Raw genomic sequence first — 57671 nt, forward strand, 5'->3', positions numbered from 1 at the left:
AAACATATTCCCTTTTTCATGCACTTTCCTCCAAAATATTATTTATTTAATATATTTATATTTAATTCCTTTTATATATATGAAATAACTTTTAAATTTAATATAAGTATTATTTATCAGAATATAATTTAATGTTTTCTCATAGTAATTATTATTACATGTATTTTTTATTTATTTTGCATGTAAAACATAATTTAATAATTTTTAGGGGGATACACATGAGTAGAGATAACTTTTATAAAAATACTATTATCTTAACTACTTCTAATTTAGTTACTGGTATTTTAAGATTTGTATTTTCCATGTTGTTATCAAGAAAACTCGGTTCCGAGGGACTTGGACTTTATGGACTTATCATGCCTGTTTATGATATCTTTTGCTGTATTACATCGGGAGGTATAATGACCGCTCTTTCTAAAGAAGCAGCAGGTTATTTAAGCGCTAAGGATTTTAAGAACTTAAATAAATCAGTACATATAACTATTATTTTTGAATTTATATGGTCTGCATTTTTTGCTTTACTATTAGTTTTCGTTTCTCCATTAATAAGTAATTATGTTGTAAAGGATTCTAGAACCCTATATTCATTGTGGGTTATAGCTCCTGCAATATTATTTATTAGCTTTGCAGCAGTATACAAAGGATATTTTTTCGGTATTTCATCCGTTAAAATACCAGCTTTTATTGATATTTTTGAAAAAACCATAAGAATGTTGTCAATATCAGCCTTAATTTTAGCAATTAATAATACCAACATAACTGCTACAGTAACTATTAGTTATCTAGCTTTAACTATAGGTGAATTTATAAGCTTCATATTACTATTTATTTACTATAGGGCTAATAAGAAAAAGTTAAAATCCACTGGTCATCATAGAACAGAAAATAGTGCTCAGTTATTATTTAATATCTTGGCTATAGCTGCACCCTTGTGTTTAAATGCTTTTTTAACAACAACTTTATCCGGTTTTTCAACTTTGCTTATACCTAGAAGATTACTTTATGCCGGAATATCTTATGCTGATGCGTTGAGCATGATTGGAAAGTTCTCTGGAATGGCACTTACCATAGTCTTTTTCCCTATGGTTATAATAAGTTCTATTTCTACTTTACTTACTCCTGATATCTCAAAAAGCAATGCCTTAGGGCATTATCGTTCCATGGAGAAAAGGACAAAGGATGTAATTAAAATTTCTTTATTAATAGGAATTTCAAATTTAATTATTTGCATTTGTATACCTGACGCCTTAGGGCAAATGTTTTTTAAAGTTAATGATATAGGGCCATATATTAGTTTAGCTGCTTTATCTGCTCCTTTTATATATATTTTCGGGTCTACTACCGGCATATTAAATGGTTTAGGAAAACAAAAAATAGTTTTAATAAACTCATTAATAAGTGCTGTATTAGAAATTATATTATTTTACTTTTTAATGGGTATACCTTCAATTAACATTAAGGGTTACGGAATTACAATGTTAATAACTTCAGTGATAAGTTGCCTATTAAATTTATATGCAATATGCAAAGAGCTTTACTTGCCTATTGGTTTAGGAGAAATAATAATAGATATTTGTTTAACTATATTAACATTCTACTTTATAAAGATTCTTAATATTGTTATACCAAACTCCTTATTTTACTTTAAAAACATTGCAATAATTTGTGTAGGATTCACCTTACTTTTTACTTCTTTAATTTTGAATCGTTTTTCCCAAAGCACTAAAAGATTAAGCATTAAAAGAAATTAACTTTAATAATAAAACCCCAAGTTATAATTAACTTGGGGTTTTCAAACTGTAAGTCATTTTCATACCACAGCCTATTTACTCTTAACTTAAGGTTTCATAATTTTCTTCATAAAATTCGGCATAGTTCTTACAACTATTGATGGGAAAGATGATAAATCTGATTTAGTAAACCCTCCAATTAGTATTAAAGTATATATATAACTAAATCCACCAATACTAATAGCAACTAAAGTAGAAATAGCATTCATAATATATCCTGTAGAAATCATTCCAAGAATAAAATTAACTATATAAAAACTCATATATGTAACTATTCCCATTAGCAAAGAAGCTATTAATGGTTTCTTTAGTAATTTAAAATATCTCACTTTACCTTTCAAATATCCATTTATTGAAATACTACTTAATATTACTGGCACTAAAACTCCTGCTGCAATACCTGCAACTGCACCTAAAATATTAACACTAGGCATTGCTACTAGCACATAACTTACAACTAGTCGCGTAACAATTCCTACAATAGCAAATCCAGTAGCTAAGTATAGTTTATCTATTCCCTGTAATATAGCTGTTTGTAATTGCATAATACACATAAGCACCAATATAACTGAACCATATAAAAGTAACTTACTTGCTCCTTGGCTATATCCTAAAAATCTACATATTGGGGAACTTAAAACCATTAACCCAACAACCGATGGAATTGCAACTAAAAAACATATTCTAAAACTATAATTAATTTTTTCTTTTAATTTCTTTTTATCTTCTAAAGCTACCAAACCAGATATAACTGGTAAAATAGCTATAGCTAAAGACATTATTATAGTTATAGGTATATTAATTAAAGTATTAAATTGATATAAAATACCCCAGTATACCTCTACATCACCAATAGCATAATTAAGAGCTAACTGTGATTTTATAACCTTTGGATCTAGTAATAACCCTAAGTTTTGTAGACAAACACAAATGGTTATTGGTAAAGTATATGCAAGTATCTTTTTTAATAAAGCTTTATTACTACTAGATCTTATATTAGCTTTAGATCCTCTTGATATTCTTATGGTCTTTTGTTTGCTATAAGTTCTCATCATAATTAAAGTAGCGCATAAAGCTCCTAAGGTAGTACCTATGGTTCCACCTGCTACACCCCATCTAAGGCCATATTTTGACAAGACAATAGCTGGAATTAAACTTAAAGGTATATTAACCACTTGCTCCACAACCTGTGATATTGCAGAAGGTGTCATATTATTTCTACCTTGGAAATATCCTCTATATGTACTTAATATAGCTGTTATAAATATGGTTGGTGATAAAGCCTTTACAGCAATTACAGCATCCGGACTTTCTATAAACATACATAGTTCTTCCGCAAAAATCCACATTAATATAGATAATATTAAGCCTATAACAAACAATAAGCTTCGTGCTATCTTAAAAGACTTTATAGCATCCTTAGGATTTCCAACTGCTAAGGACTGTGAAACACATTTGGCAATAGCAGTAGGTATTCCAGCCGTTGCTATCATATATATAAATACATATATTTGATAACTAGAGGAATATATGCCTATACCCTCTTCTCCCAGTATTCTAAGTAGCATAGGTGTATACACTACAGATAGTACTTTAGCTACTAATACAGATATAGATAGAATAGCAAAGCCCTTAGTGGTATTACTATTCTCTAAATTTATTTCTTCATTCATAAATTACACCTTTCCCTATACAAATAATAATCCTACTAACTTTCAAAATTAGTAGTTAGTCAATTATACTATTATATGAAAAATAACTACTATAATTAACTAACTTATAATTTAAATTATTATTTTATGTATCTTTAAAATTTATCAAAGATATCTTTTTTTATTTTTTTAAATATAGGTGGTAAGCTCTCAGTTATAGTTTTATTTTCTAAGTAACTTAACTCATCAGGACAATCTTTGAAATTTAGTTTATATGCATATAAAAACTGATATGACAATCCATATTTATTCTCAAAGAAACTATTTATTTTACTTTCACCGTATTTAGGATCTCCTAAAATAGGATTACCTAAGAAACTTAAATGAGCTCTTAACTGATGACTTCTACCTGTTAATAAGTCTATTTCTATAAAAGAATATGATCCAACACTTTGAATTGTCTTAACTTCCATAGCAATTTTCTTTGTGTTTTCTCTTTCTTCTAAGTAAACCTTAGAAATATTATTATCTTCATTTTTACTTATATAAGCTTCATGTATTCCATCCTTCACTCTTCCCTTTACCACAGCAACATAATATTTCTTTATTCTTCTTTCTCTTATCATTTCATTAATTGCCTTAGTTGAAGTAAAGTTCTTACCGAATATAACCATACCAGATGTATTTCTATCTAATCTATTACATGGTGACGGAGTGAATACTACCTCTGTTTCTGGAGTAAAATCACCCTTTTCATTTAAATAAGATAATATATGGTCCGTCATAGTTGGCTCCCCATTTTTCTTATCTGAATGAACTAAAACTCCAGGCCATTTTTCTACTACTAATATATTTTTATCTTCATAAGATATTTTTAAAGAGTTTTTATCTATTTTTATAAACTCAACTTTCTTTCTTTCTGACTTAATATCTCTTGTTTCAAATATATCTCCATCTTGAAGCATATACTTTTCTTTGCTTTTTCTACCATTAATCTTAACATCACCTTTTCTAATAGCTTTGTATATAGCACTTAATGGTACATCCTTCATTAATTTTCTACAAAACTTATCAAGTCTTTGACCCGATTCATTAGTTCCTATTTCAATTCTCATTTTTGGTCCTCCAAATCATATTTCCAGTGGAATTTAGACAATACTCCTTATTATACACTATTTTTCGTCATTTAAAAAGTGCCAAACTGCATTACAATGTATAGCAGTTCCTAAAATTAAACATTCTTCATCTATATCAAATAAATTACTATGGGCAGCCTTAGTAATTCCTTTGCCTTCATTTCCACATCCCAATTTATAAAATACTGAAGGTTTTTCCATTGCAAAGTATGCAAAGCTTTCTACTCCCATACTTGGATTGTCTAGATTTACAATATTGTCCTTTCCTATAATCTCCTCTGCAGAGCTTTCTAAAAGATTTAACATTGTATCATCATTATATAAGCAAGGATAACTTTCTTCTATTAAGATTTCACATTTCCCTCTCATAGAAGTAACTATTCCCTCAGTAACTTCAACTAATCTTTTTTTCACATATTCTCTGTGCTCAGTTCTAACAGTTCTTATTATACCTTGTAATTCTACTTCACCTGGTATAATATTTTGTGCTGTTCCTCCATGAATAGAACCTACTGTTATAACTCCAGCATCTGTAGGTGGTAATTCTCTGCTTACAATAGACTGAAGTCCACATATTACATTAGCAGCTATAACTACTGGGTCTATAGTGCTATGTGGTGCTGCTCCATGCCCTCCACTTCCTATGATTTTTATTTTAAAAGGATTTGATGCAGCGTTTACAACACCTCTTTTTAAACCTATTTTACCACAAGGTAACCATTCTTCAACATGAAGTCCAACTATAGCATCTACCCTTGGATTCTCCATGACACCTTCTTCTATCATAACTTGAGCTCCACCTGTTGTTTCCTCTGCTGGCTCAAAAAAGAATTTTACATTTCCTTTTAACTTGTCTTTTATAGAATTTAAAACTTTTATAGTTCCTATTACCATAGCTGTATGTGCATCATGACCACAAGCATGCATCTTACCTTCTATCTTAGATTTATAAGAGCAAGAGCCTTTTTCCATTATAGGAAGAGCATCCATATCTCCTCTCACAGCTATTGTTTTTTCTCCATTTCCTCTTATTATTGCACAAATTCCCGTTTTAGCAGTTTCCTTATATTCTATACCCTCTTCATCTAAAAACTTTTTTATTTGTTCTTGAGTTCTATATAATTCAAAACCTAGTTCAGGATTCTCATGTAAATCTCTTCTAAAATCCACTATTAGGTCTTCAACTTCCTTTGCCATTTTTAAAAATTCCATAAATACTTCCCCCTTAAACTAATTTTTGCACCTTATAGATCAATTGTTAATTCCACTGGACAATGATCTGAACCTAAAACATCACAATGTATTTCTGCACTTAAAAGTTTATCTTTTAATACTTGTGATACACAAAAATAATCTATTCTCCACCCTGCATTATTTTTTCTTGCATTGAATCTATAAGACCACCATGAATATACTCCCTCTTTATCTGGGTTGAAGTATCTATAGGTATCAATAAAACCAGAGTCCATTAACTTAGTAAACTTTTCTCTTTCCTCATCTGTAAATCCAGCATTTTTTCTATTACTTTTAGGATTCTTAAGATCTATCTCTTTATGTGCAACATTTAAATCACCACACACTATTACTGGTTTATTCTTTTCTAAAGCCTTAAGATATGATTGAAAATCATCTTCCCACTTCATTCTATATTCTAATCTTGCTAATGCTTGTTGCGAGTTAGGAGTATAAACAGTAATCATATAAAATTTTTCGAACTCTAAAGTAATAACCCTTCCTTCTTTATCATGTTCTTCAATATTAATTCCGTAACTTACTGATAAAGGCTTTTCTTTAGTAAAAATTGCTGTACCTGAATATCCCTTTTTCTCTGCATAATTCCAATATTGATTATATCCCTCTAATTGAAGATCAATTTGTCCTTGTTGCAACTTACTTTCTTGTATACAAAATATATCAGCATCTATTTCTTTAAAAAACTCTAAGAACCCCTTTTGAACACATGCTCTTAGACCATTTACATTCCATGATATTAATTTCATTTTATTCCTCCTGTGCTATGTAAAAGCTCATCTTTTTAGCTTGCCCTCTAATACATTATAAAATTCTTCTTATTTTATAACATAATAAATCATATTACAATAATAAGTATTAAAAGAATAATATACAAGGTTTTTTTATATAATAGTCCAATTTTATTATATATTTAATAATTTCTTAATCACTATTACATATAAAATATAATAGTGATTAAGAAATTGTATTGTCATCTTGCCTTAACTGTGCTTATTAATATCACTATACACCTTGTCTTTAGAATTATTTTCATCAAGATTCTTATTCAGTGAATTACTATCCTTAACTGCCTTCTCTTCTGTCTTATTTTCTAAGATTTTAACAGTAGTATCAATATTATTTCCAAGAGATTTATCATTATTTATAGTATTAATCAAATCATGAACAAAATTTGCACCTCTTGATATTACTATACCCGTTAACACTATTCCAATTATGCTAGTAGTCTGTGTTAAGCCTACTAAAGAGAACATATCTACTTTAACCACAAGGGCAACTACAACTCCACATATAAGAGCTCCCAATCTATCAATGCTAAATTTGCCATTTTGCCAAATCATTTTTAATGTTTCCCAAATGGCTTCACACAATAATGCCATAATGACCAATGCAAAAAGTTCCATTGTTCATTCCTCCTTACATTATTGACATATTAATAAATTTAATTATCAATAATACCAAAAATTTTAAATTTCTAATATTATTATATGAACCTTATATTAAGTCGTGATATTTTAAAAACACTTATAAATTTTAATGGGAATAGATTATATAATCTATTCCCATTAAAATCATTAGCTTTATTTATTTAAAAGTATTTCCATTTCTTTTTCAATAGGTTGTATCATAGAATAATCCAATTTTTTATCATGCCATATTTCTTGAGCTTTAACAGCTTGAGCAACCAACATATATAATCCATTCATAGATTTTAATCCTTCTTCTTTAGCATACTTTAAAAATAAAGTTTCAGTTGGATTGTAAATTATATCTACTGCTACCTTAAACCTCTTCATTTCTTCTCTAGATATAACACATTGATTTACATTGGGAGACATACCAACAGGTGTGCAGTTAATTACAATTGAATATCCCTCTAAATACTTAATTTCATTATATCTTATAACTTTACATCTTTCCTTTAAAATATCTTTATCATCCTCTTCTATAGAAGCAAAACTTATTTCCTTAATACCATTATCTAATAAATACTGTGAAACAGCTCTAGATGCTCCTCCTGTACCTAAAATAAGTGCCTTTTCATCTTTTATATTTACCTCATTATGAACTAAAGTCATACCAAATCCATAATAATCAGCATTATATCCACTAGTCTTACCATCCTTAATGTCTATAACACTAATAGCACCTATCTTTTTCGCCTCCTCTGATATATAGTCTAATTGTTCCATTAAGTCAACCTTATAAGGAATTGTTACGCTTAACCCCTTAAACCCTAAAGTTTTTAAACTTGGTACAGCATTAGATAAATCTTCCTTCTTAATCTCTAATACTACAAAATCACCTTCCTCACCTATTATATCAAAGATTCTTTCATTGATTTGTGGTGAATAAGTATGCGGTAATTTTTCTCCTATAACTCCATATAATTTTTTCATAATAAAATCCCCCATACACCATATATTTGGATAATACTCATATCGCAATATATGGATATGATATCATAATTATCCATATATTTAATATAGCATAAGTTGGAAAAGTTTTTAAGGTTTAATTTCAAATAACTTATATTAAACTACTTAAATAGCCTTCAATAAGTTTCTTTAAATCTTTATATTTTTCTGGTAAATCTTCCTTAGTACCTATCATTTGAACTAAAGTTGCTAAATCTCTAAGCTTTCCAAGGTTATACCACTCTTTCTCAAGTTGTATATTAGCATATTTATTGTACTCTCTTTCGAATTCCCTTAACAATTTCTCATTAAAATACTCTTCATATCTAAAAAATTGAGCTATATCCGCAACTCTATGACCTGCCATAGAAAATTCCCAATCCAGTACACATATTAGCCTATGATCTTTTATTAATATATTAGCCCCTTGAAAGTCTCCATGTACAAGACATGATGATGTATCTAACTCTTTCAAAATGTCTTTTTTATCCTCTACCAATTTTATAATTTTTTTTGAAATATCTTCACCCAATCTTTTTCTAGCTCTTTCTCCTAAAAACATTTCATACCAAGACTCTAAAGGTGGTAACTTTTCATGCACCTTCAAGTTATCATCTAAAAAACCTATGGACTCATAGGAATTATTGTGTAAGACTGCTAATACTCTAGCAATATCACAAATAAATTCCTTTGAAATTTCATTTTCTTTTAACACATACTCCCTAAGAGAGCACCCCTCAATAAACTTATATATACCGAAAGTCCTATTTTCTATAAGCTCATGTTTACCTATATAATAAACTTCTTGAACAGGTATAATATCTTCTATTTTCTGCAATAAATTTCTCTCTCTCTTATAGCTCTCATCATCTTCATTAAATATCCTAAGTAGTAATTTATGATTAAGCCCTTCTACCTCTAATGCATAATTTGTATTTCTACACCCTTCCTTCATTCTAGTTATACTTTTTACCTTCAAATCTTTTCTATAACTTTTCAAAAGCAAATCCGCAACTTCTTTATTAATACTGAAAAAAGGTATACATCTTTCCCAATCTTTTTCCATATATGTCCTCCTTGGTTATACTATTGCACTATATTATATACAAACCAAATTACGTCCACTATTTTTAGCTTCATACATTTTTTCATCTACCTTAACTAAGGCACTTTCAATGGAATCATCTGATTTCAACTCATATACCCCTGCACTTATAGTAACATTTAAAAGAACATCCCCATATTTAAATACTGTAGATTCTATAGATTGTCTAATTCTTTCTGCATTCTTTAAGGCCTCATTTCTATAAATACCCTCTGAAATAATAATGAATTCCTCTCCGCCTAAGCGAGTTACCCATTCTTTCTCTGGTTTTACATTTGCTCTTAAAACTTCAGAAATATCACGTAATAACTTATCCCCTATTATGTGCCCATAAGTATCATTAATATTCTTAAAAAAATCTATATCAATTAAAGTCATGCTTACCTTTAAATATTCATCTTTAATAAAATTAATATCTTGCTGTAATCTTGAATTAAAGTATTCTCTATTATATAAACCTGTTAAGGTATCTTTAAACAATTTATTATTTATATTATTTATATCTATTCTTGTAGAGAAATTTCCAAAATCATTTACAGCCACAACTCCCATATATTGAGAAATATCCTTTAACATTTCAATAATATATGTTTCTCCATTATATACAATTGGACTTGCTGTTATTAAATATATTTTTTCCTTTTTCTTTTCTAACTTAAAGAAAGTATTATTTTCTAAGTAAGCCCTTTTTGTTATACAGTTTTCACATACCTCATTTCTTTCCCAAAATCCATAACATAAATTATTGGTTTCAATAACTTTATTATCCTTATCTATTAGTACTTTATTGGATATTGGATTAACTATTCTAATTATATCATACAACCCATTAAATATAGATAGTCGTTCCTTTACACTTTCCATTAACCCCACTTATTCTTAGCCTCCAGCATTTACTTTTTGACTTTCGCTTCATAGCATCTTTTGACACTATATACTATATAATAGTAACTTTTTTCTTAATTAAAGTAAAGATATCATTATTTTTTAAATATTGCTAAAAGGTTTCTCCTAAGTAATATAAAAGTAACATCCTCTGTAACTTTTAGTCTATATTCATATTAATAGCAATACTTAAATATATATTATAAACATATTTTTTTACATCTTTAACTACTACTAAAAATAAAGTCTATTTTACTATTGAATTATGGAATCATTGTAAAAGATATGATATATTATAAAGTATACAAAATGCAAGAAAAGGAATGATAATATGGCTGATAATAATACAGGATCTAATTTTATTAGAAATATAATATTAGATGATTTAAATTCTAAGAAACATGAAAAAATAATAACTCGTTTTCCACCAGAGCCAAATGGTTATTTACATATAGGTCATGCTAAATCTATAGTATTAAACTTTGGCCTTGGCGACGAGTTTGAGGGTAGAACTAATTTAAGATTTGATGACACTAATCCATCAAAGGAAGAAGTTGAATATGTAGAATCTATTAAAAATGATGTTCAGTGGCTAGGTTATAAATGGGATGAGTTACATTTTGCTTCTAACTACTTTGATGAGATGTATGAAAGAGCTCAGCTTCTAATTAAAAAGGGATTAGCTTATGTTTGTGATCTTACACCCGAAGAAATAAGAGAATTTAGAGGTACTTTAACAGAGCCTGGTAAAGAAAGTCCTTATAGAAATAGATCTGTAGAGGAAAACTTAGAGATATTCGATAAAATGAGATTAGGAGAGTTTGAGGATGGAAGCAAGGTTTTAAGAGCTAAAATAGATATGTCATCTCCTAATATAAATATGAGAGATCCTATTCTTTATAGAATATCTCATGCACAACATCACAATACAGGAGATAAGTGGTGTATATATCCAATGTATGATTTTGCACATCCTTTAGAGGATGCTATAGAGGGTATAACACATTCTATTTGTACTTTAGAATTTGAAGATCATAGACCTTTATACGATTGGGTAGTTAAAGAGTGTGAAATGACTTCAACTCCTAGACAAATTGAATTTGCTAGACTTAATATAACAAATACAGTAATGAGTAAAAGAAAGCTCAAAATGCTAGTTGATGAAGGTGTTGTTGATTCTTGGGATGATCCTAGAATGCCTACTATAGCTGGATTAAGAAGAAGAGGATATACTCCTGAATCTATTCGTAACTTCTGTAAAGAAATTGGAGTTGCTAAGTCTAATTCAACTGTAGATGCTCAAATGTTAGAATACTTTGTACGTGAAGATTTAAATAGTAAAGCTCCTAGAGCTATGGCTGTAATAAATCCCTTAAAACTTGTTATAACTAATTACCCTGAAGATACAAGCGAAATGCTTTACATAGAAAACAATCCTGATAATGAAGAATGTGGGAAAAGAGAAGTTCCATTTTCAAGAGAGCTTTACATTGAAAGAGAAGATTTCATGGAGAATCCTCCAAAGAAATACTTTAGACTTTTCCCTGGTAACGAAGTAAGATTAAAAGGTGCTTACTTTGTTAAGTGTAATGAGGTTATAAAGGATGAAAATGGAGAAGTTATCGAAATTCATTGTACTTATGATGTTGAAACAAAAAGCGGAACTGGCTTTACAGGACGTAAAGTAAAAGGAACAATCCATTGGGTTGATGCTAAAACAGCTATTCCTGCAGAGTTTAGATTATATGAACCTTTAATTTTAGATAATGAAACTGAAGAAGATAAACACTTCTTAGAACAAATTAATCCTAACTCTTTAAGTATAATGAATGGGTATATAGAACCAAGTGCTTCTACTGCTGTAACCAATGATAAATATCAATTATTTAGACACGGTTATTTTAATGTAGACCCTAAATATACTACTGAAGATAAGTTAGTTTTTAATAGAATTGTTTCTTTAAAAAGTTCATTCAAATTTTAAAAAATATTTATAAAGTAAAATTTATTTATAAATTCAGGAGCTACTTAATTAAATTTAATTAAGTAGCTCCTTTTATACTTTTATTTTGCTAATTTAAACTCAATAGTTTTGCCTTCGCTACCAGCATTTTTACTCATTACTACAGAATCAGAAATAGTTACATCTTTAGGCACTTCGAATACAACAAAGGTATTTTTAGTTGTTTCTCCATCAATTTTTTCTCCTGCAGTTATATAATTCATATCTTTATTTGTATTTTTCTCTCTATCATTTGCAATATCAGCAGCTTCACTATTTTTATATTCCTTTTGATCCTTCATGTATTTTAGCATAAAATCTGAAGTTTCATAAGCTACAGCTTCTTTAGAGTTGTTTTTCATTTCTAATTTCACAATAATGAATTTATTTTCTGTTGTTTTATCATTGCTTCCATCACCAGATTTAATTACATCAGCTTCAGTAGCTTCAATAACTTTTATATCAAAATGTCCTGATTTTTTCATATCTCCAAAGGTAACAGCTTTTATTTCATCTCCAACCTTTTCTGCTCCATCTTTTACTTTTTCTGCAGTATCTTTTACTCCTTCTTTTGTTTTTTCTGCTCCTTCTTCAACTTTTGTTTTTCCCTCTTCTACAGCCTTTTCTCCACATCCAACTACACCCAAAGTCATTAAAGTAGCTATAACGAGTGCTAAAGTTTTTTTCATAATTCTCTTCCTCCTTAGTTAAATTAATTATACTGTTTATTATCTCACCATAAATTTTCTATATACATTATTTAATATTTGTAGCCTTATGTTCAGCTTATTTTATATAAAAATAAAAGAGAGCTATTATAAAAATTATATTGTAAACACACTATATATATATAGTTTATGTCTACACTATAAAATTTATTGCTCTCTTAAATTTACTTATTAAATATTTCTGAAATAGCTATAATATTTCCTGTTAAAGCATTATTAAGCTCATCATTGTTCTCCATAAGCCATTTATCATCTTTTTTACTTAACTCTATGTCAATAGTTCTTGTAACCTTTTCTATATCTGTAGATAGTAAAGATAACAATTTATCACTTAATTCTTTATTCATTTCATCATCACTTTTATTTTCCATACCTAATTGTATAGCATAAGTCATGTATTCTGGCATTATTTTTAATAATTTACTTCCTACATCATTAAATTCTATTTCTATCTTTACAGTAGCCTTGTTTTTATCTTCTTTCGATATCTTTTCTTCTTTTATTGTGTAGGATATATCCTTAATTATATCCTGCATTTTTTTTACATACTCTTCTTCCTCATCTTCAGTCATTTCGTCAATACCTTCTTGACCATTTACTAAATAAGTAGCAGCTTTATCTAATTCACCTTTTTTATATGCATCTAAGAACCCTTTTACACTTTCTTGTGGTTTAACTGTTGAACAAGCTGTTAAAGAAATCATTAAAAATATACTTAAAAATAAACTAATAATTTTTTTAAAATTTTTCATTTTCTTCCCCTTTATTTTCACTTTGAAAATTATTTTTTGTAAAATTTTGAGTTAAAAATTAATTTTATGTTAATTTTCCATCCTTATGTAGTATACATAACTTTATAGTAAATTGCAATTAAAAAGGACCCATAAAATTCTATTTATTTTATGAATCCTCTTTTAAATTTGATTTATATACATAAATCATGAAATTTTATACATTAGTAACTTTTCTAAAGTAAATTAAATCTTTTAAGTGTTTCTTTCACATTATTTGAAGTCATAATTTCTGACATAATAGCTATACCATCCGCTCCACCTTGTAAAACTTCTTTATAATTATTGCTTTTTATTCCCCCTAAAGCTATAACAGGAATAGAAACCTTTTCACATATTTCTTCAATAAAACCAATACCCTTTGGCTTTAATCCTTCCTTGCACTTAGTTTCAAAAATATGTGATGCAATTATATAATCAGCCTTAAGTCTACTACATTCTAAAGCCTCTTCTACACTATGAATCGATACCCCAACTTCTCCATAATAATGTCTATTCTTCTCAATTCCCTTTTTTCCACCATACTCTATAAAAGTTTTGTAAGGTAGCTGAATACCAAAGGCATTATACTTTATAGCTAAGTCCATATTGGAGTTTATTATAACTGAAGATTCTTTATTTATAACTTCTATCAACTTATTATACAAAGTCTCTAGCTTAAAGAAACTTAAATCTTTTTCTCTTAATATTATCTTACTTACTCCATTAAAAGAAGCTTCTTTGATAACTTCTATAAATTTTTCATCATTACATAACTTTCTATTAGTAATTAAATAAATCTCTTTATTCATTAGCCCTTACCCAATCTTTAAATACAGGTTGGTATCCCTTTGAAATAAGCATTTCTTTTATTTCCTCAACACTTCTATCATCACTTATATCAAACTGGGCATCACCGGCATTATTACTGCTGTGTCCCCCTACCTCTGTTGACACTCCTGCACTTATCTTAGTTACTCCTAAAGGTAATAAGTTTTCTCTAAATTCTGCACGTTCTCTTGTAGAAACATTTATTCCTATATTTTTTTGGAAGATTCTGAAGGCAAGTAATACTTGAACTATATTCTTATCAGTTACTTCCACAATATCATTAAATTCTCCACCAAAAGGTCTTATTCTTGGAAGAGAATATGATAATTCTACAAAGGGATACTTGTCCCTTAAATATTTACCATGCATAGCAGTCATAAAAGCTTCTCTTCTAAATTCATTAAGACCTAATAAAGCTCCTATGCTTATTATTCTCATTCCTCCTTGAAGTCCTCTTTCCGGTGCATCTAATCTAAACTTAAAGTTTTTCTTAGGACCACTTATGTGTACCTTATCATAAATTTTCTCATCATAGACCTCTTGATAAACTGTTAAGCTATCAGCACCAGCCTTTACTACCTTTTCATAGTCCTCTACATTCATCGGGTAAATTTCAATTCCTATAGAAGGGAACTTATCACTTAGAGTTTTAATAGAGTCAACAACATATTCAGTTGGGGTATGATATTCACTTTCTCCTGTTAAGACAAGTAAATTCTTAAAGCCCATTTTAGATATTGCTTCAGCTTCTTTTAAAATTTCCTCCTTAGTAAGCTGCTTTCTATGAATTTTATTTTTAACCCCATATCCGCAATAAGCACAGTTATTAACGCAATAGTTTGCTATATACATCGGTGTATATAGTCCTATAGATTTACCAAAGTGCTGTAAAGTTAATTCATGAGCTCTTTGTGCCATTTCCTCTAAAACTTCCTCTGCTTTAGGTGAAAGTAAATTTAATAAATCCTCATAGGTTGGATTTTCTTCATATATGCTTTTTTTAATTTGATTTAAGGTTACACCATTAAAATATTCATCATAATTGAATTCTCTAAACTTCTCCACTACACTGTAAAAACTCACATCAATTCCCCTTTATTATTAATATTCTTATTTCTATAAGTAAGTTTGCAATAGTATCTATATTATTTCAAAAAACCTGTTAAAGGAGATGATGCCTTTGCCATATTAGAAACTGAGCCTAACTTAGATAAGTAAGCAAGTCGTCCACCTTCCACTGCTAATTTAAATGCTTTAGCCATATTAACTGGATCCTCTGATGTAGCTATTGCTGTATTAACTAAAACTGCCGCTGCTCCCATTTCCATTGCTTCCATAGCCTCTGAAGGTCTTCCTATACCTGCATCCACTATTATAGGTGCGTCTATTTCTTCTATCATTATACGAATTAATTCTTTTGTCTGAAGACCTCTATTACTGCCAATTGGAGCTCCTAAAGGCATTACTGCAACAGCACCTGCTTCTACTAATCTTTTTCCTGCATATAAATCTGGAGTCATATATGGTAAAACCTTAAATCCTTCTTTAGCTAATATTTCAGTTGCCTTTATTGTTTCTTCATTGTCTGGTAATAAGTACTTAGCATCTGAAATAACCTCTATTTTCACCCAATCACCACAACCCATGGCTCTTCCAAGTCTCGCAATTCTTACTGCTTCTTCTGCTGTTTTAGCACCTGAAGTATTAGGAAGTAATATTGTATTTTTAGGAACATGTTCTAAAATATTTTCCTCCTTATTATCAAAATCAACTCTTCTAACAGCAACTGTTATTACTTGAGATTGTGATTCCTTTAATATATTAGGAATTAGCTTATTTGAGCTATATTTACCTGATCCTACAAACAATCTTGATTCTAATTCAACACCAGCAATTTTAAATTTATCCATTTCTATTACCCCTTTTTATTTATATTTTAAATACTATATTCTTCACATAAAATTCTAAGAGCCATATTAGCCATATGATTAGCAGCTATGCACACTCTAGGTGCCATTAATCCACTGCCAACCTTGGCTTCATTCTCTTCATCCCCACAAAGATAGAATTTGTTTGTGACCTTTCTTGTTTTAATTGTATTAGAAGAAAAATATCCTGCCATACCTGAAGAACCTATGAAAAACTTTTCTCTGCATTTAGTAAGAACTATATTAGCAATCATTGCTTTACATTCAGCTTTATCAAAGGCTTCTATTACTATGTCAGCACCTGAGATTAAATCCTCAATATTCTCTTCCTTTAAGTATTGATTATGACATTCTACTTCAATAAAAGGATTAACCTTTTCAATTATTTCTTTAGTTGCATCTACCTTATGCATGCCTAAATGTTCTAAATAATAATTTTGTCTATTTAAGTTGGAAGGTTCTACAACATCAAAATCTATAATAATTAATTTTCCTACTCCAATTCTTGCTAAGGATATAGCTATATTAGAACCAAGTCCTCCAAGCCCAGCTACAGCTACAGTGGATTTTTCTAATTTTTCATAAACAAAAGGAGTATGTCTTGCCATCATAACAGCTTTAAGTTCTTCTTTACTTAACTTTTCTCCTCTTTTTATTACACTAACTACATCGCCTTCACTTAATACACAGTCCTCACTAATTGGAAATCCATTTAAGATTATTATATCTCCATAATTTTTCAACCTATCTTTAATCCCAAAGACAGTTTCCTTGTTTGATACCTCTACTTCTCTTTCATTGAATTTAATTTTCACTTTAACCGCCTCCAATAAAACTTACGATTTCAACAGAAGCTGATTTATCTAATATAAATTCCTCATATTGATCCTTAGAAACTATTTCAAAATTAACTTCCACAACAACCTTATCCTTATTTAATTTAAGTTCATTTAACATATGATTTATTGTTATATTCTGAAAACCATATTCTTTACCGTTTATAATCATTTTGTCACCCCCTAGAAATAAAAATGCAAATAAAAAGAGCTTACGTAAAGTAAGCTCCATATATTAATAATCTTTTATGTATACTAATTAGATATATTAAGTGCTTCCCTACGTTGGTATTAACCAAATCAGGTTCATAGGGTTAGATAATTTATCCTCTCAACCTCTTATTTAAGGTACCCCTAGCATTTATTGAGTTATACTTAAATTATACAACTTTTTTCAGATAATTCAACCATAACAATTTAAATCATTAAAGTATTATTACATATTTTTAATTTTCCTATTAAAACTTTAGTTAATTTAAAGATATTTCTCTAGCTCATTATCAAATTCTCTTACTAAAGGCCAATGATGATAATTTAAGTTCTCCTTAGAATGATTCATTTTAAATTCTTCAAAAGATACCTCATAGTTTACATCTTCATCTATTTCTATTACAACTTGATCTTTCATCACAGAAATATCAGTTATTTCACCAAAATCTATATTAAAATCATTGTAAAAAAACTCTACTCCTTCCTCTTTTAATAAATTATATACTTCAAGCAATTTATTCATATATTTCTCCATTCTTATTTAAATCTTATAGCAAGTTACTAGTAATAGCTTTTTTATAATTATATCATGAACTATATTAAAACAAAGGATCTTAATCAACTACAAATTCCTTTGCTTATTTTATAAGTACAAATAGATTACTTAATAAAATATATTGCTTAAAGCTTATAAATTATTAAAGGTCTTAAGAAACTATTCTCAAGACCTTTAAACTTTAAATTCCCATTAACCCACCATTTAAAACATATACATTTTCAAATCCATTTTCCATTAGTATTTCTGCACCCTTAAAAGACCTAATTCCACTAGTACAAACTACTACAATATCATATTGTAAAAACCTTTTTAGTTCATTTAATCTGTCTTTCAATTCATTTAAGGGAATATTTATAGATCCTTCCATTGGTGCATACTCTCCGTATAATTCATATCTTTCTCTTACATCTACTAAAACTATATTTTGATTTTTACTCAACCTATTTTTCAAATCATCCATATTTATTAATTTTTTCTCATTTCTAAATATAGAACACTGCTTAATTCCTTTTTTTTTACTATGAAATACATAGCTTTCTTCAAGTCCTAAATTTCCTTTATGAAACTTTCTAGACTTGAATAACATATTATCTATGGATGTAAAATCCAAATCTTTCTCATAATCTTCATTAGTAGACCTATTATCATAGTAAATATCTTTTTCTAATTTCTTAACTGATTCCTTTGATGGATAAACAACTTCGAAGCTTAAACACTTTTCTATTGCTTTTAAGGCATATTCCTTATTTTTAGTCTTATTTAAAGAATCTGCTAAGTAATACCAATGTGCTGGATTATCAGGTTCTCTTTCTATTAGGTTCATATAATATTTCACTACTTTTTTGTAGTATTCAATTTCTAATTCTTCACTTTCTATTAAACTGTCCCCGTTTTGTTTTAATATCTTAACTTTATAATTTTTATCTTTATCTAAGGTCCAAAGAGCAAGTTCATATAAGCCATCCTTTGGCTTAATATCTTCTATATCAATTAAGTTGAAGTTTATCCTTTTATGAGAAAGCTTTTGTAGTTTCTTCCCCTTATATTTATAAACCTCTAATTCATATTCTTTTGCATGGATTTTCCATCCAATTATTAACTCATTATAATAAGGTTTGTATAAACTCGCAAAATTAATATATGGTGATCCTGTGCCCTTACCTTTTAAAGTATCTATTACTTTAAAAGCTCCATTTACTTTTTCTAAAATTGCTATATACATAGTACCATTGAAAATATATGCTACTATATATTTACTTAAAAGATCTAATCCAAGTTTTGATTTCTTAGTTTTTACAATATGAATTTCTTCATTAATTACAGATTTATATATTTTTTGAATGTGATTTTTAATTGCTTCTATACAACAATCCTCATCTTTTCCTCTACTACTTTGTATATCATTGTTATTTTGTTTTGGACAGGTTAACTCAATACCATTGTCATATAAATATTTTTCTTTAAATAAACATACACCTGCTATATCTGACTCCATAACTTCTTCACCTAAACTAGGATTTTCTAAATATTCTTCTCCATCATAAATTAAATTAACATATTTATCTTTGCTTCCATCATCATCAATAACCCCAATTATATTTTTATATTGACTATTTTTCTTATTGGATATGACAATAGGAATCTTTAGTGGTGATATTTTAGATAAAAGGATGTACTCCCCACCTTCAATTTTGAAAACTAAAACTAAACAGCCTTCCATGGTACAATGACTTCCACTATATACATAAACAACTACATCTGAGTTTCCATTATCATTTAAATCTACATAGTTATAAAAATATCTCGCTTTATTTTTATCATCCCATTCTATATGCTTTAATATAGCCTTTTCTAAATTTTTATTTTTTATTTTTTCAGGTGTTACGTAAATTATATCCTTCTTTTCCTTTACCCTTATAAATTTATTATTTGAATCCGCATATCCACTTACTTCAACGCCTTGAGAAAGTATTCTAAACTTTCCTTGATCCCACCTTATTAAGGTTTCTAAAATTCCTAAGGTGTCTGCATTAGATTGTCCTATTATTCTTTGACTTATAACTAGTCCATAATATTTCCATAGTCCATAATCAACAGGGTTTACTGCTGAAATATCATATACTATAGGCGTAACATTTTTTTTGAAAATTCCATCCTTATCATAAATCAAATCTAAGTAAAGTTTGTCCTCTTTGCTAATATCAATTAAATAACTTGTATTTAATTTTATAGAACTTACTTTAACTTTATAGTTATTCTCATATTCCGCATTACAAGGATAATTTTCTATAAACTTTGCACCATCAAATATAAGATTATAATTACCATTGTTATATGAATAAAGAAGATTATAACTTAAACCCGCTGATCCTCCATATAGTCCTCTTATTAAAATGTCATCCTTTTTATCACCTGTAAAATCACCAAGAAATACTGTAAAGTTATATCCTGCTATATCCTTTAGCTCTATAGTTCTTTCAGTGCTACTTTTACCTTCTAGTATAACAAGCTCCATATTCTCAGCATACCCACTTGCTTCACTTAAAGTATCACCTTTAATATATACTGTGTCTAATTCCATTGAACCTAAAATATGTCCGTGTTTTATGTCAAGTATTTTTTTTACCTTATTATTTTTAACACTATACATTTTATACCTCAAAAATTCTTCTTTATTTAAATTATATGTTGTTATTATTACTTTATTTCTACATTGTGTAATAATTTTAAATATTTCTATTTATTTTACAGAGAACCTTCTAAGGTATCTTTAATAACAATGTATACTGTTACATTTATAGCTTAAAGTATAACTTATATACCTTAAGTTATAAATAATTACAAGGCAATACATTAGCTTTCTAACATATTGCCTTGCAATATAAAATATAAAATTTAATTACAGTTATAAAAAGTTTTATCCTTATAGGCTTAATTTATAAGATTTATAGTTATCATTTATTTCAAAACCTGAATCTAATGCTGCCTTTAATTCTTCATCACAGCCTTCATTAATAAAATATACAATTTCATTCACTGAACCAAATTCATTATAAAGATGAATAAGCATGTCATTAATTAGCATACCTTCTATGCCCTTTTTTTTATGTTCATCATCAATAAATACTCCAAAAACCTCTAACATATCCTTAAATGCTTTAGTAAAAATACTTCCATGAATTGATCCATCTTTTACAAAAGCTAATATTTGAAATTCTTTCATATCTTTCTTTAAGTTTTTGCTATTATAGTACATTCCTGAAGGAATAGCGTAGTTATCATGAAATATAGCATATTCATCAAAAGTATCTTCAGTTATTTTTTCTATGCAATTATGTTTTTGTTTTGAGTTTATATTTAAGTTGTATAATCTAGTATCAAAGCTAGATTCGCTACACTCTATATTATTTTTCACAAAATAATTATTTGCATTTTTATTAGTAACAGGTACACCTATTAATAATTCATATCCTTTTAATTCATTTCTTATAAATTCATCCTTTATATAAAAAATTATTTCTTCAGCGGTTTCATCATAAAATTCTTTTATCAAGAATTGAGTTGTTTGTGCATACTTATCATCAAGATCCCAATAATAAGCACAAACCCCACAAAGCAAACCTTCCTTATAACAAGCTATGACATTTGCCACTTCTGAAATTATAGACTTTTCTATTTCCTCTTTAATTTCACTTATTGATTTCATTCTTGGATAGCTAGCATAAAAATCATCATTGCTTAGTTCCAATGCAAAATTCATTACTTCATCCAATGTTTCAATAGTTTTTATCATTCCCCTACCCCCATATTTTAAAACATAAAGATATTATCAAAATATAATTCTTATAAAGATCTATAACTTAATATCCTAATTCTTTATTTACAAAAATCACATGAATTCTATCTTTTATATTTTGTTTTTTTATTAAAGTGTATTGACCACAAATTCTTTGTTTACTTTCGCAATTCATACAATATCCAACCTTAGCACAAGGAGTTTCTCTATTTAGCCTCTTGCTATTTGCAGGAGCTGCTATGGATTTATTTCTTTCTATTGCTTCTTCTACATTCTTTACTATTTTGTTATAACCTGCTATTACTATAACCTTATCCGGTCCATATATCATTGCTGCAACTCTATTTCCATTGCCATCTACATTGTATAGTTCACCATCCTCCGTTATAGCATTAGTACTTGTAAAATACGCATCCGCAAAAAATGATTTTCTATATATGTTTTTTATTTCATCTGAAGTTAACCCTTCCTCATACCTATCTAAATATTCAAATTTACCACTTGATAAATATTCCAAAATTCCTGTTTCTTTGAGAGACATAGAGCCACCACAAGCTACTAAATCCCCCTCTTTTACAAGCTCATTAACTTTATTTATAAGTTCTTCCTCTGAGTTTACTAAATATCCTCTCATGTTATTTTTTTCTAAAGAACATATAACTCTTTCTATTTTCTTTTCCATGACCCATTTTGCATTATTATCCATTTATATGTATCCCCCTATATAAAGTGTATATTATAATATATTTTTATTGTACTTTTTATAATGTTTTATAATAGTTAATGAAGTTATTATTTGAATAGCATCTTCTAAGATAAAAAACAAAACTTTAATAGCTTACTTAAAGAGTTTGAAATGACTATTTCTATAGTAGTTTTTAAAATAAAAAACAGCTATTACCCTTAAGTTTTATTTGCTAATAGTTTTACTATTGTTAAATTTATGAATAATCAGATATTTAGATAGAGTACTATGTCTTAAAAAGTCCAAAAATAATACTTCTGGACCTTTTAAGATAAGTCACATGTGTATTGTATTAGTTTTATAAGTTTCTATATAGTTAACCTTAAAACTTAAATTATTTGTCCTTATATTTATTTTGCTTTTTTACTTTTCTAACAGTATTAAGTATAACCAAAACCACTGTTAATTGAGAAGAAATAATAAATAATACTGTACCCTTAAGATTTCTATCTAATATTACTTCCTCTTGAGTAAATTTAGGACTTATATTATTCTTGCTACTATTTATTATAATAGCATTATTATTAATTAAATTCACTTTAGAATAGCTTAAATACTTTCTTAAGTTAATGCTACTTTCCTTTTCTCCATAGGCATATACTTGATGAATATTTAAAATCATAGTTATAAGAAGTACAGTAAAAAAAACAACAGCTTTCTTTAAGACAAATTTGTTTCTTATATTGAAATTCACATAATGTCTCTCCTAAAAGTATTTTACTTATATTATATGAAACATTACTGTAAAATGCCTTTTATCTTACCACATAAAATTCTCTTATTATAATTATTTAAATACCCTCTTTAAAAAATATTTAATTTTTTCTTCATATAACTCCACATCTTTTCCATAGGAGTTTAAATGATTTGCACCTGATACTATATATAATTCTTTTATGCCTTGTTTTTTAGCAATATACATATCCATACTCATCTTATAAGGTATAGTTCTATCCTCATCTCCATGTATAAACATAATTGGTATTGTACTTTCTTTAACTGAATTTATAGGGTTTACATCTTCTAAAGAAAATTCACATCTTTTTTTTATCTTAAAGTTTACACAAGGATATAATAGGAAAAATGGTGCCTTTGCCATTTTAAATTGATGTTTTATTATCTTTCTTCCACTTGAATAAGGTGCTTCAGCTATAATAAACTTTACTGTTTCATTACACTTATTAGAATAGTTAGCAACGGTAGCTGCTCCCATAGAATGTCCATGTAAGCCTATTATACAGTCATTACCTAATTTATTTTTCATAAATTCAATCCATATCTGCAAATCTTTCTCTTCCTTAAAACCATAAGTAGCATAAATTCCTTCACTATCACCATGACTTCTAACATCTATAAGTAATATATTAAAGCCTTCCTTTGTAAAAAAATCTATGTATTGTGCAGACCTAAAATGGTTAGCTGTATATCCATGTATAATTATAATAAGTTTTTTGCTTTCTTTATGCCTATTTAAGTAATATCCTATTAAGCTTTTTTCATCCTTACTTTTAATACATAGTTTTTCAAATCCTAACTTATCATATTCCTCTTCTCTATATCCATTTGTCTCTTTTATAACTTCAAACATTTTTGCTTTATCTTTTCTTTCAGATAAAGTAACTTCCTTAAAAGCATATTCTGATATATAATTTAACCCTATTACAGTTATTAATATTATAATAATAATCCATATCATCCCTATGTCACCTTCCTTTGTAAAGCTCAACTCATAATAAATTATAACACAATATAATCTTGTTTTATGTGAGGTAATTCTGGCTAAATCATTAATTTACTTCTGAAACTTTAGTCCTAGTATAATAAAAATGACTTCTTTAAATTTGTATCTTAATAAAAAATGTTTTAAAGGAGTAACTCCTTTAAAACATTTTTAAGTTCTTATAAACTCTATCTTATTTGTATTTTTCTTAACTATGCTTATAAACTTTTCTACTAATACTCCATCAAATTGTGTACCACTACATTTCCTTAATTCTAAAAAGGCCTCCTCAAAGGTTTTTCTTTTATTATATGTTCTATATGAAGTCATAGCATCAAAGCTATCTATAATAGATAACAACCTAGCTAAATATGGAATTTCTTGCCCTTTAAGTCCTGAAGGATATCCTCCTCCATCATATCTTTCATGATGATGTAATACTAAAGGTGCAATTAGTTCTAGTGTTTTTATAGGCTGTATTATCTCAACTCCACTAACAGGGTGTTCCATTAACATTTCCCATTCATCTGTTGAAAGCGGAACATCCTTAAGTAAAATTTCCTTTGATATTCTTACTTTCCCTATATCATGCATATATGCAGCATATATCAATTGCTTTTTTTCTTCATCATTTAAATTCATTTCATCAGCTACTAACTTACTATACATAACAACTCTTTTCAAATGTGAAAAACTACACTTATCCTTAGCATTAATTATACTAATAATAGTCTTCAATGAGTTTATTAAATCTGGATCATTTTGAGCTTCTTGAAGTTCATTATTAAGATCATCTAAAATAGAGTTATATATTTCAACCTTATTTTTTTTTAAAACCTTAGCTTTAAACAATGCTTCCTGTGCAAAGCGAATCATCTCTACATCTGTTTTAGCTTTACTTGGATAATGGGATATACCAATAGAAACCATTAAGTTTGCCTGGTTACCGCCTTCTTTTGAAAAGCTTTCTTCTTCAATTTTCTTTCTTAAGTTTTCTCCACGCTGTAATGCATACTCTTCTGTTGCTCCCTTTAATATAATAGCAAACTCGTCACCTTCATATCTAGCTAAAGTATCCTCTGTTTCACTCCACTCTTTTATAATACTAGAAAGTTTTTTTAGAGCTAAATCACCTTGTTGACGTCCATAAAGTTCATTATATTCTCTAAGGTTATCTATATCTATCATCATTAATGCCAAAAAGCTATTCTCTTTTTTAGCATTACAGTATAGCTCTTGCAATATATAATTAAAGTATCTGTAATTATATAAGCCCGTAAGCATGTCCGTATTTGCTATGTGTTCTAGCTCTTTTTTATGCTCATCTTGAACTTTAAAATATAAACCTAATACTAATGCCACAAAAACAAAACTTATTATAATAATTAAGTTATTTGAAAGTAAAACATTAAAGCTTTGAAACCCATTAAATAAGAAATCCATAATTAAAACCATTGCAGAGGAGCTAATTGCAGTGTAAAGTGAAAACTTTAATCCTCCTTCTATATTTGCTAATATTATTATAAATAGAAAGAGAAATTTATAATTTCCTTGTTCCTTACCTAAAAGTAAAATAGTTATGAACATTATTGTCATAAGTGATGTATATTCAATAACACTTGTTATCTTACTCTTATCTTTTTCTTTAGTTATATTGTTAAAGCTCCATAAAATATATGCTATTAATAAAATAGCTACAGATAAAAACACTATTACAACATTATAAGACTGTATAGTGGTTTCTTTGATTGACTTTTCAAATAAGTAATTATAACAAACTATAGCTGAAAATAAAAGGCATATCATTTTTATCATTACTAAAGTCTCATTAATTCTCTTATTAATTTTATTGTTCATATTATTCATTTCATCACTACCTCATAAAAATAATATAAATCATATATAACTAAAAATAACTTAATGACTTGCAAGTTATCTTTACTTAATTATATCATTTTTTATCTCATTTACCATGTTTTATTTAAGGCTTATAAATTTTTATTCTACTCTATACTTTTTTAACCTATTTTACTAATTATTCCTTCTATTACTTCATATAGATCCTATGTTCTACTATGTATATACATAAATGCACTTTAAATATCTATTACTATTATACGATTATCATATAAATTATATATTTTATGTGATACTATTTTTATAAGATTTAAATTTAGACTATATAAGGATGGGATATGTTATGAATAAATTTATTGATTTGAGAAGTGATACAGTTACCAATCAACCAGACTTTATGATAAATGCAATGGTAAATGCTGAAGTTGGAGATGACGTTTATAATGATGATCCTACTGTTAAAAAGCTAGAAGAATTAGCTTCTGATATTTTAGGAAAAGAATCTGCATTATTTGTTCCAAGTGGTACCTTTGGAAATCAGTTATGTCTTTTTACTCATTGTCCTAGAGGTAGTGAAGTTATTTTAGGAGATTCTTGCCATATAGTTGCTCATGAGGTTGGTGCATCTTCTGTTATAGCAGGTGTTCAGTTACGTACTATTGATTCTTCCACTGGAGAACTATCTCCTGAAGCAATAGAAAAGAAACTTCGTGTAGGCTACGATATACACATGCCTGAGACTTCTCTTATTTGCTTAGAGAATGCTCATTCAAACGGAAACGTTATACCTGTGGAAAGCATGAAAAAAACTTATGAACTAGCTAAGGAGCATAACTTACCAGTTCATTTAGATGGTGCTAGAATTTTCAATGCAGCTATAGCTTTAAATACTGATGTAAAAGAGTTAACCAAATACTGTGATTCTGTTATGGTTTGTCTTTCTAAAGGTCTCTGTGCTCCTTTTGGTTCTATAATTGCAGGTGATAAATCTTTTATTGATGTTGCTAGAAAAAAGAGAAAGCTAATGGGTGGAGGACTAAGACAAGTTGGGTACTTTGCCGCTGCTGGAATAGTAGCTCTTAATGAAATGCGTGCTAGACTTATAGAGGACCATGATAATGCAAAACTATTAGCAACTGAATTATCTAAAATTCCTCAAATAGAAGTTGACTTTAATAGACTTCAAATAAATATGGTATTCTTTAAATTTAAAGATCTTAGTATAAATACTCAAGATTTAATTAAATACTTCTTTGATTCTAATATTAAAATTAATGATGTTGAAGGTGGAGAAATGAGATTTGTTACTCATTATTGGGTAACTAAAGAGGATATATTAAAGGTTTGCTCTTCCTTAAAAGAGTTTTTAAATAGTAAGTAATCTATGGTTAAAATACATTTTTTTAACTAAACTATTTTATTTATTTTTTTATAATTATAATGCTAAAAAATAATGCTAAAAAAAGAGTTATTGCCTTTTATATTAAACATTTAATATAATCTTCAATAACTCTTTTATGCTTTTTAATTAATCATTTACTTTTCTTAATAAAAACTTTATAAGATTTTTAACTTACTTAAGCTCAATATACTGCAAGTTCTATTTTCTTAATAAAACTACATTCTCAACTCATAAAATTAGTTTGAATATAATTATCTTTTATTATTTTTAGTACTTTTTATACTTCCCTTAGTTACTACCCCTATAAACATAAGTATTATTGCAACAACTGAAAGTTTTGTCATATCATAATCTAAAGATAATCTTACAACTTCAGATATAACTAGTATTGCAAATCCTATTCCTAAAATGTATTCACCTATTTTGTTTTTTTTCATATTATATTCACCCATTTATCTTTAGTCTTTATTTGTTATTAAATTATACCTTTGCAATAATAAATATTCAAGTTAAATATTTTCTATTTTCATATTACGTTTTTAATGGTATAATCTTTTCGACAAAAGGAGGGACAATATGAAAATTTTACATGGCTTTATAAACGGTATTTTGTTATTTTTTAGCATTATGTTTTTAGCTATAGCTTTAGACTTTATTCCTTTGGCTATTGTAGCTTTAATTATTGCAATATTAACAATTTATTTAACTATAACAAATAAAAAGATAAAACCTAAAATATTGTATAGAATTACACTTTCAGTTCTTATAATTTGCTTTTCTATTGGTATACCTAATTTAAGTAATCAATCTACCAATATCGATTCTGCTTCTAAAAAATCTGAAAGCAGTGAGAGCCTTAGTTCTTCTCAAGATAGCACTAAGCAAGAAAATACTGAGTCGGATGCTTCTACAACTAATAAGGATGCAACATCAAATGACTCTTTATCAAAAACTTCAACAGCGACTATTCATTTTATAAACACTGGTAACTCTGATGCAATTTTAATACTACAAGGAGAAAAGGTTGTTTTAATAGACGGTGGAGATAATGATGATGAAGGAATGCTTACAAATTATCTAAAGAAACAAGGCGTTAAAAATATTACTTATATGATTGCTACACATGCTCATGCAGATCATATAGGAGGCTTAGATGCTATAATAAAAAACTTTACCGTTGAAAATTTACTAGTATCTAATGGTTCTGCAGAAACTCAAACCTATAGAGATTTCATAAATGCAGCAGCTAATAAGGGACTAGCTCCAAGTGTACCCTTAGAAAATGCAGAATTTAAATTAAGTGATTCTTCTTACATTAAAATCCTTAACTCTAATGGTGGAAGTAGTACTAATGAAGAATCCTTAGTAACTCTCTTTGTAAATGGTGAAGATAAAGCCCTATTTACTGGTGATGCTGAAAAGGAAACAGAGCATGAAATCCTAGGCAGATTAAGCAAAATAAATTTATTAAAGGTAGGACATCATGGTTCTAGAAGTAGTACAAGCTCTGAATTTTTAAATGCACTAAAACCTGAGTATGCAGTGATTACTGTAGGAAAGGATAATAAATATAATCATCCTCATGCTGATACTATGAATAAATTAAAGAATGCTAACATTGAAGTTCATAGAACTGATGAATGTGACTCAGTTATATTTACTTCAACTGGCTCCGGAATGAAAACTGATTGTTCAATTGGAACTTATAATTTTAGAGATAATAAGAGTTCTTCTACTAATGATAATTCCACTTCACAATCAAATTCAAAACCTTCAACTACTACAGCTAAGCCTGAAAGTAGTAATACTAATTCAACTGCACCTACTAGTAAAATAGTTTATTGGACACCTAATGGCAAAAGCTATCATAGTAGAAAGAACTGCTCAACTTTATCCAGAAGTAAAGTTATAAATGAAGGTACTTTAGAGCAAAGTAATAAATCTGATCCTTGTGATATATGCAATTAGTCACAACTATATTTTAAATTTTCATAAAATTATAGAGCCATTTAGCTTTCGCTAAATAGCTCTATAATATCTTCTCTACATAATTTATTTATATAACTACTACTATGCAACTCTCCAGTTATTATTGAGTCTATTAATTGTTTTTTATTTTCTTGCATTAATATTATTTTTTCCTCTATGGTATTTCTAGTTATTAATTTTACAACTTCCACTATATTCTTTTGTCCTATTCTATGAGCTCTATCCGTTGCTTGATCCTCAACAGCCGGATTCCACCATGGATCAAAATGAACTACTACATTTGCAGAAGTGAGATTAAGACCTGTTCCACCAGCCTTTAAAGAAATCAAAATTACCTTTATATCTTCTTCATTATTAAACTTATTTGCAATTTCTAATCTATCCTTTGATTTAGTACTTCCATCTATACGTAAAAACTTTATAGTTTCACTATTCAAATGGTTTTCTAGTTTATCTAATACAGATGTAAACTGAGAGAATAGTATGGTTTTTTTATTCTCTTTATTATTCTTTTTCAAAAGCTCCATAGTGTAAGTTATCTTGCAACTTTCTTCATTATAACTAGGTACTACAAGTGATGGATCTAAACATATTTGCCTTAGCTTTGTCAAATATGAAAACACCTCTATTTTATTATTTTCATTAAGTTCTTCTGTAACTCTTTTTACTAGTGAATTATATAATCTATTTTGCTTCATTTCCATTTCTACAAAATGCTTTCTTTCAATTTTATCTGGAAGTTCCTTAAGCACCATATCCTTACTTCTTCTTAATAAAAAAGGTCGAATAAGAATTCGTAACCTCTCTATTCCTTCTTCTCCTGAAAAAATAAATTTTTCTTGAAACTTCTTTTCACTGCCTAAATATCCAGGCATTACAAAATCAAAGATTGACCTTAACTCTAATAAATTATTTTCTATTGGAGTTCCAGTTAGTGCAAATTTCACTTTAGCTTGTATTTTTTTTACAGTCCTACTTATTATGGCCTTTGAATTTTTAATATTTTGAGCTTCATCAATTATTAAATAATCAAAGTTCAATTCATTGTATAACTCTATATCACTTTTTAAAGTTCCATAGGTGGTTAATACTACATCATAATTCTCTATATCTTTTATTGTATCAATTCTCTTCTTCTTATCCCCATGTAAAATACCAACACTTATACTTGGAGCAAAGCTTTTAAACTCAGCTCTCCAGTTATATATTAATGATGTTGGGCATACTATTAAGCTTTTCTTATACTTTTCAGATAATATAAAAGCTATACATTGAATTGTCTTCCCTAGACCCATATCATCTGCTAATATTCCTCCCATTCCAAGTGTACTTATGCTTTTTAACCAATTAAGTCCCTTTAACTGATAAGCTCTTAACTCGCCTTTAAAATTCTTTGGAGTTCTTTCATTTATATTTTGTATCTTTAAAAAAATACTTTGTAATTCCTTAAGAGATTCATTATCCTTCATAAAATTGAAATTATTTTTTTCATACAACTCTTTAAAGCAAAATAGTTTATTCTCACATATATATTCTTCTTTTTTACATAAATCTATATCTAATGCCTCAATCATATAAAAGAATTCCTTAATTCCAGGTGCTTTTAAGTCGATGAAGTTATTTTCTTTGTCCTTATAAAATTTCCTTCCAAGCTTATAACTTTCATATATATCTTGTAAAGTACTTTCTTCAGAACAACTTCCAAAGCAACTCACTATGAAATTATTATCTTCTTTATAAAACTTTATATTTAAATAAGAACTATCGTATATCTTTATATTCTTAAATTCCTCATTAAAAGAAACTTCTCCTATTTCATAGATACCGCTACTTGTATCTTTTAAAATAGAAAATAAATCTTCATCACTTCCAAGAAACTTAAATTTCCCCTCATCTTTAATAAATCCATATCTTTCAAGCTTCATGGAGAGTATTACTTCTCTTGATTCATCTCTCAAAAGGTCATATCTACCACTTTCCTTTTCAAGTATATTTATATGGCGATCTCCATAATTCACATAAGCTTTACAATATATATCATTGTTTTTTTTGATTAAATATAGCTTAGGTTTACTATTCCCCTTTACAAACTCTCTAAGCTCCTCCCTTATATGAATTTCCTTTGAAATCCTACTTAACAAATTTATTAACTTATTATAATTATCTATATTTTTAGAATATAGTATCTCTCCCTGTGACTTAAACTTCTTATATAAAGGCAAATATAATTCCATCTGTTTTTTATTTGTAATGTATAATTCGTTATTAAATAATACAACTTCCCCCTTATTATCAAGGAATTTAGGTAATCTTTTATGAGTCGTTAACACTATTTTGTTATCTCTCATTTTTAAGGTAAAGCTTAAAGGTAAATCTTTATTTAAAACAGGAGCTATTATCTCTAAGGTATCATAAGTGAATTTAATTCTTTTAGCATCAATTTTAATTAAATAATCCTTTAACTTATCTTGAGAAATTCTAAATATTTCTCTTCCAATACCATAACCGCTCTCATAATAAACATTCCTGTTTTCTATTTTCCTTTTAATCCTCTCCAAAGCAGTGCTACTTCTCTTATCTAAAGTTTTTAATTGAGGCTTTGAAAATTCACTTTGCCTTACACCCTTTAAGTATAAAAACTTATACATAGTTGCAATTATATGCTCACAAATAAAGTTACTCTTCCCCTTAGAAACAACTTTAAAATTATTACAAGTACATTTTACTCCCTCTAATTCGTCTTTAATTTTATTGATTTTTATATGTGTTACTATAGTAGTATCTTGATTTTCTTTAATTTGTCCATAAATATGATATATATCCTCTATATTTTTCCCCTTTATCTTACCCACTACATCTTCTTTGTAAAGCTTTTTTCCCTCTTCTATCATAAAATTAGAGGAGTGCTTTAAAATTATGCTTTCTATGTCTTTTAATTTCACAGGAGTCCTCCTTGCATAATATAAGCTGCAACATTTAATAAAAAGACTTAATACTGCTTTTAATACCATTACAGCACATCATTATTTTTATAATTAACTTATATATAATCCTTAATCTTAATGCTAAAACTATATAATACTATTGCTACTAAAATAAATAATTTCTTATTTATTTTAGTTACTTTTTAAAATTTATCTTATATTATTATAACTCAATTAGTTTAACATATATATGTAATTCTAATTATTGCATAAATCTAAATATAATAAAAATCATCACTTTAAATTTAAATATCTCTTCAAAGTGATGTTTCTTACTAATACCATTTATTCATTTTTACTTCTAACCTTTTTTGAATATAAGTTAGTAAAGATACCAAAATCCAATATACAAGTGCAATGTCTAAAAATGCTTCTAAGTATCTAAAGGTAGCTGTAGCTTCCATTTGTGCTGCTGCTATCATCTCTGTAACCCCAATAGTAAAAGCTAAAGAGGAATCCTTCACTAAGTTAATAAAACTATTGAAAAGTGTAGGAATAGCAACTCTTATAGCCTGTGGTAGTATTACTCTTACCATAGCCTGATTATACGTCATATTAATAGACAATGCCGCTTCCATTTGTCCTCTATCGATAGATAAAATAGATGCTCTTATAGATTCACACATGAATGCTGAGGAACTTAAACTAAATACAAATATAGCAGCTTGATCTGCTGTTATAACTCTCATACTTGGAAAAATTTGCACAAGACCTAAATAAAATAAGAAAAGCTGTGCAATCATTGGTACTCCTCTAAAAAAGGATATGTATAAACCAATTATTTTATCTATAACTTTATTTTTTTTATTTAATAACATGGATAAAATTATGGCTATTATTAATCCTATAATCATAGATACTGTAGCCAATTCTAAAGTTACCTTTAAATACTTTAGCATAATTGGAATGATTTTTACTGCATATGAAAAACTAAACTTATCCACCCTTTACTTCCCCCGTTTTTTGAATATAATAGTAATAGGCCGTGGCACTAATTTTGTGCTACAGCCTAATTTTTCACTACTTTTTCTCTGCTGGTTTATCTACTGTATTAATGCCAAACCATTTTTCTGATAGCTTTTTAAGAGTTCCGTCTTCTCTCATATTCTTTATTGTTTTGCTAATATCTTCTATTAGCTGCTTATCTTCAAAATCCTTAGCAAATGGATATGCGTTAACCTCAAAGACATGTTTATCTCCTAATAATCTAAGTGGTAACTTAGATTGTTCAATAGTAGCTAGAGTTTTTATTTCTCCTTGCCATCCAGCATCTATTCTTTGATTTTCTACTTCCTTTTCAATTGGAGTACCATCATATGTAACTATTTCTAATCCCAAATTGAATTTTTGATCCATTTCTCTAAGAGTTTTTTCTCCATTACCACCAAGCCAACATCCTACTTTTTTACCTTTTAAATCCTCTAAAGTCTTAATTGGACTATCTTTTAATACCATAAAATCATAGTAGCTATATGCATATGGTTCTGTAAATAAGTATTTTTCTTCCCTTTCAGGTGTAATTGACATTTGATGAGCTATACTGTCTATTTTTTTAGCATCTAGCATACCCACTAAACCACTAAACTTAGAAGTTTCATATTTTATCTCTAAATTATTTCTTTTAGCTATTTCTTCCCAAACACTAATTTCAAATCCTTCTAATTTTCCTTCCTTCATATGTGCCCATGGATAATATTGTCCAGATGTACCTATTGTAATAGTTTTCTTTTCCTTTTTAGCGCCTTCATCTTCTGCTTTACTATCTGAAGTCTTTCCACAAGCAGCCAATGAAAAAATCATACTAATACTTAAAATGATACTTAAGAACTTCTTCATTATATGTTTCCCCCCTGTCTATTTTTGTAACAAAATATCTTTTTTATTTTCAATCCACCGTTATATTACAACACTTTGTTTTCTAAATCAAAGTGTTTATTTCTATAGAAGAGAGTGTATCTATAAATAAAATCAATCCTTAAAAGTAATATATATTATTACAAAATAAAGACACAAGCTTATTACTAAGTTTTAGTAATAAGCTTGTGTCTTTAAAAGAAGAGTCTCAAGTTATACTTCTTCTCCATACTTTCCATAAGTACTTATTTTTTCATATCTTCCATTTTTATATACAGCAGGATAAAGTTTTTCTTCCTTTAATGCTTTTATTAAATCCTGTTCAGTCTCTATATTATCTGGAAATATAGTACAATATCTACCTATTGCTTCTATTTCATGGCAATCGCTAGCCCCTACTGTTCTCAATCCCAGTTCTATAGCTAGTCCATATGCGTATAGATTGTTATATGGCTTTGTGCTACCATTAAAACTTTCAACAGCAGATAACCCCTTAACCTCTCTTATATGGTTGCCTAATCCTCTATTGTTTTCCCTAAAAGGATGAGCACTTATAGTAGCACCTCCTTTAGAGTTTACAAGATCTATTAGCTCTTGAGCATGTACCATTTCTTTAGGTAACTCCTCTAAACCAAAAACTACTATATCACCTTCAAAGGTTAAAACCTCAGCACCTACAAATATTTTAAAATCATTTTCTTGCCCATATTTTAAAGCATATTCTTTAACACTATTATCATCATGATCTGTTATGCATATAGCATCCAATCCAAGCTCTTTAGCTTTATTAACTATTTCAGCTACTGATATAAAGCTATCAGGTGATCCTTCAATACAATGCATGTGAGTATCTATAAACATGTTATCCTCCTATAATTTCCCTATCTTATGTACCTATCCTTTTCTATTATAAGATAATAATTATTAATATTAAAGGAAGTTAAAAAGATATAGGTATTACCTATAGATACCATGATTTCTATAGGTAATATCTATAATTATTTTATATCTTAGCTAATAGATCCTTTTTAACCTCTTGACCTTTTAAATCGATAAGCTTTATGTTTTGAAATATATCATAATTAGCTTTTATACCATTATCCATATCTATAATTATCTCTTTTGAAGCTATATATGATAAAACTTTCTCATATTCTATACATTCTTCTCTCTGTTTAATTATTTTTTCAATTTTCTCTTTAGCATAGCTCTTTTCTTTCATAGTATAATCCTTAGATTTTATAATTAACTTAAATCTACTTATTGCATTTTCATATTTTTTTTGAAGAACCTGTAAGTAATCCCTTTTAATTTTACCTACTATAGTTTCATTATATTCATGAGCATATATTAGAGCTTTAAATCCTTCATTTTTACCTGAGTCTAATAGCCAATATATAGGTCTCTTGTGATATATTCTTACATGATCTTTATAAAAATCCTTTAAGAAATATCTTCTTATACTTTGCCTTGAAGTTTCACCGCCTTTTCTGCCTAAAGCTTCAGCAATAAAGTCTAAATTTTCTTCTAGAGTGTCTTCTCCATAAACCTTTTTTATAAATGCTATAAACTCTTGTAATATATCCTCTTCAAAATACTCATAATTTAGTATAGGTAAAATTTTACCATCTTCTATACTCCTTTCTCCCCCAGCATATACTATACCTTCCTCTTTTAATGAATATCTTCCTAAAATACATCCTATGCCATAGGAAATAAGTGATTTTATATCTCTTTCAACTTCAGCTTTTCTTATTGTTATGTCCTTATCTTTTACTACATATTTTCCTTCTTCTTGTAATCCATATATAGAGATAAATATTTTATTTAACTCTTCTTCATTCCTCTTAACCCTATTAAAAATATCCAAGGACTCTTCTTCCCATAATTTAAAAACCTTGCTTATTTCAATAGAATTTTCATAAGACAATTTATCTTTTAGTCTAATTAAAGGATGCACTTTAAAATCCCAAGAGGTTTCAAAGTTATCCCACTCTCTCTTTGTAAGTTCTATATTCTCTAGAACTAAATAATTTATAATCCTTAAATTTTCTTCTTCAAATATATCCTTTTTAATTGGAATATTTTTAAGATCACCAACTTGAATATTATAGGTTGGATTCATTATATCTAAAAATAACTTAGCCACCTTACTACACAATAAAGCAAGTATCACATATATTTTTTCTTCCGAATCAAAAAATATTGAGGATCCAGCTACATCAAAAATAAATCCACTTGGTGAATACCTAACACCCATAGCCTCAGAAATAAAAGTATATGTAAGTCCTTTTTTAAAGTATAAGTCTTCATTTTTTATAGTTCTGCTATAGGATTTATATAATTTAGCTGCGTACTCCTTAACTTCTCTACCATTGCACTCCCAATTAATCACAAAATCATTATTACCATACCACTTCTTAAAAGTTCCTCCCTTATTATATGGAAACCACTTTTTACATGATGACTTTGCCTCTTTAGCATCTTTAGCATCAAATTTTATTTTATTATTTTCAACTTCAAACCAGTATCTTAAAAATCGCTTATTATCTGAAGTTGCCATACCTTGACGTGGTTTTGCTAGTTGCCCTAAATAAATATTATTCTTAAATAACTCAAGAATATTTTCACTTATCCAATAAGCAAAGGGATTACCTGGTATAGCACATAAAATCTCCAAATTAATTTTATACTTACACTCTGTATTCTCACCCTTTAATGCAGATTTTAAGGTTGCTTCCTTTTCCTTACTATTTCCTTGTGTTAAATTTATTATAATAGTTTTAAAATCTTTATCTACTCTTTTCTTAGCTATATAAGCCACATTTTGAACTATTGTACCCACATTTTCTTCAAAAGCTCTAGGTCCTAAATGAATTATGTTTTTAAAGCAAAGCTCATTTAACAAATTTTTTCTAAACTCTGCGAAACTAGATAAAAACATCCAACTTTGCTGATTTATTATAGCTGAGTACCCATTAGCCTCACTAAACTCATTGCAAACCTCCATATAAACAGAAAATAGATCATGTTTAGATAACTCATAATTCTCGCTTAAATATGTTGATAGTTTAGTGTTCATACCTCTAATACCCATATATGGAGGGTTAGTTAAACAAACACTATACTTACTACTCATTATCTCAGCTTGCTTAATAAGAGGTACTATATTCTTTAAAACTATTTCCTTATAGTCATGAAAGCATAAAGAATAGTCTTCTTTTACTTCTTCTATTCTATTTTTAAAAGCTTCAAAATTCATCCTAGGAACTTTTATTAGGGAGCCATAATCCTTTGCATCTTCAAAAATATTAATCAAATATTTCAAATTACCTTCTAGTTCATTATTTCCCTTTGAAAAATAACTTATAGCCTCTTCACTTATTTCGCTGCTTTCCACAATATCACATATATTTAGTGATATCTGCTCTTTCTTCATTTTGAAAAATAAGCTTTTATCGTAAGTTCTTGCTTTCATAATAAGAGCAAAGCTACATAAACTTGATACTCTTGAATCTATATCTAAACCAAAAATATTATTTTTAAGAATTAATATTGGAATTTCCTCTTCAAAATAACCATAAGATTTATATATATCATATAAAACCTCAAAAGCATAGACAAGCATATGTCCTGAACCCATACATGGGTCTAATATAGTTATATTTTTGGGGTCAATCATGTTATTTTCTCTTAATTTATCCTTAGTTTCTCCTTGTTCTAAATAATATTTCCAGGAATCCTTTAGATGATTACTTTCATGAGACTCTAACCATAATGCTCCTAAAGAATTTTGAACCATATATTTTACTATCCATTTAGGAGTAAAAAGCTGAGTAGCTGCTGGTATATTATCCTTAGTAATCTTTATATTCTTCTTTAATCCTTCAAAAACCTGATCCTTTTTATCCGATATATAGTATTGATACAGCCATCCTACAACCTCTATTCCCTCCTGAAAGTTATTTTCCCCGATATCATTAGTCAAATGTCTTATAATAAAATTTTCTTGTAGTAGGTTATCAGGTAATAAGAGTTCTGTATAATCCTCTATTTCTTCAAAGATATTAGGAATTATTTTCCCCAAATCATTACATTGATTTACCAAAATGTATTTATATAATTCATTAATATCCTCATTTTTTCCTTTTTCTAATAACTGATTTATGTAAGCTTCATTAAGCTCTAATTTTTCAATAATCTCTGTGATTTTAGTAAGTACATCGGGTTCTTTTTGCCCTTTCCTCTCTGAAGATAATATCCTAATACCACTTGGCAAATAATTATTTACCTCCATATATCTAAGGGCGATAAACCTATTGAACCAAGTACAAGCAACCTCTTCTATTACTTTATTGAAACCTAGCTTATTTATATCATCAATAAGTTTTTCTCTGTGCTTTAATTTTGATTTAAAAATCTTTTCTCTTCCTATTACCTTAAATCCATTCTTCAATATTTCTATGTCATGTACTTTATTTTCTTCTATTCCAAGTTCAATAGCTCTTTTAGTAATACTCTCTATTAAATTTACCCTTGCCCAAGTAGAAAATATCTTGATTTGATTTTTATCCATATATGTTTTATTCCACCTTAATTTTAAAATTAAAACTTTTTCTAACTAAATATATAAGCTCTAATTAATATACTACCTTAGTGTTACTATCTATTTTTATTTTCTAATCATAGTTAACTTTAAATAAAATAAAGTCTGTTTCTTAGAATATATACTAAAATCATTATATATCTATTCTTTGAAAAAATCCTCCTCATCTTTTATTTAATTCTTATTATCAAATAAGTTAAGCTAAAATTTTAGAGAATATGCTCATAATTATTAGTTACCCACTCTAAACTTATAAAGTTAAGTATCCTTTATAATAAATTTAAAAATTTCTATATTAAAATTTATGTATAAAAAACTATAGTTAATCAAATTCTAAAAAAAAGTCTAAAAGGAGAGATACTAAAATGAAAAGTAAATTTAGATTATTTGCTTTTACTTTAACTACCTTATTAATCTTTAATACATTTAATGTTTTTGCTTTGAGTGAAGTTTGTACCACCCCTAATTTAGTTCTTAACTTTAAAAACGAAAGTTCTTTACCTAAAAACTTTAGGAAATCTAATGATAACCTTAAAAGTACAAATTTAAACCTTAAAGGTCTAGATTCTTTGAATATATCAGGTAGTTCTCAGTTTACTGAAGATTCTTTACCTTTGATTAGAAAGTCCATTATTGCAGATAAGAATCTTACAATTATAGACTTACGTCAAGAATCTCATGGATTCGTAAATGGAAATGCTGTCAGTTGGATGTGTGAACATAACAATGCTAATAAAGGATTATCTATAGAGCAAGTTTTAGTTAAAGAGGCAAATGAATTAGCTACCATACAACTTAATACTTTACTTAAATTTTTTAATGCTCTTGAGTTAAAAGTAACTTCAGTAACTAGTGAAAAGGACTTAACAGAAAATACTGATATATCATACTTAAGAGTGCCCGTTACTGATGGCGAACTTCCTACAAATGAAATAGTAGATTATTTTGTGGATTTTGCTAAGTCAAATCCTAAAAATTCCTGGCTACATTTTCATTGTAAAGAAGGAATTGGACGTACAACTCTTTTTATGATGATGTACGATATGATGAAGAACTCTAAGGATGTCCATCTACAAGATATTATACAACGTCAAGTTTTATTAGCTGGTCCTGATATAGAAAAAGATTATGAGAAATATAGTACAAATAGGTTAAGTTTTTTGAATAATTTTTATAACTATACAAAACAAAATAGCCCTAATTATGAAGTAACTTGGAGCGAATGGTTAAGTAAAAATACTCCTAATGCTCCTTCAAAGTTAGCTTCTTAAAATGTATAATTATAAATTAACTCTCTACTCTTAAATTGATAATTATGGGGATTTAATAAGAATTAGTTCCAAACATAATAGAGGTTTATTATGAAATATAACAAATTTACATTAATCTCTTTTCATTATCTATTAAAAAGTCCGTAAATGCTAGAATATCTAGTATTTACGGACTTTTTAATAGGTCGATACCATACTTAACTCTACCTAATTCTGCTTCATTCTGCCTTGAAAAGTAGTAAAAGAGTTGTATGTATCTTGAGTTGTATTTACTGCATTCCATAAAACAAGCCCTCTTACAGCACCTGCTTCATATTAAACTTTTAGCTTTATTTTATTTGTAATTGTCAGAATTTATTCTTCTGGTGTCGGCGTTTGTTCCCAGAATACTCTTTGAAGTTTTTCTGGCACTTCGTGGTCTGGACTTTCTATTGCTTCATCAACCGTCGCTTGTAGGTCAGCACGAAATTCAGATAATAAAATTCCTCTGGCTTTTGCACCAGCCTTTAAAATTGATTTCATATCTCTTTTATTAAATTCCATAACCAATTTCCTGATTCCTTTTATTATCTTTCTTTTCTGTACCTTACAGCAAATGTTCCTACAATACCAGGACAAATGAACATGGCAATCATGCTCCACAATGTGATTCTAGCAGTGTCGCCAGTCTGAACACTTGTATTTATTTGGCTGTTCTGACTAGATGAACCATTACCTGTTCCGCTTGTAGTAGGTGCTTTTTTTAATGATACGATCAGCCTGTTATTATTGCTGGTAATTGCAGGAGCGGTAAATGCGTTATCCCTCAGATTTATCATTTCCTGCTGTCCTTCTGATCCATAACGAACGTTATCTATCTGCCACCCCTTATCAGACTGTATGATATATCTCTGTTCTCCTAGTCGGGCTATTTCTGCTGAACTATCCTTACTTGTATATGTCTTATCATTGATTTTTACAGAACCATGTTCTCCTATATCTAGCAGAACGGTATGTGTATCTGGCACAGTTGTTGTTATTGTCGTCGCTCCCTCGCTCTGTTCTGTTGCATGTACCTGTATGGGAATCAACATGGCAGAGCATATGAACAATGCAGCGATACCAGCCAGCACTTTTTTCTGTTTCAAAATGGTATACCTCCTTTCACTCATTTTCCATAAGCCATATTATTGTTTATTCATCAAATTTGCAATGAAAGTAATGCTTCCCTCATAATCTCCAGCCTCAGCTTTATTCCAGTTATCATCTGTAATATCAACGCTTAACAGAATTTCTTTTCCCTGTCCGTCGGACAAGCCAGCTCTCAAGATATCTTCATCCCATGTAGCTATACTAAATTCCTTGCCCTCTGCTTTGTTTACCAGCTTGTACGGCAAATCTTTATTCTGACTGGTATTATGGAAATCATTTGCCGTTGCATTGACAACAACTTCCTGTGTAGAGAGAACATTTCCTTTGACCTTTAATGCTCCATTTAAGTCTGTGGAAGTCGCTTCAAAATTAACTGTTGTTTCAGCTGGAATAGTTAGGGTATATGTGGATTTAACATTAGCTTTAATCCTTGTTGTATCTGACTTTTCTTCTGCTGATACTGGAAGAACCATAGTTCCCATAAGAACAAGTGCAGTCAATCCCATTGTAATTTTTTTATTCTTCATAATTTATCAATATCCTTTCTTATTTTTTTTCAGGAGCAGTTACAGTAAATACAAGCTGTCCATTATAATTTCCGGCCTTGATTGTTCCCCCATTTTTTGCTTCAAGATCAGAGAAATACAAATCCTGCGTACCGTTTGCTGTAAAGCTTACAAAGTCTGTATCTTTCGCAATCCCTGTTCCGCTTTGTGTTATGCTGATTGTTGTAACTGCCTTTGTTTCTGTGTCATCCTCTCTTGAAAGTTCAACCACACCGTTGCTATCCACACCCTGTGTTATCTTTACTTTGATTTCCCTGCTTGGCTCAAGGTTAACATCTTTTACTTCAATTTGTTTCGATGTTGCTCCATTGCTCAAGTCAACGCTGGACGGTATCGTAACCGTATAATTGTTTGGTTCTCTGTACGTAACATCCATTGTTTCGGCATGAACAGGAAGAATCACTACACTCATCATCAGAATCCCCATTGCTCCTGCTATTATCTGTCTTTTTTTCATATTCTCTCTCCTTTATTCTAGTACATTTAATGTAAATTTGATTTCTGAACCGTTTAACGGTGTCTGTGTTTCGTCCATTTTGAAACACTCATATTTCAGCGTACAGTCATCATATATCCCTGTGGAAAGGCTCTGGTTTATAGTAATATCATAAATTGCTTTATTCGGCTCTACCAGTTTGCTTTCCCATAGCCTTGTCCCGTCATTCAAAATAATGGTCATTTTGAAATAACAGGTATTTTCCTTTGGATTGTAAAGGTTCACACTCTGCTCAACGGTATCTACTTTAAAATTCATTGTGTCAAATCCCGGTATATCAATGGTATCCGTGTTTTTCTTTCCTGTATAGGTATCCTTATCTCCCGTATAGTCCTCGGCGTTGTCATATACATCAGCAGTAACATGCTTGTCCCCAAACCAGTAGTTCCAGTTCATGCCGACAAAGATACCACTACCCACAAGGCCGACTGCCAGCACAACGATAAGGATTGTTTTAGTTATCTTATTCATTCTGTCAATCCTCCTTATTTTTCGCTGTATAATATTTCAAATGTTATTGTTCCCTTGTAGTCGCCAACAGGGATATTTGTTTCTGTTGGCTGTGCAAAGCAAACATTGACCCCATTATCAGTATTTGCCTTGAATGTAGCAACACTGGTGTTGACATTCCCCAATGCTTTACCATTGACTAGCAAAGCGGAAGTGACTATATATTTCGCTGTATCATTCTGCCTTGTCAATTTCAACTTTGCGTCATCAGTTACATTTCCGTCATTCTTGATTGTCACATCCACCTGTCCCTGATAACCTAAATCAAAAGGTTCATCTTTGCTAGCAGAGATTGTGCTTGTGCTTTCTAATTTTCCCACAATCAGCGTGGTGGCAGGAATGGTAATCTTATAAGTTGCATTATTGGTTGATATAGTATGCTGGACTTCATCCGACTGCGTATAACTTCCTTGTCCGGCATATTGTACAGAAACGATGTGAGAGGAATTTGCCCTAAGATTAGAAAATGTATTGTTTGTCCCCCAGTTCCCATCATCTAACTTATAATATACTTCACCATATGGTTCTTGATAATTCGTCAGATTTACTATGATAGAGTTTGCAGTCTTGATGGCAGTAAATTCCGGAACAGGGGTTTTAAATACCTGATATGTTGCGGAACAATCTCCCGGAATAGTACTATTAAATCCACCTGCATAACAATTTATAATACCACCAGTAACAATAATTGAGTTAACGTCATAAGATTTTCCATAATCATTTTTCACCTTATTTCCTCCAATCATGGTTACAGTACCACCATGAATATAGAGATTTCCTCCCTTGACAGCGGTGCCTCCGCCCCAATAATTAGAAGCTCCATGTAATTTAATGCTTCCAGTGGATTGTTCAGTAAAATGCAATTCAGCGTTATCTGCAATGTTAACTGCATCTCCAAAACCGTCTTGGCTTGCCTGAATAATATTTTCACCTATTAGTGTAATATATACTTTTGCATTTGATGATATTTTCAAATTACCATTTGGACTTTTCAGGTTCATATTCTGAAATGTTATATTTGCTGTTACTCCATCGCTTACAATAATCTTGTGTGATGTAGCGGTTCCTGTAATCATATAATCTCCGCTTTGCGTGATGTTTGCGTCCACATCGGAAATATCAATAATACTTGCTCTTGCTGATAAAAGAGCATTGACAGCTTCCATTTGTTCCTGTGATTCATCTTCTTGTCCGCCAATATTCTCTATTGCCTCTGCCTGTACCATTCCCACAGGCTCATTTGTGACTTTTTGTACTTTTTCATTTTCTTGTTCTGGTGTGGATTTAGATTCTATATCTGTACTTTTTTCCATAGGTACAGCCGTTTGGTCCAACTCCAAAATTTCGTCTGTATCGCTCTGCATGACAGCTTCTGTTTTTTCCGCATGAACAGGATGGACGGTACATGACAATCCAAGAACTGCTACCAACGCACAAGCACTCAGTTTCTTAAAATTTTTTTTCACGTTTTCATCTCCTTTCAGTATTATTTTTTGGGTCTGTCAGCCCCTTTTTTTTAATTATTAATATTCTGTCAAGACTTTTCTTTACGTTACCCTATTACCATATTTAAGTATAATTTATATTTATAACTGTTTCAACCAGAAATCGTATACAGTAAAAAAATAGTCGTAAACAGGTAATTTATAATTATTTTTTCTTGCCTGTTTTTCTGTATTCTCTTATAATTATAAAAAAAGAGAGTAATGTTATATCACAGCATATGTTTACTGAACTTGAAATCATTGAAAAAACAAAAACGGTTTTGATAGATAGTTGAAATAAATATATTATATATCTTACATTAAATAAACTTTAATCATATTTTATAGGATAAAAAATTTAATATGTAATAAATTACGGTAATATAGATTTAATATTACAAAGTATATATAATTACCTCTTAAATTTTAAGGTATATCTTATTATTAAGAAATTTATTTTCTGCTTGAAATTAAGCTTAATACTTTAAATATAAATATTAAGGTATATAAGAAAAGAGCTAGAGATACTCATAGTTTTATGCTTTATCTCTAGCTCCAATTATACATTTCTAATTTTTCTTTTTAAGCTTCTAAAATTTCTTTTTCAAGCTCATTCATAAGCTCTTGTACAGGTACAATTTTATTAATTCTATGAGCATTATCACCACAAAAAATTAGTCCTTCTTTTGTATTTCCATTTACAGCCTCTATTAAAGCTTTACTTATACAATAAGGTGTTACTTTAGGATTACAATGAGTTATACAATCATAGCATCTAGTAACCTTTATATTACCTAAGTAAGTTTTCTTAACAAACTCATTTTCTATAGCTCTACCTGGCATTCCAACAGGACTTGAAACAATAGCTATGTCTTCTTTCTTACAGTTCACATATGCATTTTTGAATTCCTCTGAGGCATCACATTCTTCTGTTGCTACAAATCTAGTTGCCATTTGCACTCCATTTGCTCCCAATTTTAGATATTTAGCAATATCTTTTCCATCGAATACTCCACCAGCAACTACAACTGGTATATTTTTAGAATACTTTTCTGCATATATCTTAGTTTCTTCTATAATCTTAACTACCTCATCATCAAAATTATCCATACTACTAAATATGTCATCTTTTTTAAAACCTAAATGCCCGCCAGCTCTTGCACCTTCTATTACAATTAAATCTGGTGCTATTTTATCATGTTTATCCCATAACTTTAAGATTACTCTTGCTGATTTTAGTGATGAAACTATAGGTGCTATTTTTACTCCTAAGCCCTTCACTATTTTAGGTAGTGACGTAGGTAATCCCGCACCTGATATTATTAAATCAACTCCAGCTTCTACTGAAGCCTTTACATGCTCAGCATAGTTATTGGTTGCAACCATTACATTAACCCCTATAATTCCATTATTAGAGTTTTCCTTAGCTTCTTTTATATGTTTTCTTAAAGCTCTTAAATTAGCTTCTAAATTGTTCTTTTCAAAATCTTTCTCATCATATCCAACTTGTGCAGCAGAAATCACTCCTATTCCTCCTGCCTTTGCTACAGCACTAGCAAGTTTACAACGAGATACCCCTATTCCCATACCTCCTTGAATAATAGGAAGTCTAGCTACTAAGTCTCCAATTTTTAATGCTTCTATCTTCATATTCCTCATATCCTTTCAGAAATTTAAATATCCTATTTTGAATATCAAATGTTTTGAATATCAAAGTTTATATGGCTATTATAAAGTATTTCATACCTTCTTTCAAGCCTATTTTTTGAATTAACTGTTAAGTTTTATAATATTCTTTTTCTCAATAGCTTTATACTTCAAAATTTAATTTTAAAAACTTTCTAGTTTTAAATTAATGTTTTTTTGGAACACTAAGATAACAAAGACTTATTAAAGGAGTTTTATTACCATGAATAAAAAAATGAAATTTTCTAAATTTATATGTTTTATATTAATTTTTTTGCTTTCTTTTTCTATTATGCCTAAATGTCTTGCAACAGAGGAAGCAGAAAACTCACGTAAAGAAATAGAGGACTTTATAAATAATTATTTTAATACCCGTAACAACTCTTTTATAGATGGAAATATTGAAAATGTAATTAATAAGTACGATCTCTCAAAGGATAATGCTAAATATGCACTTGACCATGAAGTAAGAAGATTAAAATATTTACGAGATTGGTCCTCTGAAAGAGGGATAAAATTAGTTAAAATAAATTCTATTAGTAACTTTAAAAACTTTACACCTAATGCTAAGAATTGTTCACTTAGAGTTGATGAGGAGTTTATTGTAAATTATGCTTATGAAAAAGGTGAAAAAAATATAAATACCTTTGGTATAAGCCTTTTTCACTTTATAAACCTTACTAAGCAAGAAAACACTTGGCTTATAAGCAAGGATTGGTACTTAGATTGTTTTGAAGATGCTCTTAAGTCCTATAATGGAGACTTTTCTAATTCAATCTTACCTGATCCTAAAGTAAAATCTCATGACATCTCTACCCTTATACGTTGTGAGGAAGATAACATAGTGCAGGTAAAAGAAAAGGGCTATAATAGAATTTCAGCAGCAAATTATGCTGATAAATATTGTGGAGTAACTTCACTAAGTGATAACTCAGATAAATATGATAAAAAATACCCTAACTACACAGGTATTGGAGGCAACTGTACTAATTTTGTTTCTCAATGCCTTGGAGATAAGGAAGGTGGTCACCTTCCTCAAGATTATACTTGGTGTAGTACTGTTAAGAATGGAAAACGTGATAGTTCTCCTTCTTGGATTAATGCTGATGCCTTTAAGGATTATATTTTATATAGTGGTAAAGGTAAAATAATTAAAAATGGTGATTTTAAAAATCTACTTTGTAAAAATGAAGAAAGTACTAAACATTCCTTTTGCAATTTGCAAATAGGTGATGTGGTTTCTTATTCTAAAAAGGGTGATATTGATCATAATGCTATTATAACTGGCTTTGATTCTTCTGGTTACCCACTTATAAACTCTCACACCGTTGATAGATATCATGTTCCCTTTGATTTAGGTTGGGGAGATAAAGGAATATCCTTTTATATGATTCACATAAAATAAGAGCTGTATTATTAAGAATTTACGATATGGAATTCAAATATAGAATTCCATATCGTAAATAATTTACTTAATAATACAGCTCTTTGCTTTTATCTTATAGAGAAGCTCCTAAATCATAAACTTCCTTTAGCGCTTTGAAATTTTCTTTAACTTGTACTTCATCATCTGTGCATACCCCATAAGCTGTTCTAAACTTAATTCCTAAGTAATCACAAATTTCTTTTATAGTGTTTTCTACTAATGATGGTCCTTCGTTTGGTAATGCACCACCATAAGTTGTTAAAAGTACACATTCCTTAGTTTTTAGAAGCTCTTTTTCTTCTAATCCATATAGTCTGTCTATAAAAATCTTTAATTGAGCCGACATAGACCACCAATAAATAGGTGTAGCTAAGACTATTACATCAGCTTCCTTTATTAAAGGATATATTTCTTGCATATCATCCTTAACTACGCATCTTTTTGATTTAAGCATTTTGCAGCCATTACAACTTGTACAACAAGCAATTTTCTTTTCTTGTAGCACTATTTTATTTACTACAGCATCATTATTAGTACTTACTACCCCTTTTAAATACTCATCCAATAAAAGGTCTGTATTTGCTTTCTTTCTTGGACTCCCCATTAACGCCAATACCTTCATCCCTGTACCTCCTAATTTTTATGCATAAATTCATAATAATATTATAAAGTCTTTTTACAGATTAATACAGTAATTTATTGTTAATATTCTATAAATTACTTACTTTTACTTAAGCTAAGTATTTCTCCTTAAAATCCTCTTTATTTCTATTAAGAGTACGATATATTCCTTTTTTAGACATTAACTCTTCATGGGTTCCTCGTTCTTCTATACCCTTTTCTGTTAAAACTACTATTTCATCTGCATTTTTAATAGTTGTAAGCCTATGAGCTACTACTAAGGTTGTTCTTTCTTTACTTAACTCTTCAAGAGACTTTTGTATTTCATATTCCGTTACATTATCTAGAGCTGAAGTAGCTTCATCTAAAATCATAATAGGTGGATTCTTCAAGAATACTCTTGCAATAGATATTCTTTGTTTTTGACCACCAGATAATTTAACTCCTCTTTCTCCAACATATGTGTCATATCCCTTTGGAAGACTCATTATAAAATCATGTAATCGTGCTTTCTTACAAGCTTCTATTATTTCTTTATCTGTAGCTTCTGGATTTCCATATAATATATTTTCTTTTATTGTACCAGTGAATAAAAATACATCTTGTTGCACTATTCCTATATTTTTTCTTAGGGATTTTAAAGATAAATCCTTTATGTTTACGTCATCTATAGTTATTTCGCCTTCTTCAAAATCATAAAATCTTGGAATAAGGCTACATAAAGTAGTCTTTCCTCCACCTGAAGGTCCAACTAATGCTATAGTTTTCCCACTTGGGATTTCCAAGGAAATATCTTCCAATACGCTATTGTTGTCTTCATATTTAAAGCTTAAATTTTTAATCTCAATGTTACCTTTAACTTCACCTAAAGTAATAGGGTTAGGACTTTCATTTTCAGTTTTTTCCTCTATTATATCTAAATATCTTTGGAAACCTGTCATCCCATTTTGATACATTTCTGCAAAATTAGTAAGCTTTTTAATTGGTTGAATAAACATCTTTATATATAATAAGTAAGCTGCAAAATCACCAGGTGTTATTTTATCCATATACATAAAATAAGCTGCAGCAACTAATACAACTAGTTCTAATATATCTGTTAATAAGTTCATACCTGAAAAATATTTACCCATTACCTTATATGCAGCTTCTCTAGCCTTTTTAAAGGTTGTATTACTTTTTTCAAATTTTTCTAATTCATTTTCTTGAGCACCAAAGGATTTTGTAACTCTTATTCCCGCAATACTATTTTCAAGAGTAGCATTTACTTCTCCAGTTTTTACTCTTGTTTCCATAAAGGCTTTTTTCATTTTATTCTTTTGAATAGCAGCAAACAGCACTATAAAAGGAATAACTGCAAAAATCATAATTGTTAATGGTACATTTATTGTACATAAAATTATAAAGGATCCTACTAACATTATTAAGGATATAAATAAATCTTCTGGTCCATGGTGTGCAAGCTCTGATATATCCATTAAGTCATTTATAATTCTAGACATTATGACTCCTGTCTTATTTTCATCAAAATAAGAGTTAGGTAAGTCCTGTAAATGAGTGAATACTTCTCTTCTCATATCACCTTGCATTCTTACCCCTACAACATGTCCCCAATATTGCATAAAGTAGTTCAAACAAGCCTTAAATACAAATATTAATAACAACATAATTCCAAATACGAAAATCATATTTAACTTTCTATTTGGAACTATATCATCGATTACATTTCTTGTAAGCATTGGATATACCAAATCACAAACTGATAATAAAAGTGCCGCCAATAAATCTAATAAAAATAATTTTTTATATGGTTTATAATAAGTAATAAACTTTTTTATCATATAAACCCTCCTTTTTAATAATATTTCTTATGTAATGCTTTTTATATACTTCCCATATTATATCATATATTTTAATGAATATTAGCTATGTCAATATTATTATTTTTGGCATAGCTAACATATTTATGATATATATACCAATGAATTTTTAGGTACATTACTATATATCCATTTTGCATTATTAATTGCAAGTCTTACACAGCCATTAGAGATTTCATATCCAAGCCTACCATCTTTAATAGAGCCATCTAAGTTATATAATATAGAATGAAATAAATAATTGTCCTTGAACTGTGTATAGTACCAGCATCTATATCCATGATTTTCTCCAAAATATAACCCCTTCACTCCTATTTTAAATTTTCCTAAGGGCGTAGGTGTTTCTTTTTTTCCAATGGAGCATGGGTAACTTCTTATTATTTTCCATGTTCCTTCCACATTTAAAAATACATTTGTTTTAAATTCTTTAGTATCTACCCATATTAAATAATTAGTTTCACTTTCCAGATTCTCATTATTAATAAACTTAGTTGATATATCCTTATACTGTGAAAACTTTCTTTTGTTTTCATTATTTTTTTCATCATTAAAGTAAAAAAACATATATGGTTCATAATAATACTCTTTTTTACTATGCACTTAAGTTCTCCTAATATAATTTATATAATATCATTTTACTTAGCATTTCTTAACTTAGTGCATATAAGTTTTTATCCTCTTAATGTTGCTATAAGCCTTTTAGGATATAGTAGTAGTTCTATGGCATGATTAATATCTTGAACTACTATATCTGCTTCCATAATACTTTTGCAAAAGGCTCCTTCTTTACCTATTATAGCCATAGAAAGAATACTTTCCTTTAACATAGCACTATCATTTCTTCCATTACCTATTGCTACTGTGACCTCCTTGTTAAGCTCTTCTATTATATTCTTTTTACTTAAAGTAGCATCATCTTGTTGAAAAATTTTTATATCTATAGGAAGTCCTTCACACTGGCTTCTAGCTGACCCATGAGTATCAGCAGTAGCCACATAAAGCTTGAGTCCTAATTTAGAAAGCTTTATTATATTATCCTTAGTCTCCTCTTTTATAGCTCCATCTTCTGCTATGGTACCATTAAAATCAAATACTACATTTTTAATTTTCAGATCCTTATATCCTGGTATATAAACTTCTATCATATTTGTCCTCCCTTATAACGCCATTTAAAGTAACTTATATATTATTACTATACATTAAAGTCCTTATTATGTAAAAAATTCTGCCTCCTGAAAAAATTTTCAGGAGGCATATAAAAGTAAATTTAATTTTCTTATTTTTCTTCTTTGAATATTTCAAATAAATCTTTAAACTTAAGTCTATTACCAGTGTGTAAAATTACAACTGAATACACCTTAGATGTAAATAATATAAGCAATACTATGGATACTATTAATATTGCTAAAGATATTCCAATAGTAGCTACAGGTATATCAGAAGAAATCACAGCTGCTGGTATATAAAATGGTGCTGAAAATGGAAGGAAAGTAGCAACCTTCGCCATAGTAGTACCAGGTACAGTTAAAGCCATGTAAGAAAGATAAAATCCTATTAGACTTAAGAATGATACTGGCATCATAGCCATATTTAAATCTTCTAATTTACTAATTGTAGAACCAACTAAAGCATTAAATATAGCATATAGCACATATCCTAAAATAAAGAATACTACTATCCAAACTATATCTATAGGATCTACTGCTGAAAATATAAGAGATAAATCTACTGTTTTAGCAGCACTATCTATAAATTTCTTTACTAAAACTCCACTTAGTTCATATGAAACTAAAGCTGTTACTATTATAGCTGAAAATTGTGCTATTGCTAAAGTTCCCATAGCTACACATTTTCCTGTTATAAGTTCAAGTGGTTTTACAGAAGTTAGTAATAATTCCATAACTCTTGAAGTCTTTTCTGCAACTATAGAATTTGCAACCCAATATCCATAGAAATAAATAATATAAAACAATATTAAACATGCAACCATTGGTAATACCATTTGTGCTATTCTTTGTTCAAAGGTCTTTTCCTTTTCCCCAGCAACTATTGTAATACTATCAATAGGTGATGTAACCTTTGCTACATTTTCTGGTGCCACCCCTTCTTTTATTAACCTTCCAGTATTTAAAGTAGAGGTTATAATTGAAGTTACCTTTTCAATATCACCCTTAGAAACTAATCCTTCCTTTGGTGGTTCATATGATTTTACAGTATATATGTTATTTTCAATACAAGTTTTTATATATACCTTACCCTCTTCAGTTGTTTTAGAAACTTCATCTATTAACTTTTCATCATCTTCAGTACTTATTTTAAAATCAACCTTAGGGAAAGCTGCTTTTATTGTTTCCGTAATATCCACATTTAGGTCTGAAGTATCTTTATAATAAATAGACTTTATAGTCATTTCCTTTTCTTCCTTAGAAGATGAATCCTCATGAGATTTTCCCGTTAAAGCTGGTATTATATTGATAAGTGATGTTCCGATAAACACCAAAGCTAATATAACTATAGTAGCTACCTTAAATGACTTTCCTTTTACTAATTGTGCTATAGTAAATTTGAAAACCTTATTAAAATTATTTTTACTCATTTTCTTCACCTACCTTTTCTATGAATATTTCATGTAACGTAGGTTCTCTTAATTCAAATCTAACTATTGTTACATTCTTTTCAACTAATTCCTTTAATAATTCATTTCCTTGTCTCTCATCCTCAACTCTTAAACTTAAAAGATCCGGAGTTTCTTCAATAATCTCTATATTTTTTTCCTTTATAATAAGACTTATATCCTCTTCACATTTTAAATTCAATCTATTTCTTCCGTAGCTTTTTTTAATTTTTCCTAAATTACCCTCTAATACTGTCTTTCCTTTTTTCAAAATCACTAAATCAGTACAAAACTCTTCAATTGTGCTCATTTGATGACTAGACATTATAATATATTTATTCTTTGCCACTTCTTCTTTTATTACTTCTTTGAATAAATCAGTATTAACAGGATCCAATCCACTTAAAGGCTCGTCCAATATTAAAATTTCTGGATCTGCTATAAGAGCTGCTATAAATTGAATTTTTTGTTGATTACCCTTTGATAATTGTTCTGCCCTTTTATTTCTGTGTTCTTCGATATCTAATCTTTTTAACCAATGATCTATTCTACTTACCGCTTCTTTTTTGCTTATACCCTTTAATTCTGCAAAATAGATAAGTTGGTCTAAAACTGTAACCTTAGAATATATTCCTCTTTCTTCAGCTAAATATCCTGTAGGTATTTTAGACGGGTCATATTTTTCACCTTTCCATGTGATTGTTCCACCATCTTTTTTTAACATTCCAAGCATCATACGAATTGTAGTAGTTTTTCCCGCTCCATTAGTTCCCAAAAGTCCAAAAACTCCTGGTTTTTCCATAGAAAAACTTAAATTATCTACAGCTGTATAATCCCCGTATTTTTTTACAAGGTTTGTAACTGTAATAGTCATTTTTCTCCCCCTTATATTTTAGTTATTTTGTTATATTGTAACATAAAATTTATATTTTATTTATTAAATTTTACTTAAGTTTCCTATTCTTTCACTATAAATAAATCATTATTTTATAGTGAACTTTATCCTTTATTAGTATATAAAATTATTTTCTTATATTGCTCTTAATTGCTTCATTAGAATATGCTATTGTTTGAACTAACCATATTACTATTACAATTACCATAGGCATAATACCAAAGCCCCATATATCATATCCTATAATACAAAATATCCAAAGTATTACACAAGTTAAAGATACAGCTTTATATGCTTTATATGAACTTTTAAATATTCCTAGCTTTATAGCTTCATCACAGCTATCTATCCATTTCTCTGCAAACTTTACATCATATATACTTCCTTTTAATAAGGGATTAATTCTCTTTTCAAGATTCACTATATTTTTTTGAATCAATATGGTAGATACAGTACAAAGTATAAAGCCTAAAAATGAACATATCCCCTTTATTATACTTAGGTTACCATTATCATCATTAAATGGTAATATCATACCTCCTATTCCCAAAAAGAAAAATCCAATAATATTATTTATAGTAGTAATTGATATCACAATAGATAAGTTTCTTTCAATTTTATCTATTGCATAATCATTTTCCTCTTCTTCTATACATTCTTCATATTCTTTTATAGACTTATTATAAACATATATATATATTGCAATTACAATTAAAGACAATACAAGACTAGCAAAGGGTGTTATTGCACTTAATATATTCATAAATAACTTAGGAATATTCTCACCAAATAATTCTTTTAACCTACTAGAGCCTAGACCAAATAAAAAACCTATAAATGCAGATACCATAGTAATAATAATAAATCCTTTAAAAGCCTTTTTATCTTCCTTTTTTATTTCACTAGCACGATTATTACTCATTAATATTCTCCTCCTCATAAATAAAGATATCTTCTACTGTAGCATTCAGAACCTTTGATATTTTTAATGCTAATGTTACTGATGGTGAATAATCCCCTCGTTCAATCTGACTTATGGTTTGCCTAGATACCCCAACTAATCTCCCCATTTCAGTTTGATTCACATTAATTTTAGCTCTATATTCTTTTAATCGATTATATAAAGGCATATAATCCCTCCTGACTAATTTAATTGTCACTTTGACAAATATAATTGTCAAATTAATATTAATATATGCCAACTATACTTGTCAAGTATTTTTATTACTTTTATTATTGAAGTTACCAACTTCTAAACTTCATATATAAAGATGTCCAGATATATTTTTTTGTTTTGGGCCTACATACTTTAAACAATAAAGAGCCTGTTATTAACATAACTTTAGTATTTTATAACTAAAGTTCTATCATGACAGGCTCTTTGCTATATATTTATTTAAATTCTGCTCCAGCAGCTACTTTTGTTACTTGAACTGCCACCATTTCTTCTGTTCCATTTATAATTTGATGCCATTCTCCTTTAGGTACAAAAACACTACTACCTACATTTACTTCGTATTCTGTTTCTCCCAACATCATTTTACCACAACCCTTTAAAAAGAAAAATATTTGCTCTCCATTTGGATGTCTGTGAGTTTTTAATATTTGATTAGGTTTAAAGTAATATACTTCAGAAGTTATATCTTCTCCTGCGAAAACCGGAATTTTAGGAACAGCACTATCATTGAACATTTCTAAAGATCCGTCTAATAATTTTTTACAATTGTTATCCATATTGTAGTTACCTTCTTTCTTATATTTTTTAAACATACTTATTATAAGCTTTTGCTCTGTTCTTTATTCACTATAAAAATTAACATGTTATAAAAAATATATTATTTTTTAAATTTATCAACTAAAAATTTGTCTTTCTTATGTCCAATGTTGCTATTTATGATGAACTTTATATTGTACTATTCATATGCTATATATTATAGAACTTTTGCAAGGAGAAGAAAATGTGTAATCATACTAAATATTCTATAAACCAACCCTATCCTCCAATAATTATTAAGGGAAAAAATTCTGAGTATGCTAGGTTAATATCTCATGCTTATGCAGGTGTTGTTTCTGAATTAAGTGCTAGTACTCAATATGTATATCAGCATATTCGATTGTTTCGAACTAAATATCCTGAAATATCTGAAACACTCATAGGTATTTCCATAGTAGAAATGCACCATTTAGAGATTTTAGGAGAATTAATAGTTGCATTAGGTGGCGAACCTAAATACGGTATCTCTAAAAAAAATAAGTTTTACAACTGGACATCTAAATTTGTAGATTACGACGAAGATCCTGAGCATATGTTATTCAACGATATACAATACGAATTGGATGCAATAGAGCAATATAATAAAATTATTTCTGTTATAGATGATAATAGTATAAAAAAAATAATTGAAAGAATAATAATGGATGAAAAATTACATGTTAAAATTTTCAAAGATTTGTATAAAAAATATTTTTAACTTGTACTGAAAAGAGAACTTGAGATAGGTCCTTTTATAATTATTAGGGTATGATATATTGTTTATTTACTATACTTCGACTTTACTTACTAAAACTTTATTATAACTTAAATGAAAGAGAGCTGTGGATTTCACAGCTCTCTTTTACATTATAACAACTCCTAGAAACATAGCTATTACTATTGATGGTAATAAATTAGCAACCTTAATTTTAGTCACATTAAGCATATTTAACGCTAAAGCAACAATTAAAAGACTTCCAACTGCTGACATATTATTAATTAAAGTAGCGTTTAACAAAGATGATAGAATGCTTGCGCCACATACTATTGTACCTTGATATATAAAAACTGCTATGGATGAAAAAATCACTCCAATTCCTAAGGATGACGTAAATATAATTGCTGAAATTCCATCTAATATTGCCTTTAGAAATAATGTTTCATGATTTCCTTGTAGTCCACTTTCTAAAGCTCCGACTACTGCCATAGCCCCAACGCAAAACAGTAAACTTGCAGATACAAATCCCTCTGCTATTGACACATTGTTATTGCTACCTTTTTTAACCTTAGATTCAATAAATTTTCCTAATCTGTTAAGCAATTTATCCAAGTCTAAAAGTTCTCCAATAAAAGCTCCAATTGCAATAGATATTATCATAACAAGTGGATTATCTAACTTCAAAGAACCAGATGTTCCAATATAAAGCACACATAAAGCTAGTCCACTCATTATTGTAGAACTGATTCTTTCATTAATTTTGCCCTTAAACAGTAACCCAATAAATCCCCCAATGACTATGGTTATAGTATTTACTATTGTGCCCAACATAATCAAAAGTCCCCCTTATATGTAATTTTAGTATAAAGCCCCCTTTGTAATTTGTATCTTTTCAGCTACTGATTGAGGTGGTATAGATTTAGTCATGATTGGACTCAAAACTATAAAAACTTTATCACCCTCTGTAAAACCCACACTATTTTTTTCATTATTACATTGAATAATTTTAGTATCTGCATTAACAATTACTATTAACTCTTCATTGTAAATTTCACTATCTTTTATGTAACCTTTAACTAATAATTTTGTAATTCCATACTTAGCTTCTTCTTCAATCTTAACTACTTCACCCATAAAGATGGGATTCTTTAAATTGTTGGCAAAAGCTATAGAGTTCACTCCCATAAGAAATACTAGTAAAGCAATACAAAAGTTTCTACATCTTAGTTTCATATGCTTTTGGCCTCCTATAATTAATTTTTTCTCTTATATAATTTAGGATACCTTAATTTAAAATTTTAATTCTTTATTTCTTATAAAGTTTTTTAATATGTATTACCTTAAATACTCTTAATTCATTTTCTATAACTTCATAGTTTAAATGCTAAAGCTTAACTATAATATTACATTGTGGTTTTAATATAGTAAATATATATTTAAAATATACATTTACGTCTATTTATATGAACAATTCAGAATTTTTAAATTTGGCTTGATATATAGTAATTCTACTGAGCTAATCTAATTATACTAGATTAGCCCAGTTCCTTTGTACTAGATCTTA

At 28.7% G+C, this 57671-nt stretch carries 55 protein-coding genes and 1 riboswitch (2 of these 56 only partly in view); of the genes, 7 read left to right on the forward strand and 48 right to left on the reverse strand.

The window, feature by feature from the left end; translation table 11 throughout:
* Positions 1–20 carry the start of a PQQ-dependent sugar dehydrogenase family protein gene (locus BUA48_RS03815; protein WP_072830229.1) on the reverse strand. Its footprint begins 1171 nt before the window's first position, so only the first 20 of its 1191 coding nucleotides appear in the window; it begins with the start codon at positions 18–20; its stop codon lies off the left edge, out of view.
* A gap of 198 nt (positions 21–218) precedes the next feature.
* Here BUA48_RS03815 and spoVB point away from each other — a divergent pair, with 198 nt between their 5' ends.
* Complete coding sequence (spoVB, locus tag BUA48_RS03820; protein ID WP_072830231.1) at positions 219–1751, forward strand: stage V sporulation protein B; 1533 nt, start codon at positions 219–221, stop codon at positions 1749–1751.
* Positions 1752–1837: 86 nt separating this feature from the next.
* On the opposite strand, the gene BUA48_RS03825 is transcribed toward spoVB, so the two are convergent.
* From BUA48_RS03825 to BUA48_RS03860, 8 genes are all read right to left on the reverse strand, one after another.
* Entirely contained in the window at positions 1838–3463 is a 1626-nt protein-coding gene (locus BUA48_RS03825) for a putative polysaccharide biosynthesis protein (protein WP_072830232.1), read from the reverse strand.
* Positions 3464–3597: 134 nt separating this feature from the next.
* Positions 3598–4557, reverse strand: coding sequence for an RluA family pseudouridine synthase (locus tag BUA48_RS03830; RefSeq protein ID WP_072830234.1), 960 nt, complete (start codon positions 4555–4557; stop codon positions 3598–3600).
* Positions 4558–4614: 57 nt separating this feature from the next.
* Positions 4615–5790 carry a M20 metallopeptidase family protein gene (locus BUA48_RS03835; RefSeq protein WP_072830236.1) on the reverse strand — a complete coding sequence of 392 codons (1176 nt, stop codon included), beginning with the start codon at positions 5788–5790 and terminating at the stop codon, positions 4615–4617.
* Between the two features lie 32 nt (positions 5791–5822).
* Positions 5823–6578: an exodeoxyribonuclease III gene (locus tag BUA48_RS03840; RefSeq protein ID WP_072830238.1), complete on the reverse strand. Its 756-nt coding sequence runs from the start codon at positions 6576–6578 to the stop codon at positions 5823–5825.
* A gap of 234 nt (positions 6579–6812) precedes the next feature.
* A complete protein-coding gene (locus BUA48_RS15505) occupies positions 6813–7235 on the reverse strand; it encodes a hypothetical protein (protein ID WP_072830240.1) in 423 nt (140 codons plus the stop codon).
* 177 nt (positions 7236–7412) lie between these two features.
* On the reverse strand, positions 7413–8231 hold the full coding sequence (gene aroE, locus BUA48_RS03850) for a shikimate dehydrogenase (protein WP_072830242.1): 819 nt from the start codon (positions 8229–8231) through the stop codon (positions 7413–7415).
* 130 nt (positions 8232–8361) lie between these two features.
* The gene (locus BUA48_RS03855) at positions 8362–9315 is read right to left on the reverse strand and encodes a phosphotransferase family protein (RefSeq protein WP_072830244.1); all 954 of its coding nucleotides are present in this window, start codon (positions 9313–9315) and stop codon (positions 8362–8364) included.
* Between the two features lie 33 nt (positions 9316–9348).
* Positions 9349–10218, reverse strand: coding sequence for a GGDEF domain-containing protein (locus BUA48_RS03860; protein ID WP_242944296.1), 870 nt, complete (start codon positions 10216–10218; stop codon positions 9349–9351).
* 352 nt (positions 10219–10570) lie between these two features.
* On the opposite strand from BUA48_RS03860, the gene BUA48_RS03865 reads away from it, so the two are divergent.
* A complete protein-coding gene (locus BUA48_RS03865; RefSeq protein WP_072830248.1) occupies positions 10571–12223 on the forward strand; it encodes a glutamine--tRNA ligase/YqeY domain fusion protein in 1653 nt (550 codons plus the stop codon).
* 80 nt (positions 12224–12303) lie between these two features.
* On the opposite strand, the gene BUA48_RS03870 is transcribed toward BUA48_RS03865, so the two are convergent.
* The 14 genes from BUA48_RS03870 to BUA48_RS03935 all read right to left on the reverse strand — a co-directional run bounded on the left by BUA48_RS03870 (position 12304) and on the right by BUA48_RS03935 (position 26230).
* Entirely contained in the window at positions 12304–12930 is a 627-nt protein-coding gene (locus BUA48_RS03870) for a DUF4352 domain-containing protein (RefSeq protein WP_072830250.1), read from the reverse strand.
* Between the two features lie 203 nt (positions 12931–13133).
* Positions 13134–13721 carry a DUF4878 domain-containing protein gene (locus BUA48_RS03875; protein WP_072830253.1) on the reverse strand — a complete coding sequence of 196 codons (588 nt, stop codon included), beginning with the start codon at positions 13719–13721 and terminating at the stop codon, positions 13134–13136.
* A gap of 215 nt (positions 13722–13936) precedes the next feature.
* Complete coding sequence (locus BUA48_RS03880; protein ID WP_072830255.1) at positions 13937–14551, reverse strand: thiamine phosphate synthase; 615 nt, start codon at positions 14549–14551, stop codon at positions 13937–13939.
* Complete coding sequence (gene thiH, locus BUA48_RS03885) at positions 14544–15653, reverse strand: 2-iminoacetate synthase ThiH (RefSeq protein WP_072830258.1); 1110 nt, start codon at positions 15651–15653, stop codon at positions 14544–14546. Before thiH ends, BUA48_RS03880 begins: the two co-directional genes overlap by 8 nt.
* A 62-nt stretch (positions 15654–15715) precedes the next feature.
* Entirely contained in the window at positions 15716–16480 is a 765-nt protein-coding gene (locus tag BUA48_RS03890; RefSeq protein ID WP_072830260.1) for a thiazole synthase, read from the reverse strand.
* Positions 16481–16506: 26 nt separating this feature from the next.
* Entirely contained in the window at positions 16507–17313 is an 807-nt protein-coding gene (gene thiF / locus BUA48_RS03895) for a sulfur carrier protein ThiS adenylyltransferase ThiF (protein WP_072830262.1), read from the reverse strand.
* Between the two features lies 1 nt (position 17314).
* Positions 17315–17506 carry a sulfur carrier protein ThiS gene (gene thiS, locus BUA48_RS03900; RefSeq protein WP_072830264.1) on the reverse strand — a complete coding sequence of 64 codons (192 nt, stop codon included), beginning with the start codon at positions 17504–17506 and terminating at the stop codon, positions 17315–17317.
* An 88-nt stretch (positions 17507–17594) separates the two neighbouring features.
* A riboswitch (TPP riboswitch) is annotated at positions 17595–17700 on the reverse strand.
* Positions 17701–17809: 109 nt separating this feature from the next.
* Positions 17810–18067, reverse strand: a complete 258-nt coding sequence (locus tag BUA48_RS03905; RefSeq protein WP_084666036.1) for a hypothetical protein — start codon at positions 18065–18067, stop codon at positions 17810–17812.
* 214 nt (positions 18068–18281) lie between these two features.
* Positions 18282–20753, reverse strand: coding sequence for a rhodanese-like domain-containing protein (locus BUA48_RS03910; RefSeq protein WP_072830268.1), 2472 nt, complete (start codon positions 20751–20753; stop codon positions 18282–18284).
* 273 nt (positions 20754–21026) lie between these two features.
* Entirely contained in the window at positions 21027–21896 is an 870-nt protein-coding gene (locus BUA48_RS03915; RefSeq protein ID WP_072830270.1) for a hypothetical protein, read from the reverse strand.
* Between the two features lie 67 nt (positions 21897–21963).
* Positions 21964–22605, reverse strand: a complete 642-nt coding sequence (locus BUA48_RS03920) for a lactate utilization protein (protein WP_072830272.1) — start codon at positions 22603–22605, stop codon at positions 21964–21966.
* A 373-nt stretch (positions 22606–22978) separates the two neighbouring features.
* The gene (locus BUA48_RS03925; protein ID WP_072830274.1) at positions 22979–23338 is read right to left on the reverse strand and encodes a hypothetical protein; all 360 of its coding nucleotides are present in this window, start codon (positions 23336–23338) and stop codon (positions 22979–22981) included.
* 93 nt (positions 23339–23431) lie between these two features.
* A complete protein-coding gene (locus BUA48_RS03930; protein WP_072830276.1) occupies positions 23432–24340 on the reverse strand; it encodes an alpha/beta hydrolase in 909 nt (302 codons plus the stop codon).
* Between the two features lie 195 nt (positions 24341–24535).
* Complete coding sequence (locus BUA48_RS03935; RefSeq protein WP_072830278.1) at positions 24536–26230, reverse strand: bifunctional diguanylate cyclase/phosphohydrolase; 1695 nt, start codon at positions 26228–26230, stop codon at positions 24536–24538.
* A gap of 334 nt (positions 26231–26564) precedes the next feature.
* Here BUA48_RS03935 and ltaE point away from each other — a divergent pair, with 334 nt between their 5' ends.
* The gene (gene ltaE, locus BUA48_RS03940; protein WP_072830280.1) at positions 26565–27602 is read left to right on the forward strand and encodes a low-specificity L-threonine aldolase; all 1038 of its coding nucleotides are present in this window, start codon (positions 26565–26567) and stop codon (positions 27600–27602) included.
* Between the two features lie 272 nt (positions 27603–27874).
* Here ltaE and BUA48_RS03945 read toward each other — a convergent pair whose 3' ends face one another.
* Positions 27875–28060, reverse strand: coding sequence for a hypothetical protein (locus BUA48_RS03945; RefSeq protein WP_072830282.1), 186 nt, complete (start codon positions 28058–28060; stop codon positions 27875–27877).
* 139 nt (positions 28061–28199) lie between these two features.
* On the opposite strand from BUA48_RS03945, the gene BUA48_RS03950 reads away from it, so the two are divergent.
* Positions 28200–29591: a ComEC/Rec2 family competence protein gene (locus BUA48_RS03950; RefSeq protein WP_242944288.1), complete on the forward strand. Its 1392-nt coding sequence runs from the start codon at positions 28200–28202 to the stop codon at positions 29589–29591.
* A 41-nt stretch (positions 29592–29632) separates the two neighbouring features.
* Here BUA48_RS03950 and BUA48_RS03955 read toward each other — a convergent pair whose 3' ends face one another.
* The 5 genes from BUA48_RS03955 to pglX form a co-directional block, all read right to left on the reverse strand.
* A complete protein-coding gene (locus BUA48_RS03955) occupies positions 29633–32554 on the reverse strand; it encodes a DEAD/DEAH box helicase (protein ID WP_072830284.1) in 2922 nt (973 codons plus the stop codon).
* A gap of 317 nt (positions 32555–32871) precedes the next feature.
* Positions 32872–33540, reverse strand: a complete 669-nt coding sequence (locus BUA48_RS03960; RefSeq protein WP_242944289.1) for an amino acid ABC transporter permease — start codon at positions 33538–33540, stop codon at positions 32872–32874.
* A gap of 76 nt (positions 33541–33616) precedes the next feature.
* Positions 33617–34432, reverse strand: a complete 816-nt coding sequence (locus tag BUA48_RS03965; protein ID WP_084666040.1) for a transporter substrate-binding domain-containing protein — start codon at positions 34430–34432, stop codon at positions 33617–33619.
* A gap of 231 nt (positions 34433–34663) precedes the next feature.
* Positions 34664–35311, reverse strand: coding sequence for a PHP-associated domain-containing protein (locus BUA48_RS03970; protein ID WP_072830288.1), 648 nt, complete (start codon positions 35309–35311; stop codon positions 34664–34666).
* A gap of 142 nt (positions 35312–35453) precedes the next feature.
* Entirely contained in the window at positions 35454–39026 is a 3573-nt protein-coding gene (gene pglX / locus BUA48_RS03975; RefSeq protein WP_072830290.1) for a BREX-1 system adenine-specific DNA-methyltransferase PglX, read from the reverse strand.
* Positions 39027–39421: 395 nt separating this feature from the next.
* On the opposite strand from pglX, the gene BUA48_RS03980 reads away from it, so the two are divergent.
* Positions 39422–40327: a fused DSP-PTPase phosphatase/NAD kinase-like protein gene (locus BUA48_RS03980; protein ID WP_072830292.1), complete on the forward strand. Its 906-nt coding sequence runs from the start codon at positions 39422–39424 to the stop codon at positions 40325–40327.
* Between the two features lie 354 nt (positions 40328–40681).
* On the opposite strand, the gene BUA48_RS03985 is transcribed toward BUA48_RS03980, so the two are convergent.
* The 7 genes from BUA48_RS03985 to BUA48_RS04015 all read right to left on the reverse strand — a co-directional run bounded on the left by BUA48_RS03985 (position 40682) and on the right by BUA48_RS04015 (position 46164).
* Positions 40682–40945, reverse strand: coding sequence for a hypothetical protein (locus BUA48_RS03985; protein WP_242944290.1), 264 nt, complete (start codon positions 40943–40945; stop codon positions 40682–40684).
* Positions 40894–41454, reverse strand: coding sequence for a hypothetical protein (locus tag BUA48_RS03990; protein WP_072830300.1), 561 nt, complete (start codon positions 41452–41454; stop codon positions 40894–40896). Before BUA48_RS03990 ends, BUA48_RS03985 begins: the two co-directional genes overlap by 52 nt.
* A gap of 39 nt (positions 41455–41493) precedes the next feature.
* Positions 41494–41985 (reverse strand): polymer-forming cytoskeletal protein, encoded by a 492-nt coding sequence (locus tag BUA48_RS03995; protein WP_072830302.1) that lies wholly within the window; start codon positions 41983–41985, stop codon positions 41494–41496.
* Between the two features lie 19 nt (positions 41986–42004).
* A complete protein-coding gene (locus tag BUA48_RS04000; protein ID WP_072830304.1) occupies positions 42005–42481 on the reverse strand; it encodes a hypothetical protein in 477 nt (158 codons plus the stop codon).
* Positions 42482–42493: 12 nt separating this feature from the next.
* Positions 42494–42991 carry a tRNA (uracil-5-)-methyltransferase gene (locus BUA48_RS04005; RefSeq protein WP_072830306.1) on the reverse strand — a complete coding sequence of 166 codons (498 nt, stop codon included), beginning with the start codon at positions 42989–42991 and terminating at the stop codon, positions 42494–42496.
* Between the two features lie 14 nt (positions 42992–43005).
* Complete coding sequence (locus BUA48_RS04010) at positions 43006–44496, reverse strand: hypothetical protein (RefSeq protein WP_072830308.1); 1491 nt, start codon at positions 44494–44496, stop codon at positions 43006–43008.
* A gap of 600 nt (positions 44497–45096) precedes the next feature.
* A complete protein-coding gene (locus BUA48_RS04015; RefSeq protein ID WP_072830310.1) occupies positions 45097–46164 on the reverse strand; it encodes an NAD(P)H-dependent flavin oxidoreductase in 1068 nt (355 codons plus the stop codon).
* Between the two features lie 259 nt (positions 46165–46423).
* Here BUA48_RS04015 and BUA48_RS04020 point away from each other — a divergent pair, with 259 nt between their 5' ends.
* Positions 46424–47605, forward strand: coding sequence for an amidase domain-containing protein (locus BUA48_RS04020; RefSeq protein ID WP_072830312.1), 1182 nt, complete (start codon positions 46424–46426; stop codon positions 47603–47605).
* 94 nt (positions 47606–47699) lie between these two features.
* Here the strand turns inward: BUA48_RS04020 and BUA48_RS04025 are convergent, their stop codons facing one another.
* From BUA48_RS04025 to BUA48_RS04065, 9 genes are all read right to left on the reverse strand, one after another.
* Positions 47700–48248 (reverse strand): flavodoxin family protein, encoded by a 549-nt coding sequence (locus BUA48_RS04025; RefSeq protein WP_072830314.1) that lies wholly within the window; start codon positions 48246–48248, stop codon positions 47700–47702.
* A 109-nt stretch (positions 48249–48357) separates the two neighbouring features.
* A complete protein-coding gene (locus BUA48_RS04030) occupies positions 48358–50088 on the reverse strand; it encodes an ABC transporter ATP-binding protein (RefSeq protein WP_072830316.1) in 1731 nt (576 codons plus the stop codon).
* Between the two features lie 123 nt (positions 50089–50211).
* Positions 50212–50691, reverse strand: a complete 480-nt coding sequence (locus BUA48_RS04035; protein ID WP_072830572.1) for a L,D-transpeptidase — start codon at positions 50689–50691, stop codon at positions 50212–50214.
* A 107-nt stretch (positions 50692–50798) separates the two neighbouring features.
* The gene (locus tag BUA48_RS04040) at positions 50799–51272 is read right to left on the reverse strand and encodes an HAD family hydrolase (protein ID WP_072830318.1); all 474 of its coding nucleotides are present in this window, start codon (positions 51270–51272) and stop codon (positions 50799–50801) included.
* Between the two features lie 131 nt (positions 51273–51403).
* Entirely contained in the window at positions 51404–52723 is a 1320-nt protein-coding gene (locus BUA48_RS04045; protein WP_072830320.1) for an ABC transporter permease, read from the reverse strand.
* Positions 52716–53615: an ABC transporter ATP-binding protein gene (locus BUA48_RS04050; RefSeq protein ID WP_072830322.1), complete on the reverse strand. Its 900-nt coding sequence runs from the start codon at positions 53613–53615 to the stop codon at positions 52716–52718. The genes BUA48_RS04045 and BUA48_RS04050 overlap by 8 nt, the downstream gene beginning before the upstream one ends.
* A 148-nt stretch (positions 53616–53763) precedes the next feature.
* Positions 53764–54558 carry a DUF3169 family protein gene (locus BUA48_RS04055; RefSeq protein ID WP_072830324.1) on the reverse strand — a complete coding sequence of 265 codons (795 nt, stop codon included), beginning with the start codon at positions 54556–54558 and terminating at the stop codon, positions 53764–53766.
* On the reverse strand, positions 54551–54766 hold the full coding sequence (locus BUA48_RS04060) for a helix-turn-helix transcriptional regulator (RefSeq protein ID WP_072830326.1): 216 nt from the start codon (positions 54764–54766) through the stop codon (positions 54551–54553). Before BUA48_RS04060 ends, BUA48_RS04055 begins: the two co-directional genes overlap by 8 nt.
* 262 nt (positions 54767–55028) lie before the next feature.
* Complete coding sequence (locus BUA48_RS04065; RefSeq protein ID WP_072830328.1) at positions 55029–55370, reverse strand: cupin domain-containing protein; 342 nt, start codon at positions 55368–55370, stop codon at positions 55029–55031.
* A 224-nt stretch (positions 55371–55594) separates the two neighbouring features.
* Here BUA48_RS04065 and BUA48_RS04070 point away from each other — a divergent pair, with 224 nt between their 5' ends.
* A complete protein-coding gene (locus BUA48_RS04070; protein ID WP_072830330.1) occupies positions 55595–56107 on the forward strand; it encodes a ferritin-like domain-containing protein in 513 nt (170 codons plus the stop codon).
* A 144-nt stretch (positions 56108–56251) separates the two neighbouring features.
* Here BUA48_RS04070 and BUA48_RS04075 read toward each other — a convergent pair whose 3' ends face one another.
* The 3 genes from BUA48_RS04075 to BUA48_RS04085 all read right to left on the reverse strand — a co-directional run.
* Positions 56252–56938 carry a DUF554 domain-containing protein gene (locus BUA48_RS04075; RefSeq protein ID WP_072830332.1) on the reverse strand — a complete coding sequence of 229 codons (687 nt, stop codon included), beginning with the start codon at positions 56936–56938 and terminating at the stop codon, positions 56252–56254.
* 27 nt (positions 56939–56965) lie between these two features.
* Complete coding sequence (locus tag BUA48_RS04080) at positions 56966–57340, reverse strand: hypothetical protein (RefSeq protein WP_072830334.1); 375 nt, start codon at positions 57338–57340, stop codon at positions 56966–56968.
* Positions 57341–57642: 302 nt separating this feature from the next.
* Positions 57643–57671 carry the end of a LacI family DNA-binding transcriptional regulator gene (locus tag BUA48_RS04085; RefSeq protein ID WP_072830336.1) on the reverse strand. It continues 985 nt past the right edge of the window, so only the last 29 of its 1014 coding nucleotides appear in the window; its start codon lies beyond the right edge, outside the window — the gene reads right to left on this strand; it ends in the stop codon at positions 57643–57645.

Origin of the sequence: Clostridium collagenovorans DSM 3089 (genome assembly GCF_900130005.1) — a bacterium.
Lineage (GTDB): Bacteria > Bacillota > Clostridia > Clostridiales > Clostridiaceae > Clostridium_D > Clostridium_D collagenovorans.

Excerpts from the sequence above, each read along its gene's own strand:
- spoVB (WP_072830231.1), top strand. The coding sequence starts at position 219 with ATGAGTAGAGATAACTTTTATAAAAATACTATTATCTTAACTACTTCT.
- BUA48_RS03825 (WP_072830232.1), bottom strand. The coding sequence starts at position 3,463 with ATGAATGAAGAAATAAATTTAGAGAATAGTAATACCACTAAGGGCTTT.
- BUA48_RS03830 (WP_072830234.1), bottom strand. The coding sequence starts at position 4,557 with ATGAGAATTGAAATAGGAACTAATGAATCGGGTCAAAGACTTGATAAG.
- BUA48_RS03835 (WP_072830236.1), bottom strand. The coding sequence starts at position 5,790 with ATGGAATTTTTAAAAATGGCAAAGGAAGTTGAAGACCTAATAGTGGAT.
- BUA48_RS03840 (WP_072830238.1), bottom strand. The coding sequence starts at position 6,578 with ATGAAATTAATATCATGGAATGTAAATGGTCTAAGAGCATGTGTTCAA.
- BUA48_RS15505 (WP_072830240.1), bottom strand. The coding sequence starts at position 7,235 with ATGGAACTTTTTGCATTGGTCATTATGGCATTATTGTGTGAAGCCATT.
- aroE (WP_072830242.1), bottom strand. The coding sequence starts at position 8,231 with ATGAAAAAATTATATGGAGTTATAGGAGAAAAATTACCGCATACTTAT.
- BUA48_RS03855 (WP_072830244.1), bottom strand. The coding sequence starts at position 9,315 with ATGGAAAAAGATTGGGAAAGATGTATACCTTTTTTCAGTATTAATAAA.
- BUA48_RS03860 (WP_242944296.1), bottom strand. The coding sequence starts at position 10,218 with ATGGAAAGTGTAAAGGAACGACTATCTATATTTAATGGGTTGTATGAT.
- BUA48_RS03865 (WP_072830248.1), top strand. The coding sequence starts at position 10,571 with ATGGCTGATAATAATACAGGATCTAATTTTATTAGAAATATAATATTA.
- BUA48_RS03870 (WP_072830250.1), bottom strand. The coding sequence starts at position 12,930 with ATGAAAAAAACTTTAGCACTCGTTATAGCTACTTTAATGACTTTGGGT.
- BUA48_RS03875 (WP_072830253.1), bottom strand. The coding sequence starts at position 13,721 with ATGAAAAATTTTAAAAAAATTATTAGTTTATTTTTAAGTATATTTTTA.
- BUA48_RS03880 (WP_072830255.1), bottom strand. The coding sequence starts at position 14,551 with ATGAATAAAGAGATTTATTTAATTACTAATAGAAAGTTATGTAATGAT.
- BUA48_RS03890 (WP_072830260.1), bottom strand. The coding sequence starts at position 16,480 with ATGGATAAATTTAAAATTGCTGGTGTTGAATTAGAATCAAGATTGTTT.
- thiS (WP_072830264.1), bottom strand. The coding sequence starts at position 17,506 with ATGATTATAAACGGTAAAGAATATGGTTTTCAGAATATAACAATAAAT.
- BUA48_RS03905 (WP_084666036.1), bottom strand. The coding sequence starts at position 18,067 with ATGAATAAATTGCTTGAAGTATATAATTTATTAAAAGAGGAAGGAGTA.
- BUA48_RS03910 (WP_072830268.1), bottom strand. The coding sequence starts at position 20,753 with ATGTATAGTGTTAAAAATAATAAGGTAAAAAAAATACTTGACATAAAA.
- BUA48_RS03915 (WP_072830270.1), bottom strand. The coding sequence starts at position 21,896 with ATGATAAAAACTATTGAAACATTGGATGAAGTAATGAATTTTGCATTG.
- BUA48_RS03920 (WP_072830272.1), bottom strand. The coding sequence starts at position 22,605 with ATGGATAATAATGCAAAATGGGTCATGGAAAAGAAAATAGAAAGAGTT.
- BUA48_RS03930 (WP_072830276.1), bottom strand. The coding sequence starts at position 24,340 with ATGATATGGATTATTATTATAATATTAATAACTGTAATAGGGTTAAAT.
- BUA48_RS03935 (WP_072830278.1), bottom strand. The coding sequence starts at position 26,230 with ATGAATAATATGAACAATAAAATTAATAAGAGAATTAATGAGACTTTA.
- ltaE (WP_072830280.1), top strand. The coding sequence starts at position 26,565 with ATGAATAAATTTATTGATTTGAGAAGTGATACAGTTACCAATCAACCA.
- BUA48_RS03945 (WP_072830282.1), bottom strand. The coding sequence starts at position 28,060 with ATGAAAAAAAACAAAATAGGTGAATACATTTTAGGAATAGGATTTGCA.
- BUA48_RS03950 (WP_242944288.1), top strand. The coding sequence starts at position 28,200 with ATGAAAATTTTACATGGCTTTATAAACGGTATTTTGTTATTTTTTAGC.
- BUA48_RS03965 (WP_084666040.1), bottom strand. The coding sequence starts at position 34,432 with ATGAAGAAGTTCTTAAGTATCATTTTAAGTATTAGTATGATTTTTTCA.
- BUA48_RS03970 (WP_072830288.1), bottom strand. The coding sequence starts at position 35,311 with ATGTTTATAGATACTCACATGCATTGTATTGAAGGATCACCTGATAGC.
- pglX (WP_072830290.1), bottom strand. The coding sequence starts at position 39,026 with ATGGATAAAAATCAAATCAAGATATTTTCTACTTGGGCAAGGGTAAAT.
- BUA48_RS03980 (WP_072830292.1), top strand. The coding sequence starts at position 39,422 with ATGAAAAGTAAATTTAGATTATTTGCTTTTACTTTAACTACCTTATTA.
- BUA48_RS03995 (WP_072830302.1), bottom strand. The coding sequence starts at position 41,985 with ATGAAGAATAAAAAAATTACAATGGGATTGACTGCACTTGTTCTTATG.
- BUA48_RS04000 (WP_072830304.1), bottom strand. The coding sequence starts at position 42,481 with ATGAAAAAAAGACAGATAATAGCAGGAGCAATGGGGATTCTGATGATG.
- BUA48_RS04005 (WP_072830306.1), bottom strand. The coding sequence starts at position 42,991 with ATGAATAAGATAACTAAAACAATCCTTATCGTTGTGCTGGCAGTCGGC.
- BUA48_RS04015 (WP_072830310.1), bottom strand. The coding sequence starts at position 46,164 with ATGAAGATAGAAGCATTAAAAATTGGAGACTTAGTAGCTAGACTTCCT.
- BUA48_RS04020 (WP_072830312.1), top strand. The coding sequence starts at position 46,424 with ATGAATAAAAAAATGAAATTTTCTAAATTTATATGTTTTATATTAATT.
- BUA48_RS04025 (WP_072830314.1), bottom strand. The coding sequence starts at position 48,248 with ATGAAGGTATTGGCGTTAATGGGGAGTCCAAGAAAGAAAGCAAATACA.
- BUA48_RS04030 (WP_072830316.1), bottom strand. The coding sequence starts at position 50,088 with ATGATAAAAAAGTTTATTACTTATTATAAACCATATAAAAAATTATTT.
- BUA48_RS04035 (WP_072830572.1), bottom strand. The coding sequence starts at position 50,691 with ATGTTTTTTTACTTTAATGATGAAAAAAATAATGAAAACAAAAGAAAG.
- BUA48_RS04040 (WP_072830318.1), bottom strand. The coding sequence starts at position 51,272 with ATGATAGAAGTTTATATACCAGGATATAAGGATCTGAAAATTAAAAAT.
- BUA48_RS04045 (WP_072830320.1), bottom strand. The coding sequence starts at position 52,723 with ATGAGTAAAAATAATTTTAATAAGGTTTTCAAATTTACTATAGCACAA.
- BUA48_RS04050 (WP_072830322.1), bottom strand. The coding sequence starts at position 53,615 with ATGACTATTACAGTTACAAACCTTGTAAAAAAATACGGGGATTATACA.
- BUA48_RS04055 (WP_072830324.1), bottom strand. The coding sequence starts at position 54,558 with ATGAGTAATAATCGTGCTAGTGAAATAAAAAAGGAAGATAAAAAGGCT.
- BUA48_RS04060 (WP_072830326.1), bottom strand. The coding sequence starts at position 54,766 with ATGCCTTTATATAATCGATTAAAAGAATATAGAGCTAAAATTAATGTG.
- BUA48_RS04065 (WP_072830328.1), bottom strand. The coding sequence starts at position 55,370 with ATGGATAACAATTGTAAAAAATTATTAGACGGATCTTTAGAAATGTTC.
- BUA48_RS04070 (WP_072830330.1), top strand. The coding sequence starts at position 55,595 with ATGTGTAATCATACTAAATATTCTATAAACCAACCCTATCCTCCAATA.
- BUA48_RS04075 (WP_072830332.1), bottom strand. The coding sequence starts at position 56,938 with ATGTTGGGCACAATAGTAAATACTATAACCATAGTCATTGGGGGATTT.
- BUA48_RS04080 (WP_072830334.1), bottom strand. The coding sequence starts at position 57,340 with ATGAAACTAAGATGTAGAAACTTTTGTATTGCTTTACTAGTATTTCTT.